The following is a 55,454-nucleotide window of genomic DNA, read 5'->3' as shown; positions in this document are numbered from 1 at the left end:
TATCGGGCATCCGATCGGCATGTCGGGGGCGCGCATCACCCTGCACGCGGCTCTTGAGCTGGCACGACGCGGTTCCGGATACGCTGTTGCCGCACTGTGCGGCGCGGGCGGCCAAGGCGACGCCCTGATCCTGCGCGCGGGCTGAGCGCGGCCACGAAAAGGGTTCAGCAAGCCTGCGCCCTCGCTGCTTGTCGTCTCAGGCAGGTGTCCGCGCAAGAAGCGGCATGATCTGCTCTTCGATCTCCACTATCTGCTCGCGCATGGCGCTTTGCGGGAAATTGAGTGTGACGTTGTGAGCGCCCGCGTGCTCGATCGCGCGCAGCTGTGCGGCGATCTCCTCGGGCGTCCCTGTCACGGTGATCATTCGAATGAGCTCTTCAGTGAGAACGGCGGCCTCGCCATCGAGCAGGTAGCTGAGATGGCCGGCGTGGACTTCCTGGTACAGGCGATCCGGCGGACAATCGAATCGCGAGAGGACTTCTTTTTCCCAGATCTCTAGACGGTCGCTCACCGCGGCAGGCAGAAACTTCCTGATTTCGGGTGTGCAGGTATAAGCATGGAAAGCGGTCATCGCGAACGGCCCGATCTGGTTGAGGGCGCGCGGTGAGAGCGCCGACTCGCCGGGTTCGAGAATGCAGATTTGCGTCGAGTAGATGATGTACCCATCGTCGAAATTGCGGCCGTGCTCGGCCGCCATGTCGCGCACAGTCGCAACCGCATCACCGAAGGCTCTCGCCCTGTCGTCCGGTTCGGTGACATACCGCAGAGTCATGATCACTCCGTCGGCTGTTTCAGCGGCGGCCTGGAGTGCCTTGGGGCCATCGGCAGCGATGTAGACCGGAATCGGCTGGTCGGGAGACACCCGAAGAGCTTCTTGATGCTTCAGGCGGATGGGCATTTCCGTGTTGCCGACTGGCTCGAAGACTTCTTCGCCGGCCAGCAGCCCGCGGACTCGATTCGCGTAGTCACGCATCTTCGAGGCGGCAAGCGGTCGCCGCAGTCCCAAGCACTGCCGCGAGGTATATCCGCTGCCGATCCCGAGGAAGACGCGGCCGGGCGCAATACTGTTCACGGTGGCGAGCCCAGAGGCCGCGCTAGGTGCGCTGCGTATGCCCGGGATCGTGAGCATCGTGCCGAGCTTCATGGTCTTCGTTGCCTTGGCGGCAAGAGCCATCCACGCGAATGGGTCACCGGCCAACAGGGGAGTCTCGACGAATCCCGCCATGTTGAAACCGTGCTGCTCAGCAAACGCGGCGTCCTCGGCGCAGCCTGGATAACCCTGCAAGACCACTCCGAAATCCACTGCATCTACTCCTGTCGTTATCCACGATGGCCATCGACGTGCTCCGTGGACCGCGAATTCGCCGGAGTCGCTGTCTCTTTCCCATATCAGGGCGAGAGACGAGACGACTCCGGCGAATTCACGCTAGGCACATCCCGGGCGCGTCTGCCGGTACAGAGTTACCAAACGCGATCTGCTACCCGCACGACAAGTTCGAGCTTGCGCCACTGATCGTCTTCAGACAGCGCGTTGCCGGCGGCGTTCGATGCAAAGCCGCACTGCGGCGACAGTGCCAGCTGTTCGATTGGAAGATATTGGCTCGCCTGCTCGATCGCGCGAATAAGAGCATCCTCGTTCTCGAGCTGAGGCTTCTTCGTCGAAACGATACCCATCACGACCACAGGCCCGTCTGTTCCGCGTGGGACGTGCCGAAGGAATGAGTAGTCACCGTCGCGTTCAACGTCGTCCATTTCGACCAGGAAGCGGTCGAAAGGCAGCTCGTGAAACATTCGCTCGGCCACCGGCTCGAGCGATCCCCGCCACAGCCACATCGACTTCAAGTTGCCGCGGCAGAGATGCATCGACGTTTGGACACCCTCGGGCAGCCCTTCGATCGTTGCGCGGTCGACACGAAGGAAGCGGTCGAGGAGGGCTTGCGGGTCGGCGCCGAGGGCGGCAAGCCGGTCCAGCTGATCCGGGTCGACCAGATACGGGTACAACCCGAGGTCAACCTGGATGTACTTGGCGCCTGCGGCGACAGCGTCATCGATGATTTCACGCTCAAGTTTGACGACGTGGTTCGCGAGTTCGTCCTCGTCAGCGTAAGCGTCGCCGTACAAGTCTGGACGGCAGGTTTCGGGCGCGCACGATATGGAAGCCGCCGGCAATGTGAGCTTGAACGGTAGGTCGGTGAGCGAGCTTAGGACCGTTGCTTCGGCAGCGAGGGGGCTTCCCGTCCGCTCCAGTCGTCGTGTGGCGGCCGGCATAAAAGGCGTTTCGATCTGCTGTCCGGTCTCGTCTTTCCAGACCAATTTCGCCTCGGTCAGGTCGAAGCCTGAAACGGCCCCGTAGAACGAATCGGTGAACAGGATTCGCCCGAATTCGCCATCAGTGATGACATCGAGGCCGATGGACTCCTGGCGCGCCACAACTTGACGGATGTGTTCCTCGGTCAGTTCGCGAAGGTCGCTTGTAGCCTGCGTGTCGACTGCGTCGACCGCAGAGCCGAGAGTGTTGACGTGTGCCTCTGCTGCCTGTTGCAGGACGGCAGGGCGCAGCAAGCTCCCCACATGCTCCGCGCGCGGCACCGAGCGCTTGGTAGCGCTCGAAGTCGTCGCTGCTGTTGCTTCAGTCATGAACAACCTTTCCGGACAAGATTCAGGGAAATGCAGGATCGGAGTCAGTTGCGATCCGACATCCCGGCCATCACGTAGACGGCGCTTGCGGCGTAGCCGAGCGCCCGCGCGCTCCAGTCAACCTGGAGACGTGGTGAACGTAACACTATCGGCCGAGTGTTCCACAGCTACCGATTCCATTGGGTGGAATTACCGTGGAGCCCATGCGATAACCCTGGCGGCGGGATTGCGGCTTGTGCTTTCTACCAGGGCGGCGGGTGCGTCAACTACTGAGCATCGGAAATGTGGCGCCTATCAACCACCAGGTTCCCGACTCGCGGACTCATGCCCCTAGCGATTGGCATCGTCGGAGTGAACGAAATCCACACGCAGGGCGTCGATGTCGCGTTCTTTGGCTCGAGGACAGTCGGGCTTGGGGGCCGAAACGCGGCGACGGGGGACGCGAGCTATTCACCCGCCCAAAGGCGGTTCTGATCCGAAGTAAGGCAGACCCGCGTGGCGGCTAGGTCGTCATCGGTGGCCGCTGCTCCGGTCCGTTGGAAGCCGGATCGGTGTCGCGCCTACCCAACCGTTGACCCACACATCTACGACACTTTGAATCCGCACCACGCTTTATCAGCGCCTGCGCTATTTCAACCTCGAGCGCTAGCGGCGCCCGCGCTGTCATGGGAATCGATGTCAATGAGCTTGCGCCGCATGATCTTTCCCGACGACGTCGTCGGGAGCGCGTCGGTGAACACGACCGCACGTGGCCGCTTGTAGGCCGCGAGCTTGTCGCGGCAAAAGTCGATCACGCCGTCCTCGGTCAGCATCGCACCGTCGCGGAGCACCACGTACGCTACGGCGACCTCGCCGCGCACCTCGTCGGGCCTGCGGCCCACGGCGACAAGAGCAACGTCGGGATGGGTGGCGATGACCCGCTCGATTTCGGCGGGATAAACGTTGTAACCCGCCGTGACGATCATGTCCTTGGTCCGGTCGACGACGAAGAAGTGGCCCGATTCGTCGCAGTAGGCGACATCGCCGGTTCGTAGCCACCCGTCAGGCCGTAGCACCTCTGCAGTGGCGTCCGGCCGGCCGAAGTATCCCTGCATGACGAGCGGGCCGCGGACCTGTAGTTCGCCTCTCTCAGAGGGGCCGAGCTCACGCTCGCCGCTGTCCAGGTCGGCCACACGAAGCTGCACCCCAGGTAGCGATACGCCGATCGATCCTGGCGCCGGGGGAGAGTAAATGGCATGCGTGGCACCGAGCCCCGCGATTTCTGTCATTCCCCAGAGTTCGAGCAAGGGTGCGCCGGTGCGCTCTTGCCAAGCGTTGAGCACGCTGACCGGCAACGTCTGTCCGCCGACGGTCGAGCAGCGCAGGCTGGTCAAATCTGCGCCCTCCAGGGCGGGGTGGGACAGCATCATCGAATACATCGCCGGCACACCCTCGAACATCGTTGCGTGCCATTTGTCGATCAAGCTCAATGCAGTTGAGGGATCGAAGCGCTCCATCAACACCACCGCGCCACCGGCGAGGAATGTGCTGTTGATGGCGACGTTGCCGTACACGTGGGCGCTTGGCAGCGCGGTGACCATGACATCGGTCGCAGTGCGCCCGTGCATGGCCGCCGTCAGGGCACAGTTGAGTAGCACGGACTGATGAGATTGCATCGCCCCCTTGGGATGCCCAGTCGTTCCCGAGGTGTACGCGATGGAACACAGATCCGCTGGCTGGGGGGTGAGAGATGGTGGCGGGCTGCCGCGCCCATCGTCGATCAATTCGGTCAGTGACATCACGCCGGGCGTTGAACAGTCGGCGGAGGAGAATACGAGATCGGTGAGCGGCTCGCCGTCGTTGGCTGACAATGCAGTGGGCAGCTGCGCCGCGCCGGCGAACAGCACCTTCGCCTTGCAGTCGGAGAGTACGTAGCGCAGCTCGTCGCGAGTCAGCATCACATTGATCGGATTGACCACAGCCCCGGCGCGCAGTGCCCCGTGGTAGCTGACGATCCACTCCCAGCTGTTCTGCCCGTACAGTGAAACCACATCGCCGGGGCCGATTCCTCTGCGGCCCAAGGCCACCGCCAGTGCAGCCGACAGATCGTCGAGCTGCCGGTACGTCAGTTGCTGATCGTCGCAAATCAGGGCGACCATGTCAGGATTTCGCCGGGCCGCCAGCGGCAGGATCTCACCCGGGCCGATGCTCGGGCGTAGCTCCGTGTGGTCAGCCATCGGCAGGACTGGTTGAGTCGCTGCCGGTCGACGGGAAGGTCAGCACGGCTTTGATCACCTTCCCGGCGTGGATGGCCTCGATCGCGTCGTTGATCGACTCGAAGGGGAAGGTTTCGATGAGTTGGTCGAACGGAAACCGCCCGGCCCGGAACAGTTCCAGCAACTGCGGAATGAACTGCTGGGGAATCGCATCGCCTTCGATGACACCGATCAGGGACTTGCCGAAAAGCAGATGGCCCTGGTCGATAGTGATTTCATTGGGCACGCCCTGAAATCCCACGGTGGCACAGACGCCGGGAGTCTGCAGAGACTCCAGCGCTGCACGCACTACGGCACCGAAGCCGATGCATTCGACCGTGTATTGGACGCCGAGGCCGTCGGTGAGGTGCCGAATCTGTTCGGCCGCATCGGTATTGGCGGAGTTGACGGTTGCCGTCGCGCCGAGTTCAGTGGCGCGTTCCAGGCGGGCATCGTCGATGTCGACGGCAATGATCGTCCCGCAGTCGGCTACAACGGCGGCCAGAAGCGCGGCCAACCCCACCGACCCCATACCGAAGATAGCGATGGAGGAGCCCGCCGGGGGCTTCAACGTGTTGAGCACGGCGCCGGCGCCGGTTTGGATCCCGCAGCCCAGCGGTCCCAGCACGGCCAGTGGGAGATCGTCGTCGACCTTGACGCAGTTCTGGTCTGTGGTCACTACCCGTGTCGCCCACGAGGATTGACCGAAGAAGTGGCCCAGGACGGGTTCTCCGCCTTGGCTGAACGGCGAAGAGCCGTCGAGGCGGGCTCCACTGAGGTTCAGGCCGATGAAGTCGCGGCAGTGCATCGGCAAGGCGGACCCGCAGTGGTCACAGCCGCCGCAGGAGTTGTACGACAGCACGACGTGGTCTCCGACGGCCAGTCCGGTCACCTCGCTGCCCACGTGCTCGACCACCCCTGCGCCCTCATGCCCGAGCACGATGGGCACTTGCGCATCGGTGGCCGATGCGATGACGCCGAGGTCGGTGTGGCAGATGCCGGAGCCGGCCAGCCGGACGACAACTTCGTGCGGCCGGGGGTCTTCGACGTCGACCTCGACCAGTTCCAGCGGGGTGGATGCAGCTCGTAGCACCGCGGCTTGGGCCTTCACGACACCGCTCCCGGCACCTTGTTCAGGGTGATCGTCTGGTGGTTGGTGTATTCAGCGAGCCCGTGCAGGGAGTTCTCTGCGCCGATTCCGGACTGCTTGTGTCCCCCGAATACTTGATGTGGGGAGTATTCGTGAACTTCGTTGAGCCATACCGTTCCGGCCTCGATTTGCCGCCCGATCCGTTGGATCGCCTCCAGGTCATGACCCCACACCGTGGCGCCCAGGCCCCACGGCGTGTCGTTAGCGCGCCGGATCACGTCGGCCTCGTCCGACCACCGCAGTAGCGGCAGGATGGGCCCGAACGGTTCCTCGGTGACCAGCCGTGAGTCTTCGGGTGGGTTGTCGACCAGCGTGACCGGAACGAACCAACCTCGCGCGTCAGGGTCGATATGGCCGCCGAGCACAAACGAGTATCCCTGCTCACGGCAGTCGTCGAAGTACTCGCCTACCTTGCGGTACTGCGGTTCGTTTTGAATCGGTCCGAGTTGTGTGTCGGGATGGGCGCCGTCGCCAACGACGACAGTCTCCGCATACTCGACCAGCGCGTCGCGTACTTCGTTGTAGACGCTGTCGTGTATGTAGACCCGCTTGGCTGCGTTGCAGAACTGCGCGTTGTTTTGGAATGCGGCCCAAAATAGTTGCGGTGCCACCTTTTTCGGATCCACGTCGCCGAGGACGATGGCTGGGTCGTTGCCGCCGAGCTCCAGCGTGATTCGTTTGATGGTGCCCGCCGCCGAGCGCATGACGTGCTTGCCGGTCTCGGTGCTGCCGGTGAACGCCACCTTGGCGATTCCGTCGTGGGCCGTCATCCACTTGCCCAGATCGTCGCCGCCGGAGACCGCGCTTAGCACACCGGGCGGCAGCAGATCCTGAACCAGCTCGACCAGTTTGAGGTCACACAACGGCGTGAACGGCGATGGTTTGACGATGATCGTGTTGCCGGCGACAAGCGCCGGTGCGATCTTCCACACGGCCAGCAGGATGGGGAAGTTCCAGGGCACAATCGCGGCGACCACCCCGAGCGGCGTGTGCCGGCTGATCACCCGTCGTTCGCTGGTGTCTTCGAGGACTTCCTCGGGCAGCGACTGTTTGGCAATCTCACGGAACCATGCGACCGAGCCGTACACCTCCCATTCAGCCATGGCGCGCGGCTTTCCCTGCTCGGCGGTGAGGAGCGCCATGAATTCCTCGGCATGGGCTTCGAGCCGGTCCCCGATCGATGACACGATGGCCTGCCTTCGGGACAGATCGGTCGCTGCCCACGAGGGGAACGCCGCACGCGCGGACTCCACCGCAGCGTCGAGCTGCTCTTGGGTCGCCGAAGGAACGGTGGCCAGCACTTGGCGCGTCGCCGGATTGAATACCGGCTCGGTGCTCTGCGACACGGCCGGGCGACCGTCGATCGTCATCACGAAATCCGCGTCTACCGCGACGCGGACGGAAGTAAGTTCGACACCCATTGTCGGCTCCTCATGGCATAGGTCGGCAAGACAAGTCTGTCCTCGCCCCGGCAATATCGAGTGTTCGGAACGCGAACACTGGCCGGTTGCTTGAGCGAGGAAACCGCAGAGACATTCGTAGCCGGTCGCGGAAATCGACACGTCGGGCAACGGTGACCGAGCGTATCGGCGCTTTGGTGGCGTCGTCCCAGCCGCCCGGATAGCTCAACAACGCGATCACTATCTAGGTCTCCTTCGGCGACACCGTCGCCTGTGTCAGAAAAAACCGGCGCAAAACGTCATTCGGTGCGCGGCCCTTGACGTCCCCGAACAGCCACGTCGCCCGTTTCCGGTTCCTCTGCTCGCCCCGTGGACAGTGCCCGCGCCATACGGATAGCGGGCACCCCTGGGCGACACTAACTTCGGACCGACATTGACCCGCACAAGAGCCCCGCAGCGAGGAATTCATGAACGATCCGAATGCCGGCAACGCCGTAGTTGTGACACGGAGTGAGCGCGATACCCGTTGGTTCTTCAAGAATCTGGTGGACATCGTCGCCACCGGAAAGCACACCGGAGGTGCCTACGCCATCTTCGAACTTCTTGGCCCGCCCGGGGATGAAGTGCCCCTACACGTGCATACGGACGAGGATGAGGCGTTCCTGATCCTCGAGGGGGAAATGACGGTGTGGGTGGGCGACGAAATGCGCGTTCTCCAACCCGCCGATTACGCACTGATGCCACGAAACGTGGTCCACTGTTACAAGGTTACTTCGGACATCCCGGCCCGTTGGCTGGGCATCACTTCACCGGCAGGCTTCGAAGACTACGTTGTCGAGGTTTCTGAGGCTGCCGCAGAGCGTCGCTTGCCTGATTTCCAGGGTTACGACCCTGAGAGGATCGCGACCGTCGGGCAGATTGCTCAAAAGTACGGCGTCACCTTCCTCGGTGGCCCCGGCCAGCGCCCATCCGACCTCAAGTAGAACTGACTGCTGTCTTGTGTTGGGCCAGAACCGCTTTGACGGCGGTACACCTCGATTTCGCGACGGCGTTACACCACCCGCGCCCGGCGATCACTATCACTGGGCCACCCGAAATAAGCAGGGCATGACTGCCGACTGCGGCCATGGACGCTGCGCGCGGGCCGGCCATTGCGCGATTGAACGCTGTCTCTGAATCCGGTTGTCGGAAGGGCGAATCCGGCGGACCCCTTGAACAACTTCACGACCCCATTCGAAAGGACCAACGATGCGCACCATCACGATCGTCGGTGCTGGCCAGTCCGGGCTGCATCTCGGTATCGGACTGCTCGACGCCGGATATGACGTTCGGATCGTCTCCAACCGTACGCCCGAGCAGATCTACAACGGACGGATCCTCTCGAGCCAAATCATGTTCGTCAGCGCGCTCGCCCGAGAGGCCGCGTTGGGTCTCGATTTCTGGTCTAAGGACTGTCCAACCGTAGATGGTGTCGAGTTCAGTCTGCCCGACGGCAATGGCGGTAAGGCCATCTCGTGGGCGTCCCGGCTCGATCTGCCTGCGCAATCAGTCGACCAGCGCGTGAAGATGCCGCGCTGGATGGCCGAGTTCACCAGCCGGGGTGGTCGGCTCGACATCCAAGAAGTCACGATCGACGACTTGGAAAAATATGCGAAATCGTCTGAGCTTGTCCTTGTTGCCGCGGGTAAGGGCGATATGGCACAACTGTTCGAGCGCGATGCCGCCCGCTCGACGTTCGATGCTCCCCAACGTGCGCTATCGCTTACGTACGTCACGGGCATGACGCCAACGACGCCGTATTCGACGGTGTCGTTTAACTTGATCCCGGGCGCCGGCGAATACTTCGTCATGCCGGCGCTGACCACGACGGGACCGTGCGACATCATGGCTATCGCGGGCCTCCCCGGCGGTCCGCTGGATCTATTCGGCGGTGTCACCGACGCCGCCCAGCACTTTGAGATCGCCAGGAAGATCGTGGACACTTACGTGCCCTGGGAGGCCGAGCGCTGCCGCGATGTACAACTCACTGACAACCTCGGTGTGCTGGCCGGCCGCTTGACTCCGACCGTCCGCAAGCCAATCGGGGTGTTACCGTCCGGCGCGCCCGTCCTGGGCCTCGCGGATGTCGTCGTTCTCAATGACCCCATCACCGGTCAGGGCTCCAACAATGCAAGCAAGTGCGCCACATCGTATTTGTCCAGCATTCTCGAGCACGGCGACCGCCCGTTCGATACCGAGTTCATGACCGACACGTTCGAGCGGTATTGGGACTACGCCAAGTACGCAGCCGCGTGGACCAACTCGTTGCTCATGCAGCCGCCTCCACACGTCGTTGAAATACTGGCGGCCGCTGGTACGAGTCCCCGGATCGCACGTCGCTTCGCCAACGGTTACGACGATCCGCGCGACTTTTTCCACTGGTTCATGGATCCCGACGCTGCCCGGTCCTATCTTGACGAGCTCGCGCCGGCCGAAGGCGCGGGCAGTGGCCTCAAGCCTTGACATCGGTCAACAGCGCAACGACTATAGTTGCTATGCCGACGATCGTCACAGAATCAATATATGCCATCTGCGGGGCCGCACGAAGCGATCGATTGGAACCCGATTTCATCGGCGAACCTGACCCGCACGCCCGACCCAATTTGTCGTACTGAATCCGCGGCGCTGAAATGTCGGATTGCGCTGCGGTATACCGCTCTCGCACCCATCACCGCTTCGGGATCACCGTTTCACCTTCGCGACCGGCCTATGCCGGCAGCGCGACGCCCTTCGCTTCACGGCTGATCAGCCGTGGTCTCCGCCCCATGCTGCGGCAGTTCGGAGACGCGCGATTTCCAAGAGGTTCGAACTGCCTGCCCCAATCCACGATGTCGGTCATGAGGGCGAAGTATTTTTCTGAAGGCGAACGCGTGTCTAACTTGCTCACTGGAGGAACTCTCTGAACACGCGGTGCCGGGGGCTCCGATCTGGCGGCGGCGGGAACGACTTCTGTCGCCCCCGCCGGTCTGGCGTGGAGGGAGAGAACAGCAGTGAACGGTACCGGCCCACCAGCCACATACGAGTTCGTTCGCACGGAGGATCTTGACTGCATCCGGGAAGCGGTGTCGAACGCCGTCACGACGCATCGGCTCGACCGGCTAGATCGCACCCACATGGACGCGACCTTCAGTGCGACCCGCGTGGACAAGATCAACCTCATTCGGCTCGGGTATGGCACCGCCGTCAAGATCGACGGGCCGGCGCCTGAGCGGCGATTTCATCTCGTTCAAGTGCCGCTGCGGGGAAGTGCAGCCGTGATGTCCGGTCGGGAGGAGGTCGTGTCGACACCCGACTTCGCCGCGATGCCCGACATGCGGCAGCGCATCTCGATGAAATGGGCTTCGGACTGCGAACAGATCGGCATCCGCGTCGACGACGACCAACTGACCCGCCACCTCCAGTCGCTTCTCGGCCGCCCGGTGCTCGGTCCGATCAGATTCGAGATGGGACTGGACCTGCGCACGAGCCGCGGGCGAGGCTGGCGCGCTGCCCTTGACTTGTTGTTTGGCGAGGCCGAACGCACCGGAGGTCTGCTTGAACATCCACTGCTGTCGTCGCAGCTGGAGTGTGTCCTTCTCACCGGCCTGTTGCTCGCGCAACGCCATAACTACAGTGCGGCGTTGCACGCCCAACAGGTGCCAGCGGCACCACGCCCTATCAGGGTGGCGTTGGAGCGAATCGAAGAGCACCCCGAACGTCCTCTGACGACCGTGACGCTGGCGGCGGACGCCGGTGTCGGCGTGCGAGCGCTGCAGCAAGGTTTCCATGACCTCGTCGGTTGCTCGCCGATGACCTACCTGCGCGAAGTACGTCTGAAGCGGGTTCGGGAGGCATTGGCAGAGGCGGACCCCAGGTCGGGCGCCAGTGTCACCGACATCGCGTTGGACTGGGGTTTTATGCACCTGGGCCGGTTCTCGGTCGAATACCGCCGACGGTTCGGCGAGTCACCGTCACAGACATTGCGGCGGTAGCCGAGCACGCGCCGCCGGCGTAGGACGAGGGCTAGACGACGGCTTGACCGATTTGCCGGAGCCGTAGTCAAGCAACGGGAGTTGCTCACTGGCCTTTCCATGCAGGCGAACGCCTGGCGTTGAACGCGGCGTGGAACTCGGCATGGTCATCGGTGGTCATCAGCAGGGCCTGGGTCATTGCGTCGAGCTCCATCGACGACGACATTGACATGTCCAGCTCACGGGTCAGCAACGATTTGGTCTGGGAGAGCGCGAGACTCGGACCGCTGGCGATTCGGCCGGCAAGGGCGGCGACCGCGTCGTCGAGCTGATCGTCGTCGACAAGTTGCGAGACCAGGCCGTAGCGGTCGGCGGTATCTGCGTCGATCGTGTCGCCCAGCATCAGCAGGGAGGAGGCCCGGCCGAGGCCGACGACGCGGGGGAGTAGGTAGGCGGCGCCCATGTCGCCGCCGGAGAGACCGACCTTGGTGAAGAGGAAGGCGAAGCGTCCCGATCGGCCGACGACACGGAAGTCCGCGGCAAGCGCGATGACCGCGCCGGCGCCCGCGGCGATGCCATTGATCTTGACGATGATCGGGATCGGGCACTCGCGCATGGCACGGATGACGTCGCCGGTCATCTTGGTGAACTGCATCAGCTCGCCGGCCTTCATCTTGATCAGCTCGCCGATGATCTCGTTGACATCGCCGCCGCCGCAGAAAGCCCGTCCCTCGCCTCGGATCACCAGCACCTTCACACCGTCGTGGTGGGGCAACTCGGCGAGCAGGTCGCGCAGGTCCGCATAAGACTCGAAGGTGAGTGGGTTGAACTTCTCGGGACGGTTGAGCGTGACGGTCGCGACGGAACCCTCGACCTTGAAGTCGAAGTGCTCCCAGGTGGTGGTCAGCGGGACCGACGCCTTGAAACGGGTCACGGGGCGTTCCTCTCTTTGAACAGCTCGCGGGCGATGATGGAGCGCTGCACCTCTGAGGCGCCTTCGTAGATTCGGGGAGCCCGGACGTCGCGGTAGAGGTGCTCGAGCAGGTGGCCGCGCTCGAGGGCGCGGGCGCCGTGCAGTTGGACGCACTGGTCGACGATGGTTTGGGCGGCCTCGGTGGCGAATAACTTGGCCATGGCGGCCGACCGGGTAACTGCACTGCGCGAAGCACCTGCGTCGTAGGTTCGAGCCGCGGCGTAGACGAGCAGCCGAGCCGCCTGCAGTCGGGTGGCCAGGTCGGCCAGCGTGTGGGCGACGGACTGTTGCGCGGCGAGCGGTGCGCCGTGGACCTGTCGCGTGGACACGTGGTCGAGCGTGACGTCGATCGCTGCCTGCGCCATGCCCGCGGCAAAGGCGCCGACGCTGGGACGGAACAGATCGAGGGTGCGCATGGCCACCTTGAACCCGGCGTCGACCTCGCCGAGCACGTCACCGGCACCGACGCGGACACCGTCGAAACGGAGCCGCCCGATCGGGTGGGGCGACAGCAGGTCGAGGTGCTCGCCGGACAGTCCCTCGGCGTCGCCGGCAACCGCGAACGCGGTCACCCCGCGCGCGCCCGCGCCCGCGGTGGTTCGGGCGAAGACGGTGTAGACATCGGCCTCGGGGGCGTTGGATATCCAGATCTTCTCCCCGTGCAACCGCCAGCCGCGGCCGTCTGGAATCGCCAGTAGCGCAAGGGCGGCGGCATCGGAACCCGCCTCCGGCTCGGTCAGCGCGAACGCCGCGACTGCGGTGCCGCGCACGACGCGGGGGATCCAGCGCTCAACGGTGCCCGGGCGGCCGGACTGCAGGATGGGGTAGCTACCCAAACCCTGGAGCGCGAGCGCGGTCTCCGCCTCGGTCGACACGCTTGCGATGGTCTCCCGAAGCAGGCATAGTCGCATGGCCGCGGCGTCTCTGGGTGGCTCCTCGGGCGATCCGCCGAACAGGTCGCGCAGCAGCCCATGCCCGCCCATGGCGACAAGCAGAGGACGGTTCACTCTGCCCTCGACGCCCTTGTCGACCAGCGGCAGCAACTCGGTCATCGCCAGGTCGCGGACCCGTCGTGCGTAGGCGGTTTCCTCGACGGTCAGGACGCCCATCAGGTGTGCTGCCTCGTTGGTCGCCACCGCTGGTGGCGGGTAGCGGTCTTGCCGTCGCGGATCAACTGCAGGCGGGGCTTCGGGCCGTCGGTGCGACCCGTCTGCGGTTTGCGCCTGCCGGCCCGCCACGAGTCGGGCCATACCGCGCCAGAACCGGTGTAGTTCTGCTCAACGGCGGCGTGCAGCGTCCAGCTCGGATCGTAAAGGTGGACTCGGCCGAGCGCGCACAGGTCGGCGCGCCCGGCGAGCAGAATCGAGTTCACATCGTCGTGCGACGAGATCACACCCACTGCGATCGTGGGTATTTCGACGGTGTGGCGGATCTTGTCCGCGAAGGGTGTCTGGTACGAGCGCCCGAACGCCGGTGTCTCGTCGGGGGTGACCTGGCCCGAGGAGACGTCGATGGCGGCGGCGCCGGCATCCTTGAATGACTGGGCGATGTGCGTTGCGTCGTCGCCGGTGATCCCGCCGTCGACCCAGTCGGTGGCCGAGATGCGCACGGTCATCGGCTTGTGTGCCGGCCACGCCTCGCGCACCGCCCGAAATACCTCGAGTGGGTAGCGCATCCGCCCGACCAAGTCGCCCCCGTAGCGGTCAACGCGCCGGTTGGCGACGGGCGAAATGAACGAGGACAACAGGTAGCCGTGGGCGCAGTGCAGCTCGACCAAGTCGAAGCCGGCCTCATCGGCTCGTCTCGCCGCGTTGACGAATTGTTGTTTTATGTCGGCAAGGTCGGCCTCGGTCAGCTCCCGAGGCATCTGGTTCACGCCGGGTTTGTAGGGCAGCGGGGAAGGCGCAACGATCTCCCAGTTGCCGTGGTCGAGGGGCTGGTCGATGCCATCCCACATGAGCTTGGTCGAGCCTTTGCGGCCGGAATGACCAAGTTGGATGCCGATCTTCGCGTTTGTGTCCGCGTGCACGAAGTCGGTGATCTGTCGCCACGCCCGACTTTGTTCGTCGGTCCAGATGCCGGTGCAGCCGGGGGTGATCCGGCCCGTCTGGCTCACGCAGACCATTTCGGTCATCACCAAGCCGGCGCCGCCGAGCGCCTTGCCTCCGAGATGAACCAGGTGGAAGTTGTTCGGCATGCCGTCGGTCGCGCAGTACATGTCCATCGGTGAGACCACGACCCGATTGACGAGCTCCAGGTCCCCGAGCCGCATTGGCTGGAACATCGGCGGCGTGTCTGGCCGATGCGCGTGATCCTGTGCGGCGAACCATGCGTTGACTTTTGCGACGAACTCGGGGTCGCGCAGTTGCAGGTTGTCGTAGGTGACCCGCCGGCTACGGGTCATGATGTTGAACGCGAATTGCAGGGGGTCTTGGTCGATGTACTGGCCGAGGTTTTCAAACCACTCCAGGCTGGCCTGTGCGGCGCGCTGGGTGGAGCGCACGACGGCTTTGCGCTCGGCCTCGTACTCGGCGAGTGCAGCGTCGACAGTCGGCTGCTCGTGTAGGCAGGCGGCCAGCGACAGCGCGTCTTCCATTGCGAGCTTGGTGCCAGAGCCGATGGAAAAGTGCGCAGTGTGCGCGGCGTCGCCGAGCAGCACGATGTTTCCGTTCCGCCAGCACTCGTTGCGAACCGTGGTGAAGTTGATCCATTTGGAGTTGTTCGCCATGACGTCGTGGCCATCGAGGATGTCGGCGAACAGCTCCTTGATCCGCTCGATGGACTTCTCGTCGGATTCGCCCGGCGCGAACTCCTGCGCCGCGAAAACGTCGAAGCCTGCCGACCGCCAAACGTCTTCGTTCATCTCGACGATGAAGGTGCTGCCGTTGTCGTCGAACGGGTAGCCGTGCACCTGCATCACGCCGTACGGGGTCTCGCGGATGTAGAACTTGAACGCCTCGAATACCTTGTCGGTACCTAGCCACATGTACTTGCACGCGCGGTGGTCGAGGCTCGGCCTGAACGATTCGCGGTAGGTCGAGCGCACCACCGAATTCAGGCCATCCGACGCGACGACGAGGTCGTGGGTTGCAGCCAAGGTCTCCACGTCCGGAGCCTCGGTGTGGAAATGCACGGTCACGTCGAGGTCCGCGCAACGCTGCTGGAGAATTTCGAGCAGCAGCTTGCGGCTCATGGCAGCGAACCCGTGACCGCCGCTGGTGATCGTCTCACCGCGGTAGTGCACGTCGATGTCGTCCCAGCGCGCGAAGGCCTGTTCCATCCGGCGGTGGATTTCGGCGTCGGCGTGCTCGATCCCGCCCAGGGTCTCGTCAGAGAAAACCACGCCGAAGCCGAACGTGTCGTCGGCTGCGTTGCGCTCCCACACGGTGATCTCGTTGTCGGGCCCGAGCTGCTTGGCCAGTGCCGAAAAGTACAGGCCCCCGGGACCGCCTCCGATCACTGCAATGCGCACATTCTCCTCCTGGGCCGGGTGACGACGGGGACATCTTATGTAGGTATTTTGGCGAACGTCAGAGATGCGACATATAGACTAGTCGTAGTCCCCGATCCGCTGGCGGATACCGCCAGGCGACTTCGTTGCCGCGCCTAACGGTGAACGCGTAGCGAAGCGACGAGCGTCCTACCTCGTCGATCCAGAGGGTCACGGTGACTTGGTCCCGAAACCGCAACCGTGCGCGGTAGTCGACCTCATGGCGGGCGCGAGGATCGACGCCGAACAGGGTCAGGACGCCGAGCCCTTCGTTTAGCTCCACCTCGGCGGCGACGATTCGTTCAATCGTCACCTGCGGAGCAGTCGGCGGGGCTTGCGTCGTCATCAGACGCCCGCAGTCGGGTGCTGCGCAAGACCGGGGAGACGGTAGCGCTGCAGCTTGCCGGTGGCAGTCTTGGGCAGCTCGTCGACGAACATCACGCGGCGCGGGTATTTGTATGGCGCGATGCGCTGCTTGGCGAACTCCTGCAGTTGTGCAATGACGCGCTCGTCGCCCTGGACGCCGTCCCGCAGCACGACGAACGCGGTCACGACTTGGCTGCGCTCCTCGTCGGGCAGCCCGACGACGCCGCACTCCTTGACATCGGGATGCGCGAGTAACGCCTCCTCGACCTCAGGCCCTGCGATGTTGTAGCCGGAGGACACGATCATGTCGTCGCTGCGTGCCTGGTACCAGAAGTATCCGTCGGCGTCCTCGACGAAGGTGTCACCGGTGATGTTCCACCCGTGCTGCACGTACTCGTGCTGGCGCGGGTCGGCCAGGTAGCGGCAGCCCGTGGGTCCTTGGACCGCGAGCCTTCCCGGTATCCCCGGCGGCTGCGGGTTGCCCTGCTCGTCGAGCACCGTTGCGACGTAGCCCGGCACGGCGCGGCCGGTGGAGCCGGGCCGGATGTCGTCGTCGGCGGAGGCGATGAAGATGTGCAGCATCTCGGTGGCGCCGATGCCGTCGATGAGTCTGAGGCCGGTCGCCTCGAACAGCGACCGCCACGTGGCGGCGGGCAGATGCTCGCCGGCGGAGACCGCGCGGCGCAGTGTGCCGAGCCGGTCGGCCTTGCCCGAGGCGAGCATGGCGCGGTAGGCCGTCGGTGCGGTGAAGCAGACCGTCACCTCCTGCTCGGCGATCAGATCCGCGAGCTGCTCGGGCGTGGCCTTCTCCACCAGCAACGTCGAGGCACCGACCCGCAGCGGAAATACGACCAGGCCGCACAGGCCGAAGGTGAACGCCAGTGGCGGGGTGCCTGTGAAGATGTCGTCGGCCTGCGGCTTGAGCACGTGTGCGGAGAAAGTGTCCGCGACGGCCAGGATGTCGCGGTGGAAGTGCACGGTGGCTTTGGGGCGGCCAGTCGTGCCGGACGTGAATGCGAGCAGCGCGACATCGTCGGCCGCCGTGTCGACAGGCGTGAATGTCTCCGGCCTGCCGCTGATCGCCGTCGTCAGGCCACCCTCACCGCCGTACTCAAGTACGCGCAGTCCGGGGATACCCGATGAGGTGAGGGCTTCGGTGCAGCGGGTGTCGCATAGCGCGAAGTCGACTGCCGCGATCTCGGCGATCTTGGCCAGCTCGCCCTCGCGCAGCATGGGCACCGTGGTGACCGCGACCGCGCCGGCCTTCATGACGCCGAACCAGCAGGCCACCAACCAGGGATTATTCAGACCGCGCAGCAAGACACGATTGCCGGGCACGATGCCCTGGTCCTCAGTGAGCACCGTGGCGATCTGGTTGGAGACGCGCCTCAAGTCGCCATAGGTCCAGGGTTCGCACCCCGGCGCGAGCAGACAGTGCCGGTTGGCGCCCAGACGGTCCGCCACGTGATCGAGTAGCTCCACTGCGCAGTTGAGACGCTTGGGGTACAGCAGGCCGGGGAGATCGAAGAGCAGCTCGGGCCACTCGTCTCCGGCGGGGAGGTTGTCTTGGCAGAAAGTGTCGACGTGAGCGGACGATGAAGGCGGCATAGCGTCCTTCCTGACGACAAACCCGGGGTGACTGTTGGCAATCTATGCTCTATTGATGACGATAGTCAATAGAGCAACATATCAAGAAGGTCATTGAAATAGACGTGGCCGAACCGTTCGCGGGCACGCTCTCGCCGAGCGGACGGAATCATGCGAAGTTCGGCGCTAGTACCGGCACGCAAGCAGCTCGGCACAGACGCTCATAGGTCAGTCGGGCAGAACGGCGAAGCCCTGAACCTCGACCATCGCATCGGCGTCCCACAGTCGGGCGACGCCGATGCCGGCCATGGCGGGGTATTGGTTGCCGACGAGTCGCTTCCACACGCCGCCGATGGCGCGCGATTCGGCCTTGTATGCCGCCATGTCGACGATGTAAATGGTCAGACTCGCCAGGTCTGACGGGCTGCCTCCCGCAGCCGCCAGCGCGGTGAGCAGGTTTCCGAGGGCCTTCTCGAACTGCTCCACCACCGTCTTGCCGACGATGCGGCCGGAGGGGTCCAGCGCGGTCTGGCCGGCGAGGAACACGGTCCTGCCGGCGCCTATCGCGGCGTGCGAGAAGCCCTTCGGTGTGCCGAGCTCGGGCGGGTTGACGAACTCGAGACTCATGACTGCACTCCTCCGCCATCGATGGTGATGCCCTGCCCGTTGAGGGCCGGATTGGTTACGCACAACCACACAGCGTCGACCACCTCGTCCACCGTCACCAGTCGTCCATTGGGCTGCTTGGCCTCCAGCGCCGCGCGGGCCTCCGCCGGTGAGCGGCCCGTCTTCTCTGCGATGTCGGCGACGGTGCGTTCGGTCATCGGGGTGTCCACGTAGCCGGGGCAGACCGCGTTGACGGTGACGCCCTTGGTGGCGAGCTCGGCCGCCGCCGAACGCACGACCCCAAGGAGGCCGTGCTTGCTGGCGGTGTACGCGCTGATGTAGGGCTCGCCTCGCTTGGCCGCGACGGACGCGACGACGACAATTCGGCCGTGACCGCGCCCGACCATGCCCGGCGCGACGCGCCGGATGCACCGGAACGGGGCGGTCAGATTCAGGTCGAGCATCCGAGCCCACTGCTCGTCGGTGGTCTTCGCGAGCGGAGCAGAGATGCCCGCGCCGGCGTTGGCGACCAGGGCATCGATGCGGCCCCAGACATCCTCGACGGCCGTGAAAAGCCGGTCGATGGCATCGGTGGACGTGATGTCCTCCGGGTGCACGAGCGTCTCCCCTGAGCACAGCCGAGCCGTTTCACGAAGCTCGTCCTCGCTGCGCGAAGTGAGCCCGACGCGGTAACCCTCCGAGCTGAGCCGTATCGCTATCGCACGGCCGATGCCTCGACCGGCACCTGTGACGACAGCGACTGGACCGGAGTTGAACACCATTGGACCATGCCATGTAATGATTACGGTCGTCAATATTTCAGCATATTACTTCGCGCGTCAGCGGAGATCTGCGATGCCCTCGGTACTACTGCCGCGGCAACGAGCACGTCCGCCTTTGCGGCAGGCGTCGGGCTGAGTCTGTGGTGGGTGAACGCCGGGTGCCGAGGGGTTGCACGGCGCTGTCGCAGCGAACGGTCATGGGAAGGCCGGATCGCAACGGCGACCGATTGTTGTTGTGCCCCGCCGGTTCGCGTGGCGGGCTCTGTCAACGTGGTGCCTGTCGAGATCGGTGTCGGCCGTCAGCTCGTCGATTGCGGCGACCGTGGAGTCCATGTCACGTCGCCGGGCAGGTCCGGATGCGCCTCCCAGCTGCGATGCGCCCGGTCTAGTTGTTGCGCACACAGGGCTGTCGCCCAAAGGGACGTATGGTGCTTCTATGACGGCAGCGCTTCAATCGGCTGGTGTGGGCGGTGGCCGAGACGCCCGCCTTGCTCAGTTGATCATTACGATCTTCGGCCTCTATGCACGTGCCGAAGGCAACTGGTTGTCGGTTGCCTCTGTGGTCGCCTTGATGGCTGACCTCGGAGGGGAGGGTCCGGCTGCGCGTTCGGCGATCTCGCGTCTGAAGCGCAGAGGTGTGCTCATCAGCGAGCGCCGCGCTGAGACCGCCGGGTACACGCTCGCAGCGCCGACGTTAGAGGTGCTTGCCGAGGGTGATGTACGGATCTTCGAGCGCAGGCGGGCAACCGTAGCCGACGGTTGGGTAGTGGTGGTGTTCTCCGTACCCGAGTCCGAGCGCGATAAGCGCCATTCCCTGCGGTCCTGCCTGACACGACTCGGTTTTGGTACCGCGGCACCTGCCGTGTGGGTAGCTCCAGGAAACCTGGCGGAAGAGACTCGTCAGGCCCTGGAAGGCCGAAGATTGTCCGGTTACGTCGACATCTTCACCGGTCAGCATTTCGCCTTCGGGGATCTGCGAACCAAGGTGCGCACCTGGTGGGATCTGGAGGAGCTAACCGCACTGTATGCCGACTTCTTACAGATGTACCGGCCGGCTCTCTATCGGTCATCGGCCGAACGGCTTACCCCCCAGGAAGCGTTTCGAATTTACGTGCCGATGCTGACCCAGTGGCGTCGGCTTCCGTACCGCGACCCGGGACTGCCGCTGACACTTCTGCCGCCGGCGTGGAACGGCGAAGCGGCAGGCGAGTTATTCGACGAATTGAACAAGGGGCTCAACACTTTGGCGCACAAGCACGCCCTGGCGGTCATCCACGGTAAGCCCTCGAAGAACACCACCGTGAAGTCCGCACGGTCGCCGAGTGGGCGCAAATCCTCCTCTGGTTAAACATGATTGCGTACTTGGCCTCGTGTTGACCTCGCTGTTCATGGAAGCGTGGCGCCCTCTTTGGGGCACGCATCGGCCGACAGGGCCGTCATCCCGGTCATGTGTCGCGACGGCAAATGCTGGAGCGCGGTCACTGGTCTTGGGCCGACCGGCGGTGTAGGCGCTCAGCGATGGACGGCTGGTCACCGACCACGAGCGAATCTGGCCGGCTGTCGACCATCCCTGGCTGGATGATGTCCAGCGGTGAAAGATATTGCACTGCAATAGAATCGGATCAACGCGAGCATAGGTCGAGCCGAAGATATCCTGAACACGTTTGGGCGCAGGCAATTTCGTCTTCGGCGGCCGCCGCTGGCGCGATCAGGAACCCTGGGCAAGTAGGTTGACCACGTGGTCACTGTCGAAGTACTCGGTGATGCGAGCGACTTTCCGGTCGGAATTGAAGTCCCAGATCGAGCAGTAGTCGTTGCGATACTCCCCGCCGTTCGCTGCGATCCCGGTTCCTGTGAAGGTCGCTACCACCGTGTTGTCTACCGCAATGCAGCGGCTCACCGTGTAGTTGATGCCATCTCGAAACGACGAGTAGACGCCCTCCAACAGCTCGAGGACGCGGTGACGCCCCTGGTATTCGCCCGAAAAAGAATGTTGTCCGGTGAGCTCGTAGACGACGTCTTCGGCAAACAGTTCGTTTAGCTTTGCCAAGTCTCCAGCGGACATAGCTGCCAGCGCGTCTCGCACCTGTCCGATGAGGATGTTGCTGGTGTTCGGGGTTGCGGTATTCATGGCATTCCTTGTCTGGTCGTAGGACTCTGGTGTAGGAAATGGCGTATGCTGGGCGCTATTCCGAGGTTGCAGCGAGCAGAATTTTTCCGGGGCGCTTGCCCTCGAGGTGCTCGTCGAGAGCGCTCCTGAAATCGTTTAGGGGAAATTCGCGTTCGTTGTCCACCTTGACCTTTCCGCCAGCGGACGCCTCGATGACATCCCGTAGCAACTGGCGATCCGATTCGCTTGCCGGCGGCGAGAAGGAGAACGGATAGCTGTAGGGCGCTATATCGACGAATGAGTACATGAGGTCGGGCCCGGCCACGTCGAGGTTGGAATCGTCGAGGCAACCATAGAGCTGCACCCGGGAGAACGGCGAACAGGCGCGTATCAGTTGGCCGAGTTGATTCCCTGTTACGCAATCGATTACGCCCGATACGCCCTGCCCGCACGTTGCCTCCATCACCACCTCGCGCAAGTTTGCACCGAACTCCTCGTGCGCAAGGACCGCGGCGGCCCCCAGAGCCGTGAGATCGATTTCCGGACGCCTCCTGCGGACAACCGAGATGACGTTGATGCCCTTTCGGACGGCGAACTGCAGTGCGATCGATGCGACTGTTGAGTAGCCGGCGGTGAGTGCGAGCCACTGACCGGACCGTACGCCGGACTTCTCGACCAGTTGCCAGGCTGTTACGACATTGGAAAATTGTGCGGCCAGTGCGAGGGGATAGTCCGGCGGCAGCTCGATGAGGGAGTCGGTCGGAACTGAAACGTATTCGGCCCACGTGCCGAATGCGGTGTAGTGAAATAGTCGGTTCGAAGGCGATTCCGCACCGTCGCCGCCCGACGAGACATAGCCTGCGCCCGAGATGCCGGCTACTTGGCCGGGAAACACAGGACGCGTGGGTCCTGGGAACTTGTCCGCGACGAAAAGCAGATCTGAGGGATTGATAGGGACCAATGCGGTACGTATTACGACGTGTCCTGGACGGCAATCCGGCATCGTCACGTCGCGCAGCTTCAGGACGGCAAATCCGTCGGACTCCGTGCCTGCCCCGTCGAAGACAATGGCTTTCACCGTGGATGGCCTTTCATCCGTAGGTCAATATGTGTCGTTAGTCTGACGATCGTCAGGATAACGCGACCAGGATGGCTGCCTCGCCCCGCACTGTCAAGGGCGTTGTGCCGCTGACGCCACGCCGGGGCGGGTGCGAGCCGCTGACAGCCACGGGCGTGAAACATCAACGCTCCCAGTGTTCCAGGACGAAGGCGGCGTTGACGCGCGGTAGGACTCGTGTCTGCTTCGATGGTCGGTAGGCGCTAGAAACGACCGCGCCAGACCGCCCAACGGGTGACACCACGTTGAATTCGCCGCTGCATCGAGGCGCGCCCCACCCCTGCTCGCTGTGTGGCCAACGCCCGCGTTAATCGGATAGCGGACACCGGCGAGCATCACTGACTCTGAAACTCCATTCGAAACGACTCTTGAGTTGAGCGGAGGTAAGGTGGCCGATCTGCACCAGCACGCGGTCGCAGGGGCCGGCGGTTGGATGCCCACTGGGCGTGCAGTAGTCGGCCTCGTGCACAAAGTAACCGATGACAACGTTGCAGCGGTGATCGCCCGCACCGTCGAGCCTCCCGGTCCCAGGCATGTCACCGGATCTTTGACTATGCAAGGTGCAAAAAACGTAGGTAGGTACGCGATCAACTGTCCTCGTGAGCATTGGTTCCCGCAGGCAGGTCACGTTGGCGGACCGCAGTTTTCGTCGCTGCCCAATTCGCCGGTGAGTGCATGACAACCCTTCGGATTCAACGCTCCCCGAACGGTTCTTCAGGGGCGGCGGCGCAACGCGACAGCGCGGCAAGCGGCCGGGGCGGTCGGTCAATTGAGCACATCCAGAAGGACTTGAACTGCTGTTGCCGATCGCCGCTGACGATGTATATCATAGGACCAGGCTCATATGTAATATATAGGAATGAGCGTCCCCGGCGTTCGAGCGTTAAGGAGGTGTCCGATGGATGATCCTCAGGGCACGGTGGCGGCGGTTACCGCAAGGCCACTTTTCGCGCGGCACACCTCGTGTCCGTCGGAACTGGACTGCAAGTAGATGATCACCATGAATGCGGTGCCTGTCCCGCCTGGATGCCGACGGATCAAGGTTGGTCAGCACGTCCCATCCGTTGGTGCCGACCCATGCAGCGCATGCTGACTCGGTCGAACACGCCAGCCATGTGTCGTCCCATGTATTCAAGAAGGTCGTTGATGGCGGCCTGTTCCGATCACCGAACTGGACCGACCAAAACACGAGTGCGACAACGCTTCCAGTGGGAATGGTTGAGGGGAATCGCTACTAGGTGGATCGCAGCCCCGGTATCGGGGTGTGCGCTTCACTCAGGGAGTCAACCTGAGATCGTCGGCGGATTGACCAATGGATGCGCGCATCTGCGCGGCGGTCGCCGCTTGTCTGTGGGTCCCGATCGCGCAAAAGCATGCCCTGCCGATTACGCGGCGAGTTACTGATGGCGCGGGTGGCAATTGTAGGGGCAGGCCAGTCCGGTGCCCAGTTAGCGCTCGGTCTGTTGCATGCGGGCCATGAGGTGACGCTCGTCAGCGACCGGTCTCCACAGGAGATCCGTTCTGGCTCAGTACTTTCCAGTCAATGCATGTTTGAATCGGCCCTGGCCACCGAGCATGAACTCGGGATCGACCAATGGGCCGCCGAGTGCCCCGACATCGGCGCGGTCGCGATCACTGTTGGCGGTGACGCACCGCGTACATGGTCGGCGCCGTTGTCGGCGCCGGCTCAGGCGGTCGACCAGCGACTGAAGTGCGCGGCGTGGGCCGAGCAGGTCGAGGAGCTCGGAGGCACACTCGTGGTGCGTCTAGCCGAGGTTGCCGACCTCGAGGAGTACGCCCGCACGCACGACCTCGTCGTGATCGCCACCGGCAGAGGCGATATCGGGCGATTGTTTCCACCAAACCATGAGCTATCGCCTTTCGACCGCCCGCAACGGGAGTTGGCGCTGACCTACGTCACGGGGATGTCGCCGAGGCCGGACGGTCCGGCGATCAGTTTCACACTGGTGCCCAATGTTGGCGAGTGCGCCACCCTTCCCGCCCTAACCGTCGGCGGCCCGTGCGACATCATTGTTTTCGGCGGAATGCCCGGTGGCCCGATGGACTGCTGGGATGACGTCGCTGACGCCGATCAGCACCTGGAGCGTTCGCTTGAGTTGCTGGCGAAATTCGCTCCTGCGGAATTCGATCGATGTGCCGACGTTTCACTCACCGATCCAGGCGGTGTGCTGAGAAGCAGGTTCACCCCTCAGGTCCGGATGCCGGTGGCGACCTTGCCGTCCGGCCGTCCGGTGCTCGGCATCGGAGATGCGGTGGTCCTCAACGACCCCCTCACCGCGCAGGGTGCCAATCTTGCCGCACACGCCGCGACCTACTACCTCGACAGCATCAATCGCAATGTCAACGGGTCTTTCGACGCCGCTTGGATGCGACACACCTTCGAAAAGTTCTGGCGCGGTTGGGCCAAGTGGGCCGTCGACTGGACCAACTCGTTTCTCCTCGGGCCATCTGAGCATCAAATGGAACTGCTGGCCGAAGCCGCAGACAACACAGAACTAGCGACCGAAATAGCCGACGGCTTCGACGATCCACGCCAGTTCTTTCAGTGGTGGTTTGACGCCGAGGCCGCCACCCGCTTCCGCGCTGAAAAGCGTGCCGCGAGATCGGGTCGGTTCGACCCGCGCGATCTGCGACGTGCACTTGGTCAGTACGCGACCGGCGTCGCGGTCGTCACCGCTCGCGGGGCGGACGGACGACGTGTCGGTATGACGGCCAACTCGTTCACGTCCGTGTCGATGAACCCGCCATTGGTGCTGTGGTGTCCGAGCCGGAATGCCGCTAGCCTTCCGACGTTCACCGAGGCGACCCATTTCGCGGTGAACGTGCTCGGCGCAGACCACGAGCATCTTTCGCGGCAGTTCTCCACGCCGGCCACAGACAAATTCGCCGCCCTCGAGTTGGTCGAGGGCAAAGGCGGTACACCTGTGCTGTCCGGTGCGTTAGCCCGTTTCGAGTGTCGCACGGTGAAATGCTTCGAAGCCGGCGATCACCTCGTAGTCCTCGGCGAAATCGAAGACTACGACGCACCCGGCGGTAGCCCGCTCATGTTCCACAACGGCACCCTCCGCGCTGGCTGGTAGGAGGAGATGACATGAGCGTACTGAGAATTGCATCGATGCAGATCGGAATGAGCAGGGAAGCTCCGGCTGAGAACGTCTGCGGCTCAACGGATCCGATTTGCTCACGGGCAGGTGTGTAAATCGGTGGCCATCAAACGTGTCAACGATGTCGGCGGAGGGCTGGCAACTTGGTCGAGCGGCGTCGCGCTAAAGCCCCTGCGCAATATCGGAGGGTTTTTCGGCTTCGCGCTCGACCTATTCGTCACGATGTTCAAGCCGCCGTGGGCATGGCGCGAGTTCCTCGAGCAGACGTGGTTCGTGGCAAGGGTGTCCCTCGTCCCCACGCTGATGTTGTCGATTCCGTACGTCGTCATCTCGGTCTTCACGTTCAATGTGTTGCTCGTTGAGTTCGGCGCAGGCGATTTCTCCGGCAGTGGCGCGGCTGTCGGCGCCGTCAACCAGATCGGGCCATTCGTGACAGTGCTGGTTGTCGCCGGTGCCGGTGCTGCAGCAATGTGCGCCGACTTGGGGGCGCGCACGATCCGCGAAGAGCTCGACGCGCTGCGCGTCATGGGTATCGACCCGATTCGGGCGCTGTTGGTGCCTCGGGTGCTGGCCGCAACCGTGGTAGCGCTGTTGCTGTCATCGCTGGTGACGCTTACGGGGCTCACCGGAGGGTTCTTCTTCTCGGTGTTCTTCCAGCACGTGACACCGGGTTCGTTTGTCGCTGGCATGACGTTTATCACCGGACTCACCGACGTGCTGATTTCCATGGTCAAAGCAACGCTGTTCGGACTCACCGCCGGGCTCGTCGCCTGCTACCAGGGCACAACAGTTGGCGGCGGACCCGCCGGCGTGGGCAACGCGGTGAACGAAACGGTGGTGTTCTCGTTCGTCTTGTTGTTCATCATCAACCTCGTTGTCACTGCTATCGGATTTGAGATCACTAAATGAGCGTCGGGGGTGTTGCGGCGCAACGGTTTCCACGTTTTGTGAGAGTGCTGGGCAACGCGAGGGCGGGCTGGCGACAGATTGGCGACCAGACGAGGTTCTACGGTAAAACGATCGTTTCGCTAGGCGATGTCTTCGTTCACTACAAGGCCGAATTGCTCAGACAAGTCGCCGCAATGAGTTTGGGCACTGGGGCGCTCGCAGTGATCGGCGGCACGGTGGCCGTCGTTGCCTTCCTGACCATGTCAACCGGCGGCCTCATCGCGGCCCAAGGGTATAACCAGTTCTCTCAGGTTGGTGTAGAAGCCTTGGTCGGATTCGCATCTGCATTCCTCAACACTCGGCTGATCACCCCAAACACTGCGGCGATCGCGCTCGCGGCCACGATCGGGGCAGGTGCCACTGCGCAACTGGGCGCTATGCGCATCAATGACGAAATCGACGCGCTCGAAGTCATGGGGATCCGCTCGATCGCCTACTTGGCATCGACGCGGGTGGTGGCAGGGGTAATCGTTGTCCTGCCGCTCTATAGCGTCGCGTTGATAATGGCTTACACCGCCGCCCGGTTCGGCACAACCGCCATCTACGGCCAGTCCGATGGCGTCTACAACCACTACTTCAACACATTCCTCGTACCCGCCGACGTCATCCGATCATTCACCGTCACCATCGCAGCGGCAGCGATGATCATGCTGGTACACACCTACTACGGGTACACAGCCACGGGAGGTCCCGCGGGTGTGGGGGAGGCGGTCGGACGCGCGACCCGTACGTCGCTGGTAGCCACCGCTCTGTTGATCCTGTTCGTATCTCTGGCCTTATACGGCCAGACCGGACTCTTCAACTTCTCGGGGTGACGCGGTGTCTGCTTACTGGGGAAAGCCCCGAATCGCGTCTGAATGGTTGGCAGCCATGATGGTTGTCGTGGTAATCGCCGCGATGGCGGTCTGCCTGGGTGCGTTCAACCAATCCTTCACGCCGGCCGTGGCGGTAACGCTCACGTCGGACCGCTCCGGGCTCGTGATGGAGCCGTACGCCAAGGTGAAGATGCGCGGGGTTCAGGTGGGTCGGGTCGCCACGGTAGGCGGTGGCTCCAATCAGGTAAGTCTTCAGCTAGAGATCGACCCCGACCAAATCAAGTACATTCCGGCCAACGTTCAGGCACGCATCGACGCCACCTCACTGTTCGGCGCGAAGTTCGTCGATCTGGTCTATCCCAGTCACCCAAGCCCGCAACCATTGTCCGCCGGAGCAGTGCTGAGGTCACAGAATGTCGCCGTCGAGGTGAACACGGTGTTTCAGAATCTGGTCGACCTCATCAAGCAGATCGATCCGGCCAAATTGAACGCCGTGCTCTCCGCGCTGGCCGACGCTGTACGGGGGCAGGGAGAGCGCATCGGAGAAGCCACTACTGATGCCAATGAGGTTCTAGTAGCCCTAAATTCGCGAACCGACACGATGCGCGAGGACTGGCGTGCCTTGAAGAAAGTCGGTGACACCTACAGTGCTGCGGCACACGACATCATCGACACGCTGTCGGCGGCCAGCACTACAAGTGTGACCGTGACCAATCTGGCCCAGCAGCTCGACGCGTTGCTACTGGGGATTGCGGGCTTTTCGCGGAGCGGCATCGCGGTTCTGGGCCCGAGCAAGGACAACTTCGTCAGGGGATTCAACCTGCTGGAGCCCACGACGAATTTATTGATGAAGTACAAGCCAGAGCTGACATGCATGCTCGTCGGCGCCAAAACCGCACTGGACACAGGGATTACCGATTACGTCGGTGGCGCCAACGGCAAGTCGGTCATCATGGACGCGGCAACGTTGTTGGGCGACGACCCCTACCGGTACCCGGATAATCTGCCCGTCAACGCCGCCAAGGGCGGCCCCGGCGGCAAGCCCGGCTGTGGTTCGCTACCCGACGTCGCGAAGAACTGGCCCGTGCGCTATCTGGTCACCGACACCGGCTTTGGCACAGGCGTCGATATCCGCCCGAATCCCGGGATCGGATTCCCCGGTTGGGCCAACTACTTTCCGGTCACCCGGGCGGTGCCCGAACCGCCCAGCATTAGGTACCCGGGCGGCCCGGCCCCTGGACCCATTCCTTACCCAGGTGCGCCCCCATACGGTGCCCCGCAGTATGGCCCCGACGGCACCCCGCTATACCCGGGGGTCCCGCCCCCAACCCCTCCACCGGCGGGACCCCCACCCTCCTCCGAGGCTGTGAATCCGGGAGCACCGTCCCCGCCCTGACTGCGGTGATGATCTGTCCAGTACCCACCAACCAGCGCCACTGAAGAAGAGGTGAACTGCATTGCAACGTAACCTATCTGGGCTGCTACTTCGCCTGGTGATCTTCTTCATCGTGTGTGCGCTCGGTGCGTTCGGGTTGATCGCGATCTTCGCGCAGTTGCGGTTTCAGGGAGAAAGGTCCTACAACGCGATCTTCTCTACGGTGACAGGGCTGGAGGACGGCAACTTCGTCCGTATTGCCGGCGTCGAGGTCGGCAAGGTGAAACACATCAAGATCAGGGACGATTCAACCGCGCAGGTCGAATTCAGTGTGGATGACTCTGTGGTATTGACCGAGGGCAGCAGGGCGGTCATTCGGTACGACAACCTCATCGGCGGTCGGTATTTGGCGCTGGAGGACGGTGCCGGCGGAGCCAAGACGCTTGGCCCCGGCGAAACAATCCCGTTGGAACGGACGGCACCCGCCCTGGATCTGGATGCGCTAATCGGTGGGTTCCGACCACTTTTCCGTGCCCTTGACCCCGACCAAGTCAATGCCTTGTCCGGTCAACTCATCGCGGCGTTTCAAGGTCAGGGCGGGACAATCGGGTCAATCCTCTCCCAGACGGCGGCTCTCACCAACACCTTGGCGGACCGCGATGAGTTGATCGGACAGGTCGTGGTGAATCTCAACACCGTGCTGGGCTCGCTGGGCGACCACAGCGACAAGTTCGGCACGGCGGTCGACTCTCTTTCGGAGTTGGTCCACGGACTCGAGACCCGCAAGGACGACCTGAGCGCGGGCCTGGCCTACGCCAATGAGGGTGCTCGCACAATCGCCGATCTTCTCAACCAAGCACGGCCGCCGTTACAAAAAACCGTCCAGGAGACCGACCGAACGGCAGGAATCGTGGTCGCCGATCACGACTACTTCGATGACCTGCTCAACACACTGCCCGACGCGTACCGCGTCCTGGGTAGACAGGCGCTCAACGGCGACTTCTTCAGTTTCTACCTGTGCGACCTGGTGCTGAAGATGAACGGCAAAGGCGGCCAACCGGTCTACGTCAAAGTGGCTGGACAAGACTCCGGCAGGTGCACCCCCCGATGAAACCCTTCCGCGAACGCAACCCAATCATCCTCGGGGCCATCGGCGTGACAGCGATCGTCGCCGTCACGGTGGGCAGCTTCAACTACCACAAGCTGCCGTTCTTCTCCTCAGACACAACCTATTCCGCCTATTTCGACGAGGCGGGCGGCCTCGCCAGCGGTGCGCCGGTGCAGGTATCGGGTTTTCGTGCCGGACAGGTGCAAAGCATCAAGCTCGAACCCCAGGGTGTGCTCATCGAGTTCACCGTCGCCGACGACATCCGTCTCGGGAAGCGCACGGAGGCCGCCATCAAGACGATCGGCCTTCTAGGTAACAAGATCCTGGCCGTCACACCGCGCGGAGAAGGGCACTTGTCCGATGTCATCCCGATCGAGCGCACGACGTCGCCGTATCAGTTACCCGATGCGGTTGGCGATCTCACCGCGACAATCAGCGGCCTTGACACAGGCCAACTGTCGGCCTCGCTCAGCACGTTGAGCGAAACACTGCGCGACACCCCGCCACAGCTCAAGGTGGCGGTCGATGGCGTCGCGCGGTTCTCCCAAACGCTCAACCAACGCGATGCGCAGCTGCGGACGTTGCTCGCCAACGCCCGCAAGGCAACTGGAGTTTTGGCCGAACGCACAGGTCAGATCGTGCGGCTCATCCACGACTCCAACGCGCTACTAGCCGAGCTGCGTTCTCAGAGCGCCGCACTGGATCAGATCTCGGGAAACATCTCCTCGATGTCTCAGCAGATCCAGGACCTCATCGCCGAAAACCGTGCCACGTTGAAACCGGCATTGGACAAGCTGAACGGAGTGCTGAGCATCGTCGACAACCGCAAGGCGCAGGTGCAGAAGTCCATCAAAGGGCTCAGTGATTACGTTATGGGACTAGGCGAGTCGGTATCATCGGGCCCATTCTTCAAGGCCTATCTCGCAAATCTGCTTCCTGGCCAGTTCGTGCAGCCGTTCGTGGACGCGGCCTTCTCCGACCTCGGATTGGACCCTCACGTTCTTGCACCTTCGGAGCGCCACGATCAGCAAACCGGTCAACCGGGCACTCCGGCGCTGCCGGTCCCGTATCCGCGCACGGGCCAAGGTGGCGACCCGAATCTGACTCTGCCCGACGCTATTACCGGCAAACCCGGTGACCCGCGGTACCCGTACCGCGAACCGCTGCCGGCGCCGCCGCCAGGCGGGCCGCCACCTGGCCCGCCTGCCGCGCCGCCGGTAGACGCGCTGCATACGCCCGATCCGACGCCCAGCCCAGTATTCGTTCCAGCGCCTGGTGAAGTCGGGCCCGCGGACGCCGGATCGGTGGGCGCGCAGGGCGGCCCACGATGAAATTGCGTTACGCCCGCATCAGCCTGGCCATCGTCTTGGTCGCCGCCCTGGTAGGTGGAACCTATCAAGTGGTTACTGCGACGCGGGAGGTCACCCGGGCACACGTCGTTGCTTTTTTCCAGAACAGCAACGGCCTGTTCGTCGGCGACGATGTCCGGATTCGCGGTGTGAATGTCGGCAGGATCGATGCGATCGAACCGCAACCCACGCAAGTGAAGATCACGTTCTGGGTCGACGACCGATTCAAGGTGCCGGCTGACGCCAAAGCTGTGATCCTGTCGCCGACGCTGGTGACTGCACGGGCCATCCAGTTGACCCCTCCGTACCGCAGCGGTCCCGCACTGGCGGACAATGCGGTCATTCCGGCAGACCGTACGGCTGTTCCCGTGGAATGGGATGACTTCCGCAGTCAACTGGAACGGCTCACCAAGACACTCCAGCCCACCGAGCCAGGCGGCGTAAGCACGTTGGGCGCCTTTATCAACGCAACCGCCGACAACCTGCGTGGGCAGGGCCCTGCTATCCGCGACACTATAATCAAACTCTCCCAAGCCCTTTCAGCGCTCGGTGACCACAGTGAGGACACGTTCGCCAGCGTCAAGGCTCTGTCCACGCTGGTATCAGCGCTGCAGGACAGCACGGCTTTGATACGTGAACTCAATGACAACCTCGCGTCGGTCACTGGACTGATGGCCAATGATCCCGACGAAGTAGCCAATGCCGTCAAGGACCTGAACTCGGCCTTGGGGGAAGTCAAGTCGTTTGTCGCCGCAAACCGTGACAGCATCGGGACGACGTCGGCGAAGCTCGCCTCGGTGTCGCAAGCGTTGACCGACAGCCTTGATGACATCAAACAAGTGCTGCACGCCGCCCCGACGACCCTCGCAAATCTCAACAACACTTACCAGCCTGCGCAAGCCACACTCAGCGGCGCGCTGGCGGCTAACAACTTCAGCGATCCGATCACATTCCTATGCGGTGCAATACAAGCCGCCTCCCGGCTGAACGCCGAGCAGTCGTCGAAACTTTGTGTGCAGTACCTGGCGCCGATCGTCAAAAACCGCCAGTACAACTTCCTGCCGTTAGGCCTCAATCCGTTGGTCGGCGCTGCTGCGCGACCTAACGAAATCACCTACAGCGAGGACTGGATGCGACCCGATTACGTACCACCGCAACCAAATCCACCTGCCGGACCCGCGGCGGGCGCTGGGACAGCCTCGCCCTCCGACGGCTCTTCGCCGCTGGCAGCCGAAGGGCCGCTGCGCGATGGGCCGGTGCCCGCCGCCGTTCCGCCCACGCATCAAACCGATCCTGCTGCGGGGTTGCCAGGCATGATGATGCCACCCGGAGGCGGGTCCTGATGGGCCGGCGCAAATGCCGCGCCGTGGCGATCACGTCGGTCATGTTGTTGGCCGCTGTGTTGTCGGGGTGCGGTTGGCGGGGGCTGAATTCCTTTCCGCTGCCCGGCACGCAGGGTCGCGGCCCGGGCGCCTTCACGATCCAGGCCCAGATGCCCGACGTGAACAATATCCAAGAGAACTCACGAGTCCGCGTCGGTGATGTCAACGTCGGCACGGTCACCAAGATCGAACGGCAGGGCTGGCACGCGCTCCTAACCATCAGGTTGAACGGCGACGTGGCCATGCCCGCCAACTCCACGATATCGGTCGGCCAGACGAGCCTGCTCGGTTCGCTGCATATCGAATTGGCACAACCGACCGACGTACCCCCGCAAGGCAGGCTTCACCAAGGCTCACTGATTCCTCTGTCCTCGGGCACGGCCTATCCATCCACCGAACAAACTTTGGCGGCGGCCTCACTGCTGCTCAACGGTGGCGGGCTCGGCCAGGTCCAGGACATCACCAAGGCGCTCAGCACCGCGTTCGCCGGCCGCGAGGACGATCTCCGAAACCTGATGACACAGTTAGACACCTTCATCAGTCGCGTCAATGATCAAACCAGCGACATCATCGCCGCCACAGAGAGTCTCAACCGGCTCGTCGGAAAGTTCGCCGTCCAGAAGCCCGTCGTCGACAAGGCCCTGGACACGATTCCCCATGCGTTGACCGTGTTGAACAGAGAGCGCGACAATCTGGTCGAAGCGGTCGACCAGTTGGGAAAGTTCAACGCGCTCGCCGCCGACTCGATCCATCAGACCAAAGAGGCGCTAGTCCAGGAGTTGAAGGATCTCGGCCCGGTGCTGGAGTCGCTGGCGAATGCCGGACCCGCATTGACGCGTTCGTTGAGCCTCTTCGGGACATTCCCATTCCCCAAGGAAACACTCACTAAGTGGATGCGTGGCGATTACGCGAACATCACCGTCGTCGCCGACCTGACGCTGAGTCGAATGGATTCGTCGTTGTTCACCGGAACACGCTGGGAAGGCGACTTGACCAAGCTCGAACTGCAATGGGGCCGCACCATCGGTCAGCTGCCCAGCCCATACACCGCGGGCAACCCACTCACCGCTCCGTACCACTGGGATCAGGGACCTTAACATGTATCTCAACAGACGAGTTCAGGTGCAGCTGGCCTTCTTTGCAGCGATCACGCTGCTGGCCGGCGGTGCCATGGCATTCGTATACCTCAGATTGCCAAGTCTGTGGTTCGGTGTCGGGCAGTACCACGTCACGTTGAACCTGCCCACCGCGGCGGGGCTTTACGCGAATAGCAACGTCACCTATCGCGGCACCGAGGTGGGCCGGGTCGAAGCAGTGCGACTTAGCGCCACCGGCGTCGACGTGGTGATGTCGTTGCGATCCGATATGAAGATTCCCGCCAACCTGGACGCGCAGGTGCACAGCCAGACCGCTGCAGGCGAACAGTTCGTCGAACTCGTGCCGCGCAGTGGCGACGGACCAAATCTGAAGAACGGCAGCGTGATCCCCGGGGACCGGACGCGGGTTCCCCCCGACATCAACACCCTGCTTCGTGCGACGAACAGCGGCCTTCAAGCGATTCCGCACGACAACCTCAAGACGGCGATCGACGAGTCCTACACCGCGGTCGGCGGGCTCGGCCCGGAGCTGTCGCGAATTGTGAAGTCGAGCACCGCGCTGGCCATCGATGCACATAGAAACCTGGACGCGCTGAACACTGTGATCGATCAGTCCAAACCAATCCTGGATACCCAAGTAGACACCGCCGATTCGATCCAGGCTTGGGCCTTCAACATCGCGCAGATAACCAAACAGCTGCAGACCGAAGATGATTCAGTCAAAGGCATCCTGAACACGGGCCCCGGAGCAGTCGACGAAGTTCGCCAGCTTTTCGACCGGCTGCAGCCGACCCTGCCCGTTCTGTTGACCAACCTGGTGAGCCTCGCCGATGTGGCTGTCGTCTACCAGCCCAACCTCGAGCAGCTCCTGGTGTTGTTGCCACGCGGAGTAGAAATGGTGCAGGGCGCAGGTCTGGCGAATCGCGACACAAAGCAGGACTACCGGGGGACGTACCTGTCGTTCAATCTGAATTTCAACCTGCCACCACCATGCACGACGGGATACTTGCCGGCCCAACAAGTCCGCCCCCCCAGCGAGGTGGATTACCCCGACCGCCCCGCGGGTGACCTCTACTGCCGGGTGCCTCAAGATTTCATGTTCAACGTCCGCGGAGCACGGAACCTACCCTGCGAAACCCGGCCAGCCAAACGCGCTCCGACCGTCAAGATGTGCGAAAGCGACGAAGACTACGTGCCGCTCAATGAAGGCTTCAACTGGAAGGGCGACCCGAACGCGACATTGTCGGGACAACCTGTGCCGCAACTTCGGCCGGGCACTCCGCCCCCAACTGCTACCCCGCCCAGCGTACCCGCCGGAGCTCTGCCGCCCATCGCGATAGCGCAATACGACCCCAGCTCTGGCACCTACACCGGACCTGATGGAAGGCAATACACGCAGTCCAATCTCGCTCCAAATACGCAGCCGCACAGCTGGCAGAATCTGCTGCTTCCTCCGAAAGGTCAGTGACGAGTGGCAACATCCGTTTCGGCCCCGCGACCGCGAGATGGTCGAGGCAGTAAGGGATTTGATGCCGCCTGCGTGCTGAGCGCGGGACCGACGTCACGAAATGGACAAGTATGTCGCACGGATGCCGACCGTGAATAGATTAGAAGCGTTGCACGACAGCTAGTTTGGGCGACAAGAGAAGACAGGGTGGAGTTCGTGACGAGGTCACCAACCGACTGCCAAACACGAGATCGCTTGGCGTACAAGGTGCGCTGGTCGAGTATTGCATCCCCGACGCAGAACGCGGAGCGGTCCACACAAGCACGGATAGACCTTTGCTCTCGGTCAGCGCAGGCGACCACGCCGCTGCCACGTCTTGTGCTGCGGTGTCCGCCCGCGCGTTGCCTCGCACGATCGACGTATCGCCAAGTTTCTGCGACATAGGAAGAGGGTTCACATGACCGATCACGATGAGATATGCCGGACGTGGGCGCATGCGTGGGGTCACGCAAGCCCGCGGGACTTTGCCGCCCAGTACACCGAAGACGGGGTGTATATCGACCACGCCTTCCGTATCGCAAGATCGGGGCGAGAGGCCATCGCGGAGCACAGCGCGATTTGGCACAACGCGGTCACGAACTTTGAGATGACCCCGCGCCAGATCTGGACGTCTACCGGTGGTGCGTTCATGACCTGGGTCGGCACGGGACATTTTGCTCGAGACCTCGCGGACATGGCGGCGACCGGGGCCGATTTTGTCTGCCACGGCGGGATCTGGCTGAACTTCGACGCCACGGGCAAGATCACCGTAAGCGAGGAGTACTACAGCACGACGTTCGCCCAAAAGGGAGGAGTGGAGACGTATCCACTCATTCCAGCAGGTCAGCCCGTAACGCCGGAGACCGCCGGCTAGGTGGTTTCCTCCCGGATACCTGGGTGCCGGCTCGCTTGGACCGGTCGCCACGGCGTCAGCCCCGTCCACCACGGGCGCGCGGCATTGCGGCACCGCGCCACCGGGAGTGAGGATCCCCTCGTTGTCCGCCGACTGCCAGGTGCGTCCGTGGCGTGCCGGCCGATGCCGAGTTGGAAAAAGGACGCGCTTCGGGAGATCGCGAAGGGAAGCCTCTAGGCCCGGAACGCCGGCGGGCAGCCGTTCGTCACCTAGAGCGTGTGCTGGGGGTCAGTGAACGGTTCGTCTGCCGCGTCACCGGGCAGCACCGGGCCGCCCAACGTCACAAAGCCGCCGCAGCGACACCAGCCGGTCCAGACGCCGCCCTGCGGGATTGGTTGCGCGCCTACGCCAAGGACCATCCTCGCCGAGGGTTCCGGCCCGCCTGCCATGACGCCCGCACAGAAGGCTGGGCAGTGAATCAACCGAACATCCAACGGCTTTGGCGCGACGAAGGGCTGCGGGTACCGCAGCGGCGGAAACTAAAACGACACGGTACCTCCACGACCCCGCCGACTGGAAACACGACTACAACCAACACCGCCGCCACTGCGTCTTGGGTTACCAACCCCCAGCGCGTTACGCCAGCCAACTGCACCCACTGCTGAACGCTCCAGTCCCGCCACCCGGCTAACAGCAGCGGATTCCAGACGCGCAGTGCGAAAATAGAAAGTGAGAAACCTTCGCAAGCTGCGAGGGTCGCCCCAGCACGACTACCTGTCTCCCTGTCTCCGCGGCCCCTTTGCGGTGATCGATTACGTGCCGGGGTGTCGCGTACGCGGCTTGGCAGATCGGGGTGGCAGGGTGCGCATGTGATCGCGAGTGCGGCTCATGATGTCACCGAGAGTTTGCACGTCCTGTGCCGAGAGCGAGTCGAAGAGAAGGTCACGCACCACCTGGATGTGGCCGGGCAGAACCCTGGCAAGAAGGGCTCGCCCCGCTGCGGTGATATCGACGATGATGGCCCGTTGATCGTGGGGACTTGCTGTGCGGGTGATGAGCCCTGCTTTCTCCAGTAGCCCGGCCTGATGGGTTAGACCACTGCGGCTGTAGACCACGCCATCGGCGAGGTCGGTCATGGTGAGCTGCCCGTCGGCATCGGCGAGTCGGGCCAAGACTTCGAACTGTACGTAGCTCAGAGCGCCCTCGGCCTGAAGCTGTTGTCGCACGGCGTATTGCAGCAGGCTGACCGCCTCGGTGAGCGCGAAATAGGTGCGCATCTGCTCGGGCTTGAGAGCTTTGGCCATCACGTCAGCATACTGCTTCGACATCGAAGCAGTGAGGCGCAGATCACACGGCATCCCCGGGAATTGATTCGATATCGAATCAAGTTAGAGCTTAGGTACCTGCTTCGATATCGAAGCACTCATTCGAGGAGGAAGATCATGAAGGCTGTGCGATACCACCGGTACGGCGGTAGCGAGGTTCTGCAATACGAGGACGTCCCCCGCCCAGTGCCGGGCCCGACGCAAGTGCTGGTGAAGGTGGCCGCCACCTCGTTCAACCCTGTCGACGCCGGAATCCGCGGCGGCTACCTGGCGCAGGTGTACCAGGTCAGCTTCCCGCACGTCCCCGGCGTCGACGTCGCGGGCACCATCGCCGAAATCGGGGAGGGCGTGGTGGGCTGGAAGGTCGGCGACGCCGTAGTGGCGTTTCTGCCGCTGGACGCCGACGGCGCTGCCGCCGAGTTCGCCCTCGTGCCGGCCGAATCGCTGGCCGCTGCACCAACTTCGGTGCCGCTGGCCGATGCCGCAGCCCTGCCGGAGCCCGCGCTGACGGCCTGGCAGGCGCTGTTCGAGATTGCCGGGCTCACCGGTGGGCAGTCGGTTCTGATCAACGGCGCCGCCGGCGCGGTTGGAGGGTATGCCATCCAGTTGGCCAAGCAGGCCGGAGCCGTCGTCACCGCCACCGCCAAGGCGCGTGATGCCGAGCGGCTGCGCGGCCTGGGGGCTGAGCACATCGTCGACTACGTCGACTACACCCGGTCACCGATCGAGGTCGAGGGCGCCCCGTTCGATGTGGTGCTCAACCTGGTCAGCACCACCGACGAGCAGACCGAAGCCCTCATCGGTGTGGTCGCCGACGACGGCTTCCACGTCGGCACCATGGTCTTCGGGCCGCAGGATCCGGACCGCGGAGTCCGCACGCAGCGGATCTTCGTGCGCAGCGACGCTGCCCAACTCGCTGGGCTGGTCAGCCGCGTCGACGCCGGACAACTGCGCATTGAGATCGCCGACCGCCGCCCGCTCGACCAGGCCGCGACTGTGCACGACGACTCCGATGCCGGCCGCCTGCACGGCAAGACCATCCTCATCCCCACCGAGGATGTGATCGCTCTCGGATCTCTGGATTCGAGACACCACGACTAGCGGGCCATACGCGGTCACCAAACGGTCAGCCCGCTACCCGGGACGTCGTACCCCTTGATGACTCTCGTCCGCCTTTGGACCAATTAACGGGGTCCGGCCAGCTGCTCAACGCCGGTCGCCGCGTCTTGTCGGTGTCAGGACCAGTTGTCGGACATCGCAACAGGCCTCGCCCGAGAGCGGCGAATCGACCAGATAGTTGAGCCAGGCTCTGATGAAACATAAGGAGCACTCGCGTAGTGAGTGCGCTCCGCAGAAGAAGGGGGAGTAAGGGCGTCGGCCGCGTCGGTACGGGCACGGAAATCGAGGTCATCCGTGGCGGTCAACGCAATCCCACGGAGGTATGGTCGCAACCATGATCGCACCCGCCGAGTTCCTTCTCACGCTGTGCGGAGTGCACCGCCACCATATCGGGGACGCCGTATGGTCCGGTTCCATGGTGCGGGTCCTTGAAGATGTGGGAATTCCGGAATCCGCATGCCGTGTTGCCTTGTCGCGTCTCACTGCTCGCGGCGTCGTGACCCGCGAAAATCGGGGTCGGTTGACCTTCTACCGAATTTCCGAGCGTGCCGCCAAGGCGTTCGACGAAACCGACCGGCGTGTGCTCGGCTTCGGTTTGGGCATAGATCCCGGCCATACAGTTGTTTGGCACACCCTGCCCGAATCGAATCGCGGTGACCGCACTCGTCTGTCACGTCGGCTTCGCTTCATTGGGTTCGGGGCTCTCCAGGATGGGACGTGGATTGCGTTGCAGGACAGATACAGCGACGCTGTCGGCATCGTCGCGAGGCTGGATCTAGCTGAATACTGCGTCGTTCTGAGCGGCAGCAACGCAGACCTGTCCAATCCCGGCCTCGTCGGCGCGGCCGCGTGGGACCTCGCCGGCGTGAAGGAAACCTACAAGGCATTCCTTCGCATGGTCGATCGAAAGAATGTGCCTCGCTCGAACCCTAAGGAAATCTTCCTGTTCCGAGCATTGATGGCCCACGAGTACCGAACGTTTCCGGCAATCGATCCCGAACGCGAGGGGATCGACGCTGAACTGGACGCCCTGCGTCGTAAGGTGGTTGCACGTTTCCACGAGCTGTTTTACAAACTGCAGCCCGTATCGGAGCAATACGCCAACGAGATTGCGATACCGACGAGTTGAGTGTCGAAAGGCCGAGCAACTGTGGTCAGTCCACTCCGGAGCGTGAGGGCCCGAGGCAAGACTGCCGCTGATTGTTGATCTTCTTGTGCGAGTTGCTAACTAGGGCGCGTTAACCCAGGCCGACGTCCGCAGGTCGGGTACCTGGCGGGCCGAGGAAGATAACGCCCGCTTCGGCCCCGTATTCCACCATCTTCTCCATCGGCGGGATGGGCGCCTCGTCGGGCGTCGGAAGACGTCGTTCGGTTGCTGGCTTAATCACATGAGCCACAAAGCGTTCGAATCCTGTTGGTGCGGTGATGGCTATCCATCGCGCGCCCTCCGGTGAGGTGACTTTGTAGCAGTGCGGAACTTCCTTTGGTAGGAGCACGAACTCTTCCGGTCCAATGACAGCCTGTTGATCACCCTGCCATATCGTGATTTCGCCTTCTAGGATGAAGAATGCTTCGTCTTCGTTCTTGTGAAGGTGCAGCGGGACATCGTCTCCACCAGGCCCGTGCATGATGCTGAATGTCCAGCGGTGCTCCGTGTCCGCCCCGCCGACAATCGTCTCGATGAGACTGTTGCCGAACCACACCAGGCCTCTGTCCTCGGCCCTGACGACCTTGCGTCGAGCGAGTTGATTGTCCGGAACATGGATATCAGTGGCTAACGACATATTAATATATATAACACCTCGGCGCAGTGGAGTGCAAGATAACTGATGGATGGTATCGACGGTGCAGTCTGAACATGCTGACAGTCACGGTGTTTCGTCGGAACCGCGCGGTGGCGCTGGCAGATGCGGACGGCATGCCATTGACCGCCGGTTGTTTGTGAGGTGCCGAGGATCTTGGGAAAGGTAACGTTGAATTCATGATTGCGCCCGCCGAATTCCTTCTGACGCTCGCGGGCGTACACCACCGCCACATCGGCCAAGCCGTCTGGTCCGGGGCGATGGTGCATGTTCTCAGCGAAGTCGGCATCCCTGAGTCGGCCTGTCGGGTTGCCTTGTCGCGTCTTACGGCTCGCGGCGTCGTCACTCGCGAGTATCGCGGTCGCCTTACCTTCTATCGGATCACGGACTCCGCTGCCGAAGTGTTCGACGCAACCGAGCGGCGAGTGGCTGCCTTCGGGCTCGGAGTTGAACCCGGATATACGATTCTCTGGCACACGCTGCCCGAGTCGAATCGCGGTGACCGCAACCGCCTTTCACGGCGACTCCGCTTCATCGGTTTCGGATCGGCACAAGATGGTATGTGGATCGCGCTGCAAGATCGATACGGTGAAGCCAACGAGATCGTCGATAGACTCGGACTCGGCAATCACTGCTCCGTGTTCTCCGGTCATGGTGCCGCCAATCCCGGCCTGCTCGCCGAGATCGCATGGGATCTGTCGGTCGCCAAGAAGGCCTACCGAGACTTTCTCTCCACCGTAGCTGTCAAGAACGTGCCGCGCTCAAACGTCCGGGATATCTTCATGTTTCGAGCGCTGATGGCCCATGAATACCGAACGTTTCCGATGCTCGATCCAGAGTGCGAAGGCCTCGACCCTGAACTGGACGCTCTGCGTTCCGAGGTGGTCGGACGCTTCCACGAGCTTTACGTCCGACTGCAAGCGAAAGCTGAGCAATACGCCAATGAGCTCGCGATACCCAAGCTCAAGTTGACGCTTACCTAGGCCCACCCGGCTGCTAGCAGCATGTGCGAGGCACGACCGGGCATCGACGGCGAGTACCGATGTCTCAATGTCCGACGGCTAGACGGCGCCTGCCCAGCGGCTACTGCGCTGGGGAGCAGTGCTGACCGAGCTGGTCCTGAGAACGGTCATCGGGCCGGCCCCAATACGTCTTCGACCGTACGTGACCAGCAGCGAACACGACGCCCCTTGATAGATATCATGTCACCATGCTTAAATGTAATCTATCGATCGCGGGCGGCTCGCATGCTCGGGCGACGAAAGGAGTCTCTCCCAATGACTGATCCCCAGGATTCGGTGGTTGTGGTCACCTCAAGTGAGCGTGAAACCTGGTGGTTTAACCAGAATCTGGTTGATGTGATCGCTGGTGGTGAGCAAACCGCCGGCGCCTACGCGATCTTCGAGCTTCTCGGGCCACCCGGCGACGAAGTGCCCGTACATCTGCACACCGACGAAGACGAAGCATTCCTGATTCTCGAGGGTGAGGTGACGGTGTGGGTCGGGGATCAGATGCGCGTCCTCAATCCCGGCGACTACGCGCTGATGCCGAGGCAGGTGCCCCACTGTTATCGCGTGAGTTTGACTGGCCCGGCTCGATGGCTGGGCATTACGTCTCCAGCAGGCTTTGAAGGGTTCGTACGCGAGGTCTCGGCTCCCGCAACTGAGCACCGATTGCCCGAACGGGTCGAGCCCCCGCCCGAGGCGCTGGCGGCGATGGGCGCGATCGCGGCCAAGTACGGGGTCAAATTTCTCGGCCGTGCGGGATCTCGGCCGTCGGATCTGAAGAGGAGCTAGGTCGATGAATGCGTTGCTTGCGGGGCTAGATTCCGAAGCGCTCAAATTAGTAAGCGTTGCAGATGCTTTGGTGCCAACTTTGGCCGAACACGCCGATGAGGTTGATGCCAGTGGCCACATCTCACCTGAGGTCTTCAAGCAGATCGTGGACGCCGGACTGCTGAGGGTATGTGTGCCCAAGCGGCTTGGTGGACATCAACAGAAGCTTCAGACGCAGTTGGCGATCAGCGCCGCGTTGGGGCGTGGGTGTGGATCCACCGCGTGGGTGACCCAAAATATCAGCTCGACAGCTCTTTTGGTCGGCAGGCTCAGCGAGCGGGCTCAACGCGAAATCTGGGAGCCGAATCCAGACATCGGGATCTGTGCTTCTCAGAGCCTGCCGACCGCTGTGACTCGCGTCGACGGTGGTTATCGCATTTCGGGTCGTTGGGGATTCTTGTCCGGTGTCGAACAGGCTGGCTGGGCAGGGCTCATGATGCCAGTGTTCGACGACCCGTCGTCCCCGGAAATGCTGATGGGCCTGCTCCCGGTCGCCGATCACACCATCTCGCCCACTTGGAACGTGATCGGGATGCGGGGGACTGCCAGCAACACCTTGGTGGTCGAGGACTATTTCGTGCCGGATCACCGGGTCCTCTCCTTCACAAAAGCAATGGCGGGTATCTGCCCGACCGAGTATCCGGACGAAGCGCTCTACCGAACGCCGGTTGCTCCTAGCCTCTCCCTGATCTTGTTAGGTGCCCCGATCGGGATAGCCCAAGCGGCCTTGGAGCATGTGTTGAACGCTGCCGACAAGCGTGGGATCGCCTACAGCACCTTCCCGTCGCAGAGTGCGTCCACGGGCTTTCAGCTGCAGATCGCAGAAGCAGCACTGAAGATCGACGCGGCGTGTCTTTTCGCCGCACAGTCGGCGCGGGACCTCGATGATGCTGCTGTAAACGGAGGTCAGCTTGACTATTCCTCCAGCACCCGCATACGAGCGAGTGTGGGCCACGCAAGTCAGCAACTCCGTGAGGCCCTGCAGATTCTGGTCAACGCACACGGGACCGCGACGTTCGGCGAATCCAACCCACTTCAACGGATGTGGCGTGATCTCAATACAGCCACTAGCCACGGCATGCTCACGCCAACACTCGGCTACGAAGTTTTGGGCAAGGCGTTAGTAGGTAGCGAGGAACGAGTTGCTCCACTGGTGTAATGCCGACGGCGGAGTGAAAACAGCGGCGAACCGTCCACGAGAGTTCAAGTAAGAGGAGCATTAGTATGGTCGCCCCATGCCCAAGAATCACCCAAACCGAGGTTGACCGAAGCATTTTCGCCGATGATGACATATACCGACTCGAAATGCAGCGGTTGTTCCACGACGGGTGGACATTTGTCGGGCTGGAAGCCGAGATCCCGAGTCCGAGCGATTTTCGACGCTCGTGGATGGGCGAGCTACCGGTCATCATGACCAGGTCGCGGGACGGTTCGGTGCACGTCCTCGAGAACGCGTGCAGTCATCGCGGCGCGCTGGTCGCACTCGAAAGACGGGGAAACTGCCGGACATTCACGTGCCCATACCATCAGTGGGTTTTCGGGCAAGACGGTCGACTACTCGGCGTTCCGATGCGCAAGAATTACACCGACGGTCAGTACCGAGAAAGGGGCGGGTTGCGCGCCGCCCGCGTGGAGACATTCGCTGGCTTGGTATGGGCGACGTTCTCCGACCAAGTCGGCTCACTTGCCGAATATTTGGCTGAAGCGGGCGATCACGTCGATCAGATGCTGCATGGCGGGGATGTGACATTGCTCGGCTATCACCGGTTTCAGGTGCGCGGGAATTGGAAGCTGTTCTGGGAGAACACGGAAGACGCATACCATGCTTCACTACTCCACAACTTCTCGCAGGCGCTCGGGATTTACACAGCCGGCGAGAACATCGCATTCGACAATGGCCATGGGGCAATCAAGTGGGAAATGACCTCGCTGTCCGATGACGCGATGCGAACTCACCTGGCGAGGGCGAAGTTTCAGATGAAGGACTTCACCATCTTTCAGAGTGACCGGCCGGCGGGCAGCTGGAACAGAGTGATTGGTCTGTTCCCCAACGCTCTCGTTCTCGAAGAGTGGGACATGCTCAACGTGCGTCAGATTGTGCCACGAGGGCCAAACTGTGTGGAACTGAACACTGTGGCGCTCGGGTTGCACGGTGAGTCTTCCGAAAAGGCGAAAAAGCGAGCCCGCGATTACGGAAACTTCTTTGGCCCCGCCGGCTTCGCCGGTCGCGACGACGTTGTGGCTGTCGCCGCCGTGCAGGCAACGGCGCGCGTATCCGGCGTCGATAGCAGCTTCATGGCGCTGGGCGACCTCAGCAAGCGCAGCGGGGACCTGGACGGTGAATACACCGTCCGAGCCTTCTATGACGAGTACCGGATCAGGATGGGGTGGTGACAGTGACTGAAGTTGAACGCAACGGCGCCGCCGAAACCGACATTCCGGATCGGGAGCGCGAATCGGTGCCGCGGGAAGAAGTGCTCCGCCTGCTCCATCGAGCGTGTACGACACTGGACGAGCGCCGCTATCGCCACTGGATCGATCTGTTCGCGCAGAACGGACGGTACATCGCGATCTCGTTGGAGAATTTCGAAAATGGTTGGCCCCTGGCCGTTATCGATGACAATCGGTCGAGCATGCTCGACCGCGCAGAGATGATCGAAAAGTACTGGTCGATCGAACCGAGCCGCACCCGGCGAATGGTCTCCAATGTCGAGATCGACGTTGCCGAGCCGAACCTGCTCAAAGTGCGCTCTGCGTTCGTCGTCTACGTCACCAACTCGGTGGGACAGGTTGAGATTCAGGCCACAGGCACCTACTACGACGAAATCTGTCATACCGACCGCTGGCGTTTCTTGCGCCGCACCGCCGTGCACGACAACGACCTCCTGACCCACCCGGTCACCTACCCGCTATGACGCCATGAGATCCGACCCAAATCAGTCGCTGTAGGACGGACGAAATGAATTGGTGCGCATGACCAATATCAGCACAGTGTGCCGTGACCTCATCCGGTGCTGGGTCGAGACCCAAGCGATCAGAATCGGAAAGGACATCAAATGACGCATGAAATGAGCGGCCGGTGCTAGCCGGGCGGACCGACGAACCCCTCGAACCGCGGGGAGGCGACCGGCTGTGACGGCTCCACCCACCGCGCCGACGCGATTGACGATCGCCGCACCCGAAGCGCAGTTAGACGACAGCATGATGGCACTTCGTGGCCGTGCCGGAGAAGTACTGCTGGACACCATACTTCGGCTCGGCTGGACAGCGCCCTATGCCTGCCGACGCGGCGGCTGTGGCGCCTGCCTTGTCCGACTCCACCACGGGCGGGTCCGCCATGGGCCACACACCGAAAGGGCACTCCGCCAATTCGGCGAACCAGGAGAAAGGAAGGCGTTGGCTTGTCGCGCAGTACCAACAACTTCGGTCGTGGAGGTCGAGTTCTACGGCGGTAAAGCGCGGCGAGTCATGTCACCAGCGAATCTTGGGCACATCGATCTTAAGGAGCCGCAACGATGACCGTACTGCGCTTAGGCTATGTACATTTGGCCGTGACCGACATGGCGGAGGCACACAACCATTACGCCGAGGTGGTCGGTTTAGCGAAAAGTCAGCACACCGCCGACCATATTTACCTCAAGGGGTGGGACGAGTGGGACCATCACTCGCTGGTCCTCGAGGAGGGCGACGGCGGGCTGACCGCGATGGGCTGGAAGGTCTCCGACGTCGACGCCCTTGGAAAGGTCGAGCAGGCAGCCCAACGATTCGGGGCCACGGTGCGGCGCATCTCCCACGGAGAACGCACCGCAGTGGGGGATGGATTTCGATGTGAACTACCCAGTGGGCATGTTGCGGAGTTCTACTCCGAAATCGAGGTCGTAGGCACGGAGGTCGGGACCCTGAATCCGGATCCGTGGCCCCGCAAAGGATTGCGCGGTGTCGGCGCGCCTCGCCTGTCGCACCTCGCATTGTCATGCGACGATGTCGCCGGCATGGAGCGATTCATGGTCGAAGTGTGCGGATTCCACGCGACCGAGCGGATCGTCGCCGACCCGGAGAACCCCGAACCAATCGCCTCCTTCATGAGCTGCGGCGAACAAGCACACGACATAGCAATCCAGAAGGGTGAGGACGGACGGCTGCACCATATTGCGTATCAGGTTGAAAGCTGGAACGACGTATTGCATGCCGCGGATGTCTTATCCATGAACGACGTGCCGATCGATATTGGCCCGACACGGCACGGCATCACCCGCGGCGAGACGGTCTACTTCTTCGATCCGACTGGTAACCGGAACGAAGTGTTCGCCGGAGGATATCGATCGGGACCGGACATGCCCTGCATCACCTGGACGCTCGATCAGATGGCACGCGCAATCTTCTATCACGATCGCCGCCTCTCCGAGCAGTTCTTGACGGCGATGACGTGAGATGCACTGGGATGCAGCCCTTTACGACAGCGGAGAAATGATGTCTACAACGGCGACCGCCATGAGTGGCCGCGAGGTCGTCGCTCAAGCTGCCGACCGAATTGCTGAGGCGGTCCGTACGCAGCGACCTGTCGAACCGGTTCGAGACCTACTGGGGCTCGAGGACCTCGACCTCGCCTACGCCGTGCAACAGGAGTTGACGCGCCGCCGTGAAGTCGATGGTGGCGTGGTCGTCGGCCGGAAGATCGGTCTGACCTCGCGAGCAGTGCAGCAACAGTTAGGTGTCGATCAACCGGACTTCGGTGTGCTATTCGCAGATATGGACGTTTCCGGCGCCGCCGAGGTGCCCTCACGAAGATTGTTCCAGCCGAAGGCTGAAGCCGAAATCGCCTTCGTTCTAAAGGAGGATCTCGCCGACGGCGACCTCAGTGACGAACGCATACATGGTGCCGTCGACTACGCGCTCGCAGCACTGGAAATTGTCGACAGCCGAATAGTCGACTGGGACATCACTATCACCGATACCGTCGCAGACAATGCGTCCAGCGGTCTGTTCATCCTCGGTGATAAGCAACTGACGCTCGACGACTTCCTCCCAGTTGACGTGGAGATGCGCATGTACGTCGATGATGCACTCGTCTCTGAGGGCACCGGTGCCGCGTGCCTGGGCGATCCGCTCAATGCACTGTCGTGGTTGGCTCGAACCGCGAGACGGTACGGAAATCCGTTGCGGTCGAAACAGATAATTCTGTCTGGAGCGCTAGGTCCAATGGTGTCGGCACCCCCTGGCGCTCGTATCCGCGCCGACATCGGCCCGCTCGGCTCAGTATCCGCGACGTTCTCCTCGGAGGGTGCAAGTGGGTAAAACCGAAGTGGCGATCATTGGATCTGGAAACATCGGCACCGACCTCATGATCAAGGTGCTGCGACTGTCGGACTCCCTGGAAGTGGGTGCGATGGTGGGTATCGACCCGACGTCCGACGGCTTGGCCCGGGCGAATCGGTTGAACATCCCGACCACGCATGAAGGGATAGATGGCCTGATCGCGTTGCCGAATTTCGACGCGATCAAGATCGTGTTCGACGCCACTTCCGCCCAGGCGCACATCGCCAATGCCGCCAAGCTGGCCCCCTACGGGAAGAAGCTGATCGACCTCACGCCTGCCGCAATCGGTCCATTTGTGGTGCCGCCGGTGAATCTTGACGAGCACCTCGACGTAGGGATCGACAACGTCAACATGGTGACCTGCGGTGGTCAGGCGACTATTCCGATGGTGGCCGCCGTCTCAGCCGTTACTACCGTGCACTACGCGGAGATCGTCGCCTCCATCGCGTCAAAGTCGGCGGGTCCCGGCACCCGGGCCAACATCGACGAGTTCACCGAGACGACGTCGCATGCCATTGAGTCCGTGGGGGGAGCGGCATCCGGCAAAGCTATCATCATTCTCAATCCAGCCGAACCGCCAATGATTATGCGAGACACCGTGTTCTGTCTGGTAGGCGACGCCGACCACGATGCCATCCGCGCTTCCGTTGCCGACATGGTCGAACGCGTCGCCCAGTACGTGCCGGGCTACCGCCTCAAGCAGGAGGTGCAGTTCACCCCCATAGATGCCGCTGAGCCGGTGCACACGCTGATGGGCCAAGGCTCCGGCCCGGTCACCACCCGCGTTTCGGTCTTTCTGGAGGTTGAAGGTGCGGCCCACTATCTGCCCGCATACGCCGGCAATCTCGACATCATGACCTCGGCGGCGTTGCGTGTCGCCGAGTCCATCGCCCTGCACAGGGTTCATTAGATGACCGCCAAACTTTACGTCCAAGATGTCACCCTGCGCGATGGCATGCATGCCATCCGCCACCGCATAGATCCCGGCGACGTCGGTCGTATCGTCGCCGCCTTGGACGCTGCCGGGGTCGACGCTATCGAGGTGGCCCATGGTGACGGTCTGGCCGGCGGTTCGGTGAACTACGGTCCCGGCAGTCACACCGACTGGGAGTGGATCGAGGCCGCTGCGAACAACATTCGTAAGGCGAAGCTGACTACCTTGCTGCTACCGGGTATCGGTACCATCGCCGACCTGCGCCGCGCCTATGAGCTGGGAGTGCGGTCGGTGCGGATTGCCACGCACTGCACTGAAGCCGACATAGCCGCTCAACACATTGCCACAGCTCGAGAGCTCGGCATGGATGTCTCCGGATTTCTCATGATGAGCCATATGGCGTCGTGGAGCGAGCTAGCCCGCCAGGCCAAGTTGATGGAATCGTATGGCGCACAATGTATATACGTCACCGACTCGGGCGGCCGACTCACCATGAACGATATGCGCGAACGGGTCCGTGCCTACCGGAGCGTGCTTGACCCCGCGACTCAGATCGGCGTGCACGCTCACGAAAATCTTTCGCTATCGGTGGCCAACAGCGTGGTCGCGGTCGAGGAGGGTGCAACGCGCGTGGATGCTTCGCTCGCGGGCCAGGGTGCCGGCGCCGGCAATTGCCCCATCGAGCCGTTTGTCGCGGTCGCGAATCTTATTGGATGGCAGCATAATTGCGACCTATTCGCGCTGCAGGACGCCGCCGACGACCTGGTCCGTCCGCTACGTGATCGGCCAGTGCAGGTCGATAGAGAGACTCTCACCCTAGGGTATGCCGGTGTCTACTCATCGTTTCTGCGCCATGCGGAGGTCGCCGCGCAGCGCTACGGCATCGATGCCCGCACGCTGCTGCTCGAGGTTGGCCGACGCTGTCTCGTCGGCGGCCAGGAGGACTTGATCGTCGATATCGCAATAGACCTCGTCGGAGAGAAGAGGCGGATGTACGGGCATCTTGGGTCGTCTCGGCGTATTCCCAAGCGCGACAGGAGTCGTGGTCCTCGATCCGACCAAGATCGGTCGACTACCAATCACATTGAAACAGACGGCGACACGAGTCGTGATTCGACAGAAAGGTCATGATGAAGCAAGACATTCGACCAGCTCCTGAACGTGTCCTGGTGTTTGGCGCCAGTGGCCATGTTGGTGGCCCGTTGGCCCGGACGGTGATGGCATCTGAGCGCGCACCAGCGCTGCGGCTGGTCTCGAGCTCTAATGAGAAGGCCGCGGAATTGGCGAAGGAGTTTCCGACCGCAGAAGTCGTGCAGGCCAACTACACCGACCTGCAGAGCTTGGTCACCGCGTTCGATGGTGTCGACGCGGCGTTCCTGATCACACCGGACTTCAAAGTCGATGAACGCCAGGTAATGATCAACATCAGCGCGGCCGCGCACGCCTCTGGCAGACAACCGCATCTGGTCAAACTCGTAGGCGTGACGATCGGAATAAACAACGTCAATGAGCTCCGCACCGCATTGCGCGACACAGCCGGACCATCGTTGCAGTACCAACAAGCGCGCGCGGTATTGAACGCATCGGGCCTGCCGGTGACCTTCTTGAACTGCTTCGCCAACTTCATGGACGACTTCCTGACCGTGTGGTTTCCGTCGGTGCTGACTCGCCGTGTGTTGGCAGCCCCCTACGACCGAAGCTCATCGTTCATCGATACGCGCGACCTAGGAGAGGCAGCCGCCCGGCTACTGTTGGAGCCACACAATCGTGATCACGACGGGTACATGCGTCACGTGACCGGTACGGAGCGACTCCGATTCTCTGATGTCGCCAAAGTCATGACGGACGTCCTCGGTGTGCAGATCGCCTACGAAGATGATCCGCACAGGTTCACGGATGAGCTCGGTGGGCTCATGGCGGCACAGTTCGGCGCCGGCTCCCTCGAATGGTTTCTCGCGTTCTCCGAAAACGAGCAGAAGGAGGAGCCGTTGTTCATCCTGACCGACGAGTTGCGACGACTGCTGGGCCGAGAGCCACGCGCGTTGCGCGACTTCATCAGCGAGCACAGGCATGCTTTTCTCGGGCAGGCTTCCGTCGCAGCCGTAGACAATCGCGGGTGAGGCTCGTCGGCCGACCGGCGCTGGCCTGACCCCGGTTCATCACCCGCTTGCGGCCTGTCATTCAGCAGCGCTGCGGTGCGACAACGGCCGGTCGGCACTTCATCCCGCGAGGCGGGCCCGGCAGCATCAACAGGTTCTGGTCACTGGACCAAACCCGGCTGTCCATCGGCGATTGGAAAGACGACTGCAACCACCACTCCAGCCCGGGGTACCAGCGGTCGACTCGCTGCGCTGCGACCTGCACACACCGACGACCGGCGCACGGAACTGTCGACCAGCCCGGACGAGGACCCACAGGGGGAGCGTTCGCCATTACCAACCGACACCACACGAAACACAGGTGCCAGCGGTGAAGCGCATCGCCATTCTTGGCCGTGGTGGCGCCGGCAAATCAACACTGGCACAACACCTCGGGAGAATTCTCGAGACCCCCGCGCCCCTACGACACCAACCTCGCCCCCCGCCTTTCCGCTGCAGACACCATCGTCATCCTCGACTTTTCACTCTGGCGCTGCACATGGCGAACGGTGCGCCGCTTACGCGAAACACGCAAATGTGTTCACCCTGCACAATCCCAGCGAAGTGCGCCGATTCCTCGACGCGGCCGCAACTGAGTGACCAACAGCCAACTCCTGGGCCGACAACCCAACGCCCGCAGTAACTATCGACTCTCACCCGCAGCGGACCAGTTCAGGGGTCCCGACCGAGCCGCAATAACCTACCGGACTTCCGCGCGACCTCGGTCGGACGCCGCGGCAAGGGGACAGCCCAACGAACCACAACTGGGTTCACGTGTGGTGAGCGTCGAATATCGAGGTTGTCTCCTAGGGCAGGTCCCGCGCTGCCGCTGCCGCGCATAGCAATTGGTGGGTCGTAATGAACTTGACCCTCGGTCGTCCATCCCGCTGGCCGGCGCGACGCTCGTCGCGATCGATTGCCTTCCAGCCGGCGTACGGGACAGCATCCGGCTTGCGTTTGCGGACGACTTCGGCGATCGCATCGGCAGAAAGGGTGGTGGAGGTGGCCAGCCGGCCCATGGATGCATCCGTCAGCAAGGAATGGACCGTCTCACGAGCGCACTTCTTGTTGGTTCCGATTATCCCGGTGGGTCCGCGTTTGATCCAGCCGGCGACGTAGGCACCCGGCACCACCCTATCTGCGTCGACGACGCGGCCAGCTCGATGCGGAACGACACATCGGCGATCGTCGAATGGCAGCCCGACGATGGGGCTACCCTGGTAGCCGATCGCACTTAGCACCAGCCCCGTGTCAATGACCGATTCCTCTCCGGTGGTGTGGATTTCGAGATGTCCATCGGCGTGGCATTCCAATTCGTTGCGAGCGACTACGATCCCCTCGACTTGCTCGGCGCCCAGCAGCCTGATAGGTGATGTGAAGAACCGGAACACTATTCGCTTCCGCCCGTCACGCTGCTGACGTTCGGCCAACTGGCGCAGCGTCTGCATTTTGCGCACCATCGTCGGGTCGCCGGTGCCGACCACCGTGTCCTGATATTGGCTCTGGAGGTCACTGTCAATGATCACATCGGCCGAGTCCAGATGGCCAAGTTCCTCCAGTTCGGGAGTGTTGAAAGCCGCATGGGCGGGACCCCGTCGACCAAGGATGACAACCTCACGAATCGCGCTGTCCTGCAGCATTTTCAATGCGACATCGGAGATATCAGTCTGCTGCAGCGTGCCGACATCGAGAGTGAGGATCCTTGCAACATCAAGTGCGACATTTCCGTTGCCCACGATTACGGCCCGCGCTGACGACAGGTCGAAGTGGAGATGGCTGTAGTCGGGGTGGCCGTTGTACCACGCCACGAACTCCCTTGCGGAGAAGCATCCGCTCAGATCATCACCCGGTACAGCGAGCTCTCGACTGCCCGCCGCGCCGACAGCATAGATCACCGCGTCGTACCATTCGGCCAGCTCAGTGGGGGTGACATCCCGGCCGACTTCGACGTTTCCGAAGAAGCGGAAGCCCTGCCGGGCAGCTACCGCCTCAAACACCTTGCTCACGCGCTTCTTCTCTGGGTGATCAGGTGCCACGCCCGACCGCACGAGTCCCCACGGGGTGGGAAGGCGGTCGAACACGTCGACCTCGACCTGCCGGTCGACCATGTCAACGAGATTCCCGCCGAGGTAGGTGCCCGCCGGACTTTCGAGCAAGTGTCCGGCTGCGTACATTCCTGCCGGGCCGCTCCCCACAATCGCGACCCGCAGTGCGCGTTGGTCAAATCCCGTCATCGGCAAGGAAGTACTCGGCGTTGACCGTCGCGTAGTGGCTGAAGCGATTTGGTAGCCGGTCGGCCGCAAAGATCGCGTCGACCGGACAAGCTTCCATGCAAGCAGCGCAGTCTATGCATTCCTGCGGATTGATATGCATCTGTTCCGCACGGTCGAATTCGGCTTCGTCCGGCGTGGGGTGGATGCAGTCGACGGGACAGACCTCGACGCAGGAATAGTCGGCCACGCATGGTGCGGCGATGACGTAGGGCATCAGTTGGACCGTTCTTGGTTTGCGCGAAGGGGCCGCACCCGCACAGCCAGGCCGTTGAGCACAGCGTTTCCGCTGGGGACGTCCGTCTCGGCCGGTGTGTTGGCTGTGAGCCGGTTGTAGACAGATCCGCCGGCGGCGACGGCTCGCCGCCACTGGCCGCGATGGCCCCATCCCTGGGGCAATCCAACCGATCCGCACATCACCTCTTCGGTGACATGTGCTGGCGCTTCGGCCTTTCCGTGGCGGGAGGCGATTTCGACCAGGTCGCCCTCGTCGATGCCGAACGTGTTCGCGTCGTTTGGATGGATCTTTAGCCGTTGGACGCGATCACCGGCGATCAACTTCGGGACGTTGTGGAGCCACGAGTTGTGCGAACGGAATTCACGAACGCTGAAGACACGCAGCGGGTACTCGGGATCATTGCCGTCTGAGGTGGCCAGTAGGCGCTCGATCTCCGATTTGAAGAGCGGGTGATCGACATGCACGCGGCGGTCTTTGTGATTTACCCGTTTGGTTCGCACACCGGTCGGCAAGCCGTCGGCGAGTTTGACGCCGGCACCGGTGGCGAGGAGTTTCTTGCGGCTCAGGCCGCGCCGACGCAGGCCGAACAAGTCGCCTTCGGGTCCGAGGCGGAGCAGGATATCTACGCTCTGCGCCGGCGTGACGCGGATACCGAGTCGTCCCATGAGCTGAGCACCAGGCGCGGGTGACGGTACTTTGCCTATGCGTTTACAGATCTGGTCGATGATCCACCAGTCGTCGCGTGCCTCACCTTTAGGTGGCAGCGCAGCCGAAACCCACTGTGCGTAGGGCACGGCCGCGTGAGGCTGGGTGAAGATGGGCAGCCCCTCTCGTTCCAGCCACAAAGTTGGGGGGAGGAGGTAATGCGCGTGCCGGCTGGTGTCTGTGATGTAGGGATCCACCGAGACCAGCAGGTCGAGCTTTTGGAGAGCATGCTCTACCTCGTCCGATGCCGGCGCCGAGATCACGGGGTTGGATGACATTACGAGCATCGCCCGCAACTGTCCCTTGCCGGGCGTCAGGATTTCGCGGGTCAAACTCGCCAGCGGACTCGTTCCAAACACCTCGGGGATGCCATCCACTCGAGTGCGCCAGCGGGCGTAGCCGTTTATCTTCAGCAACCTCGTGAGCCGTTCGACTTCCAGCCATGGACGGCCGAAGCACCACCCACCGGGTCGATCGAGGTTTCCGGTGACGATGTTGAGCACGTCGATCAGGTACTTGGTCAGGGTGGCGAACGGACCCAATGACGCGCCGCATCGACCGTAGACAACTGCCGACGGTGCTGCCGCGAAGTCGACGGCAAGGCTGGTGATGCACTCTGCCGCGATCCCAGTCTCCCGCGCCGCTCGCTCGAGATCAACGGCACGGACCAACTCCGGTAGGGCGTCATGGCCCCGAGTCATCTGCTCCAGCGCCGCCGTGTCCTGCAGTCCCCGATCGAGGATGACCTTCAGCATCGCGGCCAGCAGCCATACGTCACCGTTGGGCCGGATTGGCAGGTGTTCGAACAATTCTGCGGTTTCTGTTCGTCGCGGATCGACGACGACGACGCGTCCACCGCGATCGGCAATGGCGAGCATCCGCTCGCGTACCCGGCCCTCGTTCATCATGCTGCCGTGCGAGACAACAGGGTTGGCGCCCAGACACAGAAAGAAGTCGGTGCGGGCTAGATCCGGGACCGGATTGACCAGATTGTGACCGTAGAGGAGCTGGCCGACGACATAGTAGTTGTTGACGTCGACAGAGGCCGAGATGAAGAAGTTCTTGGTCTTGAGCGCCGCGGCCATCCCGAATGCGTTGAGGAATCCGCCATAATTCCATGCCACGGGGTTGCCCGCGAGTATCCCGATCGACTCGGTCCCGTATTCGTTGATGATGGCGCGCAGCCGCTTTCCGATGTCATCTAGGGCCTCCACCCATGACACGCGCTCGAATGTTCCGTCGACGCGGCGCCGGAGCGGGTAGAGCACGCGATCAGGATCGGTGCGCACCGACGGGAACGCGATCCCCTTGGAACATGCGAATCCGCGCGAATTCGGGTGCTCGGCGTCAGGGCGCAGCGCGATGAGCTCGTCGCCGGACACCGTCGCGATCAGCCCGCAAGACGCTTCGCACAGCCCACAGAACAGGCGCTTCGACGACTGGTTCGGCAGTGTGGTCATCGACTTCTCGTCTCCAGTTTGGATGCTTATGGCGGCCGGTCGGCTGTCGCCCCTGACGGCGGGCGCTGATAGCCATCGATGTGAAACATCAGTCGTCGTAGCGACTGTCACGAAAGATTACACGACAGCAGGCTCCAGTGTAAGATAAAATCCCGAGCACGGGTGCGGTTACCGATTAGGCGCCTGAGTTGGGGTTCCCGTTGCCGACGGCAGGGTCCCTAAGGACAGGTTGAGAGGTGCGATGCTGCTACATACCACCAGCGGAACGGAGATCAGGGGCGGCGCGAGCGCCGGTGTCACGGCCTTCTGTGGAATGCGTTATGGGCAGCTGGC

Annotated in this window: 44 protein-coding genes and 5 pseudogenes; 31 read left to right on the top strand and 18 right to left on the bottom strand. The window is 62.7% G+C overall.

What is annotated here, in order from left to right; translation table 11 throughout:
* Positions 1-145 (top strand): annotated as a pseudogene (locus VJV41_RS12445) (acetyl-CoA C-acyltransferase); the annotation flags it as partial.
* A gap of 51 nt (positions 146-196) precedes the next feature.
* Here VJV41_RS12445 and VJV41_RS12440 read toward each other — a convergent pair.
* The 5 genes from VJV41_RS12440 to VJV41_RS12420 form a co-directional block, all read right to left on the bottom strand.
* Positions 197-1,291 carry an LLM class flavin-dependent oxidoreductase gene (locus tag VJV41_RS12440; RefSeq protein ID WP_325334086.1) on the bottom strand — a complete coding sequence of 365 codons (1,095 nt, stop codon included), beginning with the start codon at positions 1,289-1,291 and terminating at the stop codon, positions 197-199.
* Positions 1,292-1,461: 170 nt separating this feature from the next.
* Complete coding sequence (locus tag VJV41_RS12435) at positions 1,462-2,637, bottom strand: hypothetical protein (RefSeq protein ID WP_325334078.1); 1,176 nt, start codon at positions 2,635-2,637, stop codon at positions 1,462-1,464.
* Between the two features lie 632 nt (positions 2,638-3,269).
* Positions 3,270-4,853, bottom strand: coding sequence for a class I adenylate-forming enzyme family protein (locus VJV41_RS12430; protein ID WP_325334076.1), 1,584 nt, complete (start codon positions 4,851-4,853; stop codon positions 3,270-3,272).
* Positions 4,846-5,982 carry an NAD(P)-dependent alcohol dehydrogenase gene (locus VJV41_RS12425; RefSeq protein ID WP_325334074.1) on the bottom strand — a complete coding sequence of 379 codons (1,137 nt, stop codon included), beginning with the start codon at positions 5,980-5,982 and terminating at the stop codon, positions 4,846-4,848. Before VJV41_RS12425 ends, VJV41_RS12430 begins: the two co-directional genes overlap by 8 nt.
* A complete protein-coding gene (locus VJV41_RS12420) occupies positions 5,979-7,442 on the bottom strand; it encodes an aldehyde dehydrogenase family protein (RefSeq protein WP_325334072.1) in 1,464 nt (487 codons plus the stop codon). The genes VJV41_RS12425 and VJV41_RS12420 overlap by 4 nt, the downstream gene beginning before the upstream one ends.
* Before the next feature lie 446 nt (positions 7,443-7,888).
* Between VJV41_RS12420 and VJV41_RS12415 the strand changes: the two genes are divergently transcribed.
* From VJV41_RS12415 to VJV41_RS12405, 3 genes are all read left to right on the top strand, one after another.
* Positions 7,889-8,404: a quercetin 2,3-dioxygenase gene (locus tag VJV41_RS12415; RefSeq protein ID WP_325334071.1), complete on the top strand. Its 516-nt coding sequence runs from the start codon at positions 7,889-7,891 to the stop codon at positions 8,402-8,404.
* A 265-nt stretch (positions 8,405-8,669) separates the two neighbouring features.
* On the top strand, positions 8,670-9,923 hold the full coding sequence (locus VJV41_RS12410; RefSeq protein WP_325334069.1) for a styrene monooxygenase/indole monooxygenase family protein: 1,254 nt from the start codon (positions 8,670-8,672) through the stop codon (positions 9,921-9,923).
* A 527-nt stretch (positions 9,924-10,450) separates the two neighbouring features.
* Positions 10,451-11,431 (top strand): AraC family transcriptional regulator, encoded by a 981-nt coding sequence (locus VJV41_RS12405; RefSeq protein ID WP_325334067.1) that lies wholly within the window; start codon positions 10,451-10,453, stop codon positions 11,429-11,431.
* An 85-nt stretch (positions 11,432-11,516) separates the two neighbouring features.
* Here VJV41_RS12405 and VJV41_RS12400 read toward each other — a convergent pair whose 3' ends face one another.
* The 7 genes from VJV41_RS12400 to VJV41_RS12370 form a co-directional block, all read right to left on the bottom strand.
* Positions 11,517-12,344: an enoyl-CoA hydratase family protein gene (locus VJV41_RS12400; RefSeq protein WP_325334065.1), complete on the bottom strand. Its 828-nt coding sequence runs from the start codon at positions 12,342-12,344 to the stop codon at positions 11,517-11,519.
* Positions 12,341-13,492 (bottom strand): acyl-CoA dehydrogenase family protein, encoded by a 1,152-nt coding sequence (locus VJV41_RS12395; RefSeq protein WP_325334063.1) that lies wholly within the window; start codon positions 13,490-13,492, stop codon positions 12,341-12,343. The genes VJV41_RS12400 and VJV41_RS12395 overlap by 4 nt, the downstream gene beginning before the upstream one ends.
* Complete coding sequence (locus VJV41_RS12390) at positions 13,492-15,855, bottom strand: bifunctional salicylyl-CoA 5-hydroxylase/oxidoreductase (protein WP_325334061.1); 2,364 nt, start codon at positions 15,853-15,855, stop codon at positions 13,492-13,494. Before VJV41_RS12390 ends, VJV41_RS12395 begins: the two co-directional genes overlap by 1 nt.
* Before the next feature lie 58 nt (positions 15,856-15,913).
* Positions 15,914-16,219 (bottom strand): acyl-CoA thioesterase, encoded by a 306-nt coding sequence (locus tag VJV41_RS12385; protein WP_325334058.1) that lies wholly within the window; start codon positions 16,217-16,219, stop codon positions 15,914-15,916.
* Entirely contained in the window at positions 16,219-17,847 is a 1,629-nt protein-coding gene (locus tag VJV41_RS12380) for an AMP-binding protein (RefSeq protein WP_325334056.1), read from the bottom strand. The genes VJV41_RS12385 and VJV41_RS12380 overlap by 1 nt, the downstream gene beginning before the upstream one ends.
* A gap of 207 nt (positions 17,848-18,054) precedes the next feature.
* The gene (locus VJV41_RS12375) at positions 18,055-18,453 is read right to left on the bottom strand and encodes a RidA family protein (RefSeq protein WP_325334054.1); all 399 of its coding nucleotides are present in this window, start codon (positions 18,451-18,453) and stop codon (positions 18,055-18,057) included.
* The gene (locus VJV41_RS12370; RefSeq protein WP_325334052.1) at positions 18,450-19,247 is read right to left on the bottom strand and encodes an SDR family oxidoreductase; all 798 of its coding nucleotides are present in this window, start codon (positions 19,245-19,247) and stop codon (positions 18,450-18,452) included. Before VJV41_RS12370 ends, VJV41_RS12375 begins: the two co-directional genes overlap by 4 nt.
* Positions 19,248-19,650: 403 nt before the next feature.
* Between VJV41_RS12370 and VJV41_RS12365 the strand changes: the two genes are divergently transcribed.
* Complete coding sequence (locus tag VJV41_RS12365; protein ID WP_325334051.1) at positions 19,651-20,562, top strand: PaaX family transcriptional regulator C-terminal domain-containing protein; 912 nt, start codon at positions 19,651-19,653, stop codon at positions 20,560-20,562.
* Positions 20,563-20,922: 360 nt separating this feature from the next.
* Here VJV41_RS12365 and VJV41_RS12360 read toward each other — a convergent pair whose 3' ends face one another.
* Positions 20,923-21,345 carry a nuclear transport factor 2 family protein gene (locus tag VJV41_RS12360; protein WP_325334049.1) on the bottom strand — a complete coding sequence of 141 codons (423 nt, stop codon included), beginning with the start codon at positions 21,343-21,345 and terminating at the stop codon, positions 20,923-20,925.
* Between the two features lie 55 nt (positions 21,346-21,400).
* Positions 21,401-22,327 (bottom strand): zinc-binding dehydrogenase, encoded by a 927-nt coding sequence (locus tag VJV41_RS12355; protein WP_325334084.1) that lies wholly within the window; start codon positions 22,325-22,327, stop codon positions 21,401-21,403.
* Between the two features lie 1,487 nt (positions 22,328-23,814).
* On the opposite strand from VJV41_RS12355, the gene VJV41_RS12350 reads away from it, so the two are divergent.
* The 11 genes and pseudogenes from VJV41_RS12350 to VJV41_RS12300 form a co-directional block, all read left to right on the top strand.
* The gene (locus VJV41_RS12350; RefSeq protein WP_325334047.1) at positions 23,815-25,542 is read left to right on the top strand and encodes a flavin reductase; all 1,728 of its coding nucleotides are present in this window, start codon (positions 23,815-23,817) and stop codon (positions 25,540-25,542) included.
* A gap of 159 nt (positions 25,543-25,701) precedes the next feature.
* On the top strand, positions 25,702-26,475 hold the full coding sequence (locus tag VJV41_RS12345; RefSeq protein ID WP_414684943.1) for an MlaE family ABC transporter permease: 774 nt from the start codon (positions 25,702-25,704) through the stop codon (positions 26,473-26,475).
* Positions 26,472-27,329, top strand: a complete 858-nt coding sequence (locus tag VJV41_RS12340; RefSeq protein WP_325334045.1) for an ABC transporter permease — start codon at positions 26,472-26,474, stop codon at positions 27,327-27,329. The genes VJV41_RS12345 and VJV41_RS12340 overlap by 4 nt, the downstream gene beginning before the upstream one ends.
* 55 nt (positions 27,330-27,384) lie before the next feature.
* Positions 27,385-28,725 carry an MCE family protein gene (locus tag VJV41_RS12335; RefSeq protein WP_325334043.1) on the top strand — a complete coding sequence of 447 codons (1,341 nt, stop codon included), beginning with the start codon at positions 27,385-27,387 and terminating at the stop codon, positions 28,723-28,725.
* A 61-nt stretch (positions 28,726-28,786) separates the two neighbouring features.
* On the top strand, positions 28,787-29,815 hold the full coding sequence (locus VJV41_RS12330; RefSeq protein WP_325334040.1) for a virulence factor Mce family protein: 1,029 nt from the start codon (positions 28,787-28,789) through the stop codon (positions 29,813-29,815).
* On the top strand, positions 29,812-31,143 hold the full coding sequence (locus VJV41_RS12325; protein WP_325334038.1) for an MCE family protein: 1,332 nt from the start codon (positions 29,812-29,814) through the stop codon (positions 31,141-31,143). The genes VJV41_RS12330 and VJV41_RS12325 overlap by 4 nt, the downstream gene beginning before the upstream one ends.
* Positions 31,140-32,504 (top strand): MCE family protein, encoded by a 1,365-nt coding sequence (locus tag VJV41_RS12320; protein ID WP_325334036.1) that lies wholly within the window; start codon positions 31,140-31,142, stop codon positions 32,502-32,504. The genes VJV41_RS12325 and VJV41_RS12320 overlap by 4 nt, the downstream gene beginning before the upstream one ends.
* Positions 32,504-33,640, top strand: a complete 1,137-nt coding sequence (locus VJV41_RS12315) for an MCE family protein (RefSeq protein ID WP_325334034.1) — start codon at positions 32,504-32,506, stop codon at positions 33,638-33,640. Before VJV41_RS12320 ends, VJV41_RS12315 begins: the two co-directional genes overlap by 1 nt.
* Before the next feature lies 1 nt (position 33,641).
* Entirely contained in the window at positions 33,642-35,108 is a 1,467-nt protein-coding gene (locus tag VJV41_RS12310; protein WP_325334032.1) for an MlaD family protein, read from the top strand.
* Between the two features lie 436 nt (positions 35,109-35,544).
* Positions 35,545-36,000 carry a nuclear transport factor 2 family protein gene (locus tag VJV41_RS12305; protein WP_325334030.1) on the top strand — a complete coding sequence of 152 codons (456 nt, stop codon included), beginning with the start codon at positions 35,545-35,547 and terminating at the stop codon, positions 35,998-36,000.
* A gap of 158 nt (positions 36,001-36,158) precedes the next feature.
* Positions 36,159-36,551: pseudogene (locus VJV41_RS12300) on the top strand (IS3 family transposase); the annotation flags it as partial.
* A gap of 240 nt (positions 36,552-36,791) precedes the next feature.
* On the opposite strand, the gene VJV41_RS12295 reads toward VJV41_RS12300, so the two are convergent.
* The gene (locus tag VJV41_RS12295; RefSeq protein WP_325334028.1) at positions 36,792-37,283 is read right to left on the bottom strand and encodes a MarR family winged helix-turn-helix transcriptional regulator; all 492 of its coding nucleotides are present in this window, start codon (positions 37,281-37,283) and stop codon (positions 36,792-36,794) included.
* Between the two features lie 138 nt (positions 37,284-37,421).
* Here VJV41_RS12295 and VJV41_RS12290 point away from each other — a divergent pair, with 138 nt between their 5' ends.
* Together VJV41_RS12290 and VJV41_RS12285 are read left to right on the top strand one after the other, a co-directional pair.
* Positions 37,422-38,405 carry an NADP-dependent oxidoreductase gene (locus VJV41_RS12290; protein WP_325334026.1) on the top strand — a complete coding sequence of 328 codons (984 nt, stop codon included), beginning with the start codon at positions 37,422-37,424 and terminating at the stop codon, positions 38,403-38,405.
* A 352-nt stretch (positions 38,406-38,757) separates the two neighbouring features.
* On the top strand, positions 38,758-39,552 hold the full coding sequence (locus VJV41_RS12285; protein ID WP_325334024.1) for a PaaX family transcriptional regulator C-terminal domain-containing protein: 795 nt from the start codon (positions 38,758-38,760) through the stop codon (positions 39,550-39,552).
* Positions 39,553-39,661: 109 nt separating this feature from the next.
* Here VJV41_RS12285 and VJV41_RS12280 read toward each other — a convergent pair whose 3' ends face one another.
* Positions 39,662-40,207 (bottom strand): cupin domain-containing protein, encoded by a 546-nt coding sequence (locus tag VJV41_RS12280; RefSeq protein ID WP_325334022.1) that lies wholly within the window; start codon positions 40,205-40,207, stop codon positions 39,662-39,664.
* A 197-nt stretch (positions 40,208-40,404) separates the two neighbouring features.
* Between VJV41_RS12280 and VJV41_RS28960 the strand changes: the two are divergent.
* From VJV41_RS28960 to VJV41_RS12230, 13 genes and pseudogenes are all read left to right on the top strand, one after another.
* Positions 40,405-40,605 (top strand): annotated as a pseudogene (locus VJV41_RS28960) (hypothetical protein); the annotation flags it as partial.
* A gap of 21 nt (positions 40,606-40,626) precedes the next feature.
* Complete coding sequence (locus VJV41_RS12275; protein WP_325334020.1) at positions 40,627-41,208, top strand: PaaX family transcriptional regulator C-terminal domain-containing protein; 582 nt, start codon at positions 40,627-40,629, stop codon at positions 41,206-41,208.
* A 294-nt stretch (positions 41,209-41,502) separates the two neighbouring features.
* The gene (locus VJV41_RS12270; protein WP_325334018.1) at positions 41,503-42,021 is read left to right on the top strand and encodes a quercetin 2,3-dioxygenase; all 519 of its coding nucleotides are present in this window, start codon (positions 41,503-41,505) and stop codon (positions 42,019-42,021) included.
* Between the two features lie 4 nt (positions 42,022-42,025).
* Positions 42,026-43,219 carry an acyl-CoA dehydrogenase family protein gene (locus VJV41_RS12265; RefSeq protein WP_325334016.1) on the top strand — a complete coding sequence of 398 codons (1,194 nt, stop codon included), beginning with the start codon at positions 42,026-42,028 and terminating at the stop codon, positions 43,217-43,219.
* 65 nt (positions 43,220-43,284) lie between these two features.
* Positions 43,285-43,629: pseudogene (locus tag VJV41_RS28955) on the top strand (aromatic ring-hydroxylating oxygenase subunit alpha); the annotation flags it as partial.
* Complete coding sequence (locus VJV41_RS12260; protein WP_325334014.1) at positions 43,630-44,454, top strand: SRPBCC family protein; 825 nt, start codon at positions 43,630-43,632, stop codon at positions 44,452-44,454. It begins immediately after the preceding pseudogene.
* Positions 44,455-44,456: 2 nt separating this feature from the next.
* The gene (locus tag VJV41_RS12255; protein ID WP_325334012.1) at positions 44,457-44,975 is read left to right on the top strand and encodes an aromatic-ring-hydroxylating dioxygenase subunit beta; all 519 of its coding nucleotides are present in this window, start codon (positions 44,457-44,459) and stop codon (positions 44,973-44,975) included.
* A gap of 286 nt (positions 44,976-45,261) precedes the next feature.
* On the top strand, positions 45,262-45,579 hold the full coding sequence (locus VJV41_RS28950; protein WP_414684942.1) for a 2Fe-2S iron-sulfur cluster-binding protein: 318 nt from the start codon (positions 45,262-45,264) through the stop codon (positions 45,577-45,579).
* Entirely contained in the window at positions 45,576-46,490 is a 915-nt protein-coding gene (locus VJV41_RS12250; protein WP_325334010.1) for a catechol 2,3-dioxygenase, read from the top strand. Before VJV41_RS28950 ends, VJV41_RS12250 begins: the two co-directional genes overlap by 4 nt.
* A gap of 40 nt (positions 46,491-46,530) precedes the next feature.
* Positions 46,531-47,355, top strand: coding sequence for a 2-keto-4-pentenoate hydratase (locus VJV41_RS12245; RefSeq protein ID WP_325334008.1), 825 nt, complete (start codon positions 46,531-46,533; stop codon positions 47,353-47,355).
* Complete coding sequence (locus tag VJV41_RS12240; protein ID WP_325334006.1) at positions 47,348-48,286, top strand: acetaldehyde dehydrogenase (acetylating); 939 nt, start codon at positions 47,348-47,350, stop codon at positions 48,284-48,286. The genes VJV41_RS12245 and VJV41_RS12240 overlap by 8 nt, the downstream gene beginning before the upstream one ends.
* Positions 48,287-49,441 carry a 4-hydroxy-2-oxovalerate aldolase gene (gene dmpG, locus VJV41_RS12235; RefSeq protein ID WP_325334004.1) on the top strand — a complete coding sequence of 385 codons (1,155 nt, stop codon included), beginning with the start codon at positions 48,287-48,289 and terminating at the stop codon, positions 49,439-49,441.
* A 38-nt stretch (positions 49,442-49,479) separates the two neighbouring features.
* Entirely contained in the window at positions 49,480-50,430 is a 951-nt protein-coding gene (locus VJV41_RS12230) for an NmrA family NAD(P)-binding protein (RefSeq protein WP_325334001.1), read from the top strand.
* Between the two features lie 824 nt (positions 50,431-51,254).
* On the opposite strand, the pseudogene VJV41_RS12220 reads toward VJV41_RS12230, so the two are convergent.
* Both VJV41_RS12220 and VJV41_RS12210 read right to left on the bottom strand, forming a co-directional pair.
* Positions 51,255-52,935 (bottom strand): annotated as a pseudogene (locus VJV41_RS12220) (FAD-dependent oxidoreductase).
* A complete protein-coding gene (locus VJV41_RS12210; protein ID WP_325333997.1) occupies positions 52,935-55,121 on the bottom strand; it encodes a molybdopterin-containing oxidoreductase family protein in 2,187 nt (728 codons plus the stop codon). Before VJV41_RS12210 ends, VJV41_RS12220 begins: the two are co-directional and overlap by 1 nt.
* Positions 55,122-55,454: the final 333 nt, after the last annotated feature.

It is taken from the genome of Mycobacterium sp. (assembly GCF_035274705.1).
GTDB lineage: Bacteria > Actinomycetota > Actinomycetes > Mycobacteriales > Mycobacteriaceae > Mycobacterium.
Note: the sequence above shows the minus strand (reverse complement) of the source record. Positions and strands in the feature narration are given on the sequence as shown.

What these genes read in the sequence shown, in the direction of transcription:
- VJV41_RS12435 (WP_325334078.1), bottom strand. Translation starts at nt 2,637, where the DNA reads ATGACTGAAGCAACAGCAGCGACGACTTCGAGCGCTACCAAGCGCTCG.
- VJV41_RS12430 (WP_325334076.1), bottom strand. Translation starts at nt 4,853, where the DNA reads ATGGCTGACCACACGGAGCTACGCCCGAGCATCGGCCCGGGTGAGATC.
- VJV41_RS12420 (WP_325334072.1), bottom strand. Translation starts at nt 7,442, where the DNA reads ATGGGTGTCGAACTTACTTCCGTCCGCGTCGCGGTAGACGCGGATTTC.
- VJV41_RS12415 (WP_325334071.1), top strand. Translation starts at nt 7,889, where the DNA reads ATGAACGATCCGAATGCCGGCAACGCCGTAGTTGTGACACGGAGTGAG.
- VJV41_RS12410 (WP_325334069.1), top strand. Translation starts at nt 8,670, where the DNA reads ATGCGCACCATCACGATCGTCGGTGCTGGCCAGTCCGGGCTGCATCTC.
- VJV41_RS12395 (WP_325334063.1), bottom strand. Translation starts at nt 13,492, where the DNA reads ATGGGCGTCCTGACCGTCGAGGAAACCGCCTACGCACGACGGGTCCGC.
- VJV41_RS12385 (WP_325334058.1), bottom strand. Translation starts at nt 16,219, where the DNA reads ATGACGACGCAAGCCCCGCCGACTGCTCCGCAGGTGACGATTGAACGA.
- VJV41_RS12380 (WP_325334056.1), bottom strand. Translation starts at nt 17,847, where the DNA reads ATGCCGCCTTCATCGTCCGCTCACGTCGACACTTTCTGCCAAGACAAC.
- VJV41_RS12375 (WP_325334054.1), bottom strand. Translation starts at nt 18,453, where the DNA reads ATGAGTCTCGAGTTCGTCAACCCGCCCGAGCTCGGCACACCGAAGGGC.
- VJV41_RS12365 (WP_325334051.1), top strand. Translation starts at nt 19,651, where the DNA reads ATGACGGCAGCGCTTCAATCGGCTGGTGTGGGCGGTGGCCGAGACGCC.
- VJV41_RS12360 (WP_325334049.1), bottom strand. Translation starts at nt 21,345, where the DNA reads ATGAATACCGCAACCCCGAACACCAGCAACATCCTCATCGGACAGGTG.
- VJV41_RS12355 (WP_325334084.1), bottom strand. Translation starts at nt 22,327, where the DNA reads ATGCCGGATTGCCGTCCAGGACACGTCGTAATACGTACCGCATTGGTC.
- VJV41_RS12350 (WP_325334047.1), top strand. Translation starts at nt 23,815, where the DNA reads ATGCCCTGCCGATTACGCGGCGAGTTACTGATGGCGCGGGTGGCAATT.
- VJV41_RS12340 (WP_325334045.1), top strand. Translation starts at nt 26,472, where the DNA reads ATGAGCGTCGGGGGTGTTGCGGCGCAACGGTTTCCACGTTTTGTGAGA.
- VJV41_RS12335 (WP_325334043.1), top strand. Translation starts at nt 27,385, where the DNA reads ATGATGGTTGTCGTGGTAATCGCCGCGATGGCGGTCTGCCTGGGTGCG.
- VJV41_RS12325 (WP_325334038.1), top strand. Translation starts at nt 29,812, where the DNA reads ATGAAACCCTTCCGCGAACGCAACCCAATCATCCTCGGGGCCATCGGC.
- VJV41_RS12320 (WP_325334036.1), top strand. Translation starts at nt 31,140, where the DNA reads ATGAAATTGCGTTACGCCCGCATCAGCCTGGCCATCGTCTTGGTCGCC.
- VJV41_RS12315 (WP_325334034.1), top strand. Translation starts at nt 32,504, where the DNA reads ATGGGCCGGCGCAAATGCCGCGCCGTGGCGATCACGTCGGTCATGTTG.
- VJV41_RS12310 (WP_325334032.1), top strand. Translation starts at nt 33,642, where the DNA reads ATGTATCTCAACAGACGAGTTCAGGTGCAGCTGGCCTTCTTTGCAGCG.
- VJV41_RS12305 (WP_325334030.1), top strand. Translation starts at nt 35,545, where the DNA reads ATGACCGATCACGATGAGATATGCCGGACGTGGGCGCATGCGTGGGGT.
- VJV41_RS12295 (WP_325334028.1), bottom strand. Translation starts at nt 37,283, where the DNA reads ATGGCCAAAGCTCTCAAGCCCGAGCAGATGCGCACCTATTTCGCGCTC.
- VJV41_RS12290 (WP_325334026.1), top strand. Translation starts at nt 37,422, where the DNA reads ATGAAGGCTGTGCGATACCACCGGTACGGCGGTAGCGAGGTTCTGCAA.
- VJV41_RS12285 (WP_325334024.1), top strand. Translation starts at nt 38,758, where the DNA reads ATGATCGCACCCGCCGAGTTCCTTCTCACGCTGTGCGGAGTGCACCGC.
- VJV41_RS12280 (WP_325334022.1), bottom strand. Translation starts at nt 40,207, where the DNA reads ATGTCGTTAGCCACTGATATCCATGTTCCGGACAATCAACTCGCTCGA.
- VJV41_RS12270 (WP_325334018.1), top strand. Translation starts at nt 41,503, where the DNA reads ATGACTGATCCCCAGGATTCGGTGGTTGTGGTCACCTCAAGTGAGCGT.
- VJV41_RS12265 (WP_325334016.1), top strand. Translation starts at nt 42,026, where the DNA reads ATGAATGCGTTGCTTGCGGGGCTAGATTCCGAAGCGCTCAAATTAGTA.
- VJV41_RS12260 (WP_325334014.1), top strand. Translation starts at nt 43,630, where the DNA reads ATGCGCAAGAATTACACCGACGGTCAGTACCGAGAAAGGGGCGGGTTG.
- VJV41_RS28950 (WP_414684942.1), top strand. Translation starts at nt 45,262, where the DNA reads ATGATGGCACTTCGTGGCCGTGCCGGAGAAGTACTGCTGGACACCATA.
- VJV41_RS12250 (WP_325334010.1), top strand. Translation starts at nt 45,576, where the DNA reads ATGACCGTACTGCGCTTAGGCTATGTACATTTGGCCGTGACCGACATG.
- VJV41_RS12245 (WP_325334008.1), top strand. Translation starts at nt 46,531, where the DNA reads ATGTCTACAACGGCGACCGCCATGAGTGGCCGCGAGGTCGTCGCTCAA.
- dmpG (WP_325334004.1), top strand. Translation starts at nt 48,287, where the DNA reads ATGACCGCCAAACTTTACGTCCAAGATGTCACCCTGCGCGATGGCATG.
- VJV41_RS12210 (WP_325333997.1), bottom strand. Translation starts at nt 55,121, where the DNA reads ATGACCACACTGCCGAACCAGTCGTCGAAGCGCCTGTTCTGTGGGCTG.